We start from the raw sequence: 56,490 nt of genomic DNA on the forward strand, positions 1-56,490 counted from the left end.
TGCGCGACCCATGGCGGTCATCACGATCGGAATGGGCATGCCGATGTCGGGCACGTGCGGGCCGACATCGCCGGAGCGCGCGGTCTCGACATAGATCATCGAGGTGGCGTCGAGCAGGCCGATCGAGACCGTGCCGCGAACGCTGTGCGCCAGCTCCTGCATCATGGGCCGCGCCACTTGGCGGAATTGCATTCCGGCAAGCAGAGGGTACGCCATCCGCAGCGCCCGCGCACCGACGCGGTACTTCGCCCGCTCGGCGTCGTAGCGGAGGTAGCCAAGCTCGGCCAGCGTGTGGGTCAGCCGCGCCACCGTCGGCCGCGGGATGCCCGTCAGCGTCGAGAGCTCCATGTTGCCGAGCAGCGTGCTCCCCGCCTCGAAGGCCTCGAGCACGACGAGCCCTTTTGCCAGCGTGGTGGCGAAAGCGGCGTCATCGGTGCTCTCCGCCAGCACTGCGGCGGCGGAGGAGAGCGGACGTCGCGGCTTGGATGAGTCAGTCGGGACCATTCCTAATTATCGGACTGGCAGGTCATTCTTGTCCAATAAATTCGCAGAAGACGCATAGATTGTCCGAAAAGTGGACAGAGGCTTGCATTTCACCATTCCGCTGGAGGACGCGCTTGACCGACCGACCACACAAATTGTTGTCGTGATTGCATGTCGTCTTGTGACAGGATTATTACGACGGCATGTCAGGTCGATGATTTTGCGGAGCGGTTCATGTTGCAGTGGCAGGCGCGGTCAAATCCCCTCGCGTGGTGGTGGGGATCCCTCACGCTTGTGAGCAGCGCCAATATTCTCGTCTGGTTCATGCTCTATCGCGAGTTCTACCCGACACCTTCGGCCAGCCTCAGTGGCGGCTCGGATATCGGGCTGATGTTCCTGCTGTGCGCCGGCTATGTGTTCGGCTGCGCCTTCCGTTCGGTGCTGCCGCGCGCCGACGTGCAGCGCATCTGCCTGTTCGACACCTGGCTCTCCAGCGTCTTCGTCGGACGCTCGGTTGCGACCGTGGCCGAGGTGTGCTTCGCCGCGCAATGGGCGATCATCCTGCATCAGCTCGGCACCATGACCGGCGCGGAGACGGCGGTGAACATCGCGCTCGTGATCGTGCCCATCATCATCATCGCCGAGTGCTTCTCCTGGTACGCTGTGGTCACCACCAATTATCTCTACAACGCGATCGAGAATTCGCTGTGGGCGGTGACCTTCTTCCTCGCCGGCATCGCTCTGTGCCGCCTGATGCCGGAATTCCAGGGCGTGGTGCGCTGGGCGCTGATCGCTGGCATCGTCGGGATTGCCTGCTTTCTCGCCTTCCTCGTCACCGTCGACGTGCCGATGTATCTCAGCCGCTGGCGGGCAGGGCATCAAGAGGGCAACAAATTCCTCGGGCTCGTCGAAGGCCTGCACGACGTCGCGACACGTTGGGTGGTGACCCACGACATCGCGCATTGGAAGGGCGAGCTGACCTGGATGTTCCTCTATTTCAGCGCCGCCGTCTGGTCGAGCCTCGCGCTCTGCGCACTCTATGCCATGGAAGGCTATCTGGCGCGTTATCTCGCCTGACGGTCAGATTCGTGTTTGACGCGTTTTCTTGACGCGAACCGGCATCCACTGCGCTTGAAAACGCTTTACTTGCCGACCAGGCTGCATTTGCTACGATCGAGCGGACGAAAGGCTTGGTCCGGCGGGATCGTCGCGACCAGCTTGACGAAGTCCCACGGGCCCCTGGATTCCTCCGGAGTCTTGACCTGCACCAGATAGAGATCGTGCACCATGCGTTGGTCCTCGCGAATGCGGCCGTTAGTGGTGTAGGCGTCAGATACCGGCATCGCCCTCATTTTGGCCATCACGACAGGGCCCTCGTCGGAATCGATGTCCTTCACGGCTTGCAGATAGTGGCGCACGGCGGAATAGACGCCGGCCTGGATCTGCGACGGCATCGCCTTGCGGCGAGCATAGAACGCATCGGAGAATTTCCGGGCTGCCGGCGAGACATCCTCGAAGAACGAGGTGACGATGAGATCACCGCGCGTGGCCTTCAGGCCCACGGCCTCGATGTCAACGTTCTGGAACGACATCGGCACAATCTTCATGCCTTGATCGGCGAGCCCGAACTCCTCGGCCTGCTTGATCGCGGTTGCGTTATCGCCGGCAACGTTGATGGCCAGGATCTTGGCGCCCGACGACTGTGCCTGGAGCAGGAATGAGCTGTAATCGGGCGTGCCGAGCTGCGCTTTGACGCTGCCGGCGACCTTGCCGCCGAGCGCGGCGATGCGGTCGCGCGCGGTCGCCTCGATCGAATGGCCGAAGGCGTAGTCGCCGGTGATGAAGAACCAGGGCTCCTTGCTGGTCTGCATGATGCCGGAGACCACGGCGGTCGCCGTGGAATAGGCGTCCTGGGTCCATTGCACGCTGGTTGGGGCGCACGCTTCGTCAGTCAGCTGGTTCGCGCCGGCGCCGGAGACGAGGAATATCTTGCCGTTGCCGCGCACCAGCTCTTGCACCGCAAGTGCCGCGCCGGAGCTGCCGCCATCGGCGATTGCCTGAACCCCGTCGCTGAACCACTTGCGCGCGAGGGATGCGGCGAGATCCGGCTTGTTCTGGTGATCGGCCTGCAAAATCTCGATTGGCTTGCCCTTGATCTTGCCGCCGAACTCCTCCGCGGCCATCCGCGCCGCTTCGACCGAGCCCGGGCCCATGGCGGTCGCGAACACGCCGTTCATGTCGGTGAGGACGCCGATGCGGATGGCGTCGCCCTTGATCTCGGCCCGCGCAGCGGAGCCCGCGAGAGCGAGTGTAATCAGCAGGATTGCGGGGGAGGTGGTGCGGGTCGTGCCCATGGCGTTTCCTTAAGTCTATCGTTGATTGATCGGTGTTGACGGTCGAGCTGGTTCGGCGATCACCGTGTTGCGCAAGGTGCCGATGCCGGAAATCTCGACTTCGACCGTGTCGCCGGGGCGCATCCACAGCGGCGGTGTGCGCTTGGCGCCGACACCGCCCGGCGTGCCCGTAACAATGACGTCGCCGGGCAAGAGTGGGCAGATGGTGGAGATGTAGGCGATCAGCTCGGGGATGGCGGTGATCAGGAGATCCGTCGTGGTGTCCTGCACGACGTTGCCGTTCAGCCGGGTCTGCAGGGTGAGCTTTGAAGGATCGGGAATCTCGTCCGTCGTCACCAGCCACGGACCGAAACTGCCGCTGTCGGCAAAGGTCTTGCCGGCGAGGAATTGACTGGTGTGGCGCTGCCAGTCGCGGATGCTGCCTTCGTTGTAGCAGGAATAGCCGGCGACGTAGTCGAACGCGCGGTCGGCCGGAATGTGACGGCCCGCCTTGCCGATCACGAGCGCGAGTTCGCCTTCATAGTCGAAGTCGTCGCTCACTTTCGGCTTCACAATGGGCTGGAAATGGCCGACCTGGCTACAGGCGAAGCGGGCAAACAGGGCCGGCTTTTCGGTGATGGTACGGCCGGTCTCGGCCACGTGATCGCGATAGTTGAGGCCAACGCAGATGATCTTGCCGGGATCGGGGATCACCGGCGCGAAGCTGATCTTGTCGAGCGAATGATCGGGCGCCACGGAGACGGCCAGCCTTGCCGCCTCGGCGAGGCGTCCGGCTTCGAGCAGCTGCCGCAGCGTGCTGCAGGCCGGCATGCGGGCGCCGAGATCGACGACGCCATTGTCCTTGAGGGCTCCGAAGGAGGCGCGTCCGTCGGCGATGAATGAGAGCAGCTTCATGAGATGTCCTTGTGGGTTCGATCAGGCCGCGGACGGCGTCTGGGCTGAAGGAATTTGGGTTTCAGGAATGACCGCGGCGGCGAGCCGCTCGAGCTCGGTCTCGTTGCGGGCGGTGCCGCGGATGTAGCGGTCGGGACGAACCAGTGCGGCGATGATGCCGCGTTCGCGCAGCCAGGGTCCGATGCCTTCGGCATCGTCACTGGTGAGGATCTCGATCCCGGCCTGCGACAGCGCCAGGTGCGACGGCAGTGCGGCCGCGGTCTCGACAAGCAACACATGATGGTAGCCGGTCCGGTCGTCGCTGCGGCGCTCGTCGCCGAGCATGAATTGCGGTGCGAGATGTCCGGCGAGCGGCAGGTCGCCGAAAGCGAGTCCGGGGCCGAGCAGCGGCTTCTTCACTTCCAGCCTGACCGGCGCGTTCTCGCGCGCTTGTCCGGCTGCAAGGCCGGCCTCGATCGCCTTGGTGTTGATGACACCGCCGAGGCGAATGGCGAGCTCGATGAACTCGCGCACGTGCGGCAGCCGTTCGCTCTGATAGGTGTCGAGGAGATCGGAGCTCGCTTCGCCGCGGATGACGCCGGCGAGCTTCCAGGCGAGGTTGGCGGCATCGCGGATGCCGGCGCACATGCCCTGGCCGAGGAAGGGCGGGGTCTGGTGCGCGGAATCGCCGGCAAGCAGCAGCCGGTCGTTGCGCCATTGCTGAGCGATGACGGAATGAAACGTGTAGACCGCGGCGCGCTCGAGTTCGGCATCGTCGGGGGTGACCCAGCGCGACAGCAGCTCCCAGACCTTTGCCGGCTGCGCCACCTCCTGGGAATCCTCATGCGGGAGCACGGTGATCTCCCAGCGCCGTCGCGTGCCGGTGCCGCGCACGTAGGTTGCCGGCCGCCGGGGATCGCAATGCTGGAGGCTGTAGTCGCCGAGGTCATCGCGCGTCCGCTTGAGCAGGACGTCGATCACGAGCCAGCGCTCGTGGAAGCCGAGATCGTCCATCCCCGAGCCGATGAAGCGGCGAACGAGAGAACGGGCGCCGTCGCAGCCGATCACGTAACCGGCGCGGATATCGCTGAGCCTCCCGTTGGAGAGGTCCTCGTAGCGAACGCGCACGCCGGCCGCGTCCTGGTCCAGCGCGAACACGTCGCAGCGGCTGCGCAAGGTGACGTGCGGCCAGCGGGCGAGGCCGGCGATCAGCACGTCCTCCAGATCGGGCTGGTGGAAGCGGTAGCTGAGATGCCAGCCCATCGGCGTCAGCGTCTGCGGACGGGACCAATCCAGCAGCATGCGGCCGGCTGCATCGAGAAAGAGCATGCCGGGACTGAGAATGACATGCGGCAGGATCGCATCGGCAAGCCCGATGGTCTGGAACACGCGCATGCATTCATCATCGAAATGCACCGCGCGCGGCAAATGATAGGTGCGCGCCTCGCGCTCCAGCACCAGCGTCCGCACGCCGCACAGGCCGAGCAGGTTGGCGAGCGTGGCGCCCACCGGGCCGCGGCCGACGATGACGACGTCAAACTCTTCAGGGGCGGATTTATCTTGCATGGGGTATCTCTTCCCCAAGCAGGGCCGGACCTTCAACGCCGGCGCGCCAACTGTCCGCCCAGCGGACGGCCTCTATCCCGCGACAGGGATGGCGGACGCCGTTTCCAGCAGCTGGCTCGCGAACTGCGCGACCGCTTCCTCGATCCCCAGCGCCGAGCGGATCCAGATGATTGAGATGCAGCCGAATACGCTGCCGTCCCGCACGATGGCAACGGCAATCGAAGCCGTCTTGGGATTGTATTCGCCCTCGCTGCGGATTGCGTAACCTCGCGCGGCAGTCTCGGCGATCATGCGGTCGAGCCGGCCCTGGTCGAGGAAGGGGCGGTCGTCGGCCTCATCGATGCGGCGGAGGTGATTGATGATGAGATCGCGTTCGCGCGCAGGGCACGCGGCGAGATAGGCGCGGCCCGCAGACGTGCGCAGCATCGGCAGGCGCTTGCCGATCATGCCGCGATCGATCGAGAGCGGGCTGCGCGAATGCGTGGTCTCCTGCACGACCATCGCCGCGTTCTCATAGGTGGAGAGATCGACCGGCCAGACCAGTTTCTTGCTAAGATCGGCGAGATAAGGTGCCGCCGCCTGGCAGATCACCACTCCGGGATCATAGCCGTCGCCGAGGCTCAGCGCGCGCCGGGTGACTCGAAATCGGTCATCGCTGGCGCTGCGGGCGATATACCCGAGTTCCTCCAGGGTTTCGAGCAGGCGGTAGACGGTGGGTCGGGGCAGGTCGAGCGCGCGGGCAACGTCGCCGGCGCGGATGCCGCCGGAGCGGTTGACCTCGTGCAGCACGTCGAGCCCGCGCTTGAAGGCGCGGACGCCCTCGGATTGCCGCGGCTGGCCGTTCCGCGTCCGCACCTTGGACACCTTGTATTTCCTCCCTTGTGGCGCACGGCTGCGCGATTATCGTCTTCGAGCGCGAAGCGATTGCGGGGACGTTACCGTAGGATCGTGCGCGGCCGGTATCAAGCTCGCCGCAGTGCAGCGGGTGCGATGCCCTTGGGAGAACGTCGATGGAAATCACCGCGCTCGGCTATATCGGGATCAACTCGTCGCAGCTCGACCAATGGAGCCGGATGGCGACCGGGCTGCTCGGCATGCAGCAGGTCGATCGCGGCGGCAGGATGCGCGCCTTCCGCATGGACGACCGCAAGCAGCGGCTGATCGTCGACGGCAGCAGCGATGCGGGGCTGGCCGTGATGGGCTGGGAGGTGCCGTCGACCGCTGAACTGGATCGGTTGGCGGGCCGGCTGGAAAGCCACGGCGTCAAGGTCGCGCGCGGCTCGCGCGCGCTCGCCGACGAGCGGCATGTCGCCGAGCTGATCGCGTTTGCCGATCCCGCCGACAACCGGCTGGAAGCCTTTTGCCGGCCGGAGCTTGCGAGCGAGCCGTTTAGGCCGGGCCGGCCGATCTCGGGTTTCCGCACCGGAGCGCTTGGCATGGGGCATGTCGTGCTCAACGTCGAGGACGTCGAGCCGCTGTTGCCGTTCTATCGCGACGTGCTCGGCTTTCACGTGTCCGATTTTGGGCTGAAGCCTTACGGGCTTTATTTCTTCCACGTTAATGGCCGCCACCACTCCTTTGCGATGGTCGGCTCGGGACGGAAGGCGATGCATCACTTCATGGTCGAGCTCGGCAGCCTCGATGATGTCGGGCAGGGCTACGACCTCGCGCAAATGGACGAGGGGCGCATCGCCTACACGCTGGGTCGGCACACCAATGACCACATGACCTCGTTCTACGTAAATACGCCGTCCGGCTTCTTCATCGAATACGGCTGGGGCGGACGCGTCATCAATCCCGAGACCTGGCAGCCGCACGAGACCTTTGATGGGCCCTCCCTGTGGGGCCACGAGCGGCTCCATGTGCCCGAAGAGCAGCGCAAGCGATTGCGCGACATGCGACTCGATGCGGCCGCGCGCGGCGTGCGCGTCGCCGACCCGCGCGTGCCACCTCTGAATTGCGCATGGCTGGATTCGGTGATCGCACGCGAATGATCTGCGGCAGCACGGCTCAGGCCTCGCCGAGATCGACCTGCGTCAGCAATCCCTGGCGCAGCGCGAGCCGGACCAGCTCGATGTCGGAGCCGACGCCGAGCTTGTCCTTGATCAGGGAATGCAGGTTCGCCACCGTCTTCGGGCTGACATGCAGCGTCTCGGCGATCTCCTCCGTCGTGTTCTCGGCGAGCAGCAGCCGCAGCACTTCGAATTCGCGCGGCGTCAGCACGTCGGCGGCCGAGCTCTCGCCGCTGATGCGGCTGAGCGCGAGCTCGTGGTCGATGTCGGGACTGATGGCGATCTTGCCGGCGAGCACGTCCTTCACCGCGCGCACGAGCGTCTCGGGCGGACTGGTCTTGGTGACGTAGCCCCTTGCACCGGCGCGGATCGCCTGCACGGCAAAGCCGGCATTCTCATGCATGGTGAAGATGAGGATGCGCGCCGCCTTGTCCCACTGCCTGATCCGCCTGACGGCCTCGATGCCGCCGATGCCGGGCATGCTGAGGTCCATGATGACGAGGTCGGGCGCCTCGGATTTGTACAGACGATAGGCCTCCGCACCGTCGGCCGCCTCGGCGACGACGCGCAATCCCGGCTGCTTCTGCAGCACGGAGCGATAGCCCTCGCGGACGACGGAATGGTCGTCGACCAGCAGGATGGTCGCTTCAGTCGCGCTCATGCCGCGTGCTCCAGCGCCTGCCGATCGGCGGCCGCGAGCGGAATGAACACGCGCAGCGCCGAGCCGTCAGGGCCGGTCTCGAAGCTCAGCCGGCCGCAAAGCGCGGCGACGCGCTCGCGCATGCCGAGCAGGCCCATGCCGGATTTGACGGCAGCCTCGTTCGGCCGGCCGTCGTCCTCGACCGCGAGCGCGATCTGGCTTTCGGACATCGTCAGATGCAGACTGACCTTCGTGGCACCGGCGTGCTTGGCCGCATTGGTGAGCGCCTCCTGCACGATGCGATAGAGATTGGCGCTGACGGAGGCGGGCACGTTCTCGAAGGCGCCGTCGAACCGGATATCGAAGCGGGTCTGGCCGCGGCTGCGGCCGTTCCACCCCGACACAAGGCCTTCGAGGCTGGCAACGAGCCCGAGCTCGTCGACATCGGGGGGCCTCAATCGGAATAGTGCGCCGCGCAGCGTCTCCATCATGCCGGTCGCGGTGCGGGCAATGCTGTCGCATTCGCCCAGCAGGCCGGGACAGTCCTGTGCCGCAGTCTGGCGGGCGGACGCGGCCAGCGCCCGGATCGCAGCGAGCGATTGCCCGAACTCGTCGTGCAGCTCACGCGCGAGATGGCGGCGCTCCTCGTCCTGGAGCGCGATCAATTTACGCGTCAACTCGTTGCGTTCTGCAAGCGCGGTGTCGAGGCTTTCTGCGAGGTGGTTGAAGACGTCGCGGATGGCGGAGAGCTCGGCGAGATCGAAGGGCGGCAGCCGCGTCGTGAGGTCACCGGCGGCGATCCGCTCGAGGCCGTTGCCGATCATGCGGGTGGGGCGGAGGGCGCGGGCCAGTGCGGCATAGATCAGCCCGCAGAGCAGCGGCAGTGCGATCGCAAGCGCGATCATCAGACGGCCGGCCTCGTGCCAGGCCTCGGCCGTCTGCACGGCCGGATCGACCGAGACCACGGTCTCGCCGAGCTTGGTGCCGCGCACGATCACCGGCCGCGCCGCCTCGCGGCCGGGGTCGAACAGGCTGCGATAGAAGGCGGCGAAGGCGTGCGGCGGCGGGCTCGCCGGGGCAGGCGCGCCACTGCAGAAGCGCTGCAGCATGTCGCCGCTCGGGCTACGGAAGCCAAGACACAGGCCCGGCGTCATCACATGGGCCGAAACCGGGTCGAGGTTCGGAAAGTCCGAGCGGGGGCTCGCCACCCACTGGATCTTGCCCTGTTGCAGCTCGAGTGTCTTCGCCACGATGGCGGCGATCCCGTCGATGCGCGCATGCGCAGCGCTATCGGCTGAAACAAGGAAATAGGCGGAGATCGCGGCGAAGCAGGCGGCCGATATCGCGGCCACGCGCAGCGTCAGACGGACCTTGAGATCGAACCTCGGGCGATTCCACATCGGCTTGCACCTTGGTGCGAACGGGTTTGTCGCGCCCTCATTAAACGGCAGAACGCCAGCGGCGGGAAGCGTTCCAGCCTTACCGCGGTGCAATGTCGTGAAATTTTCCCGGCCTTCGTCGGGACGGTCACGGCTGCACGGTGTCGGGCGACCCGTCCAGATTTGCGGGGTGCTCCATCCCATGAGGTCCGTCCATGCACCGCTTCCGGCCGATCCTCTCCGCCTTTCTGCTGCTCGTCCTCTCTTATGCGCGGGCCGATGCCGAGGGCGCCATTGGCGTAGCCGTGGACGATTTCAGCTATACCGATACGTCGGCCGAGCCGACCAACCAGACTGCCGCCCACGAGCGGCGGCTAGTGGCGTTCATGGCCGCGCTCAGACGAGATATCAGCGAGGGTGGGCGTTATCGGCTGGTGCCGTCCGCCCAGAACGGAGCGGCGTTCAAGGTGATCGGCGGTATCCAGAAGACGAGCACGCTGGTGCAGTGGGCGAAGGTCGCCGTGATCGACGTTGGCGCCAAGAAGCTCGTGATGGACAAGCTCTACAGCTTCCGCGGCGACAATGATGAATCATGGAGGCGCGCCGAGGTCTTCGTGTCCCGCGAGGTCATCGCGGCGCTGGGCATGCCTGCGCCGGCCGCGCTTGCAGTGTTCGATTTCGAGCTCGAGGACATGACCGCCGCCTCAGCGGGCGCGTCAGCCGGTTCAGACGCCTCGCACCTGGCCGAGGTCACCGGCGGTGTGCGCGAGGCGCTCGGCCAATCCGGCCGCTACCGGATCGTCGATATCGGCGGAGAGGCGGGGAAGGCGGGCGCTTTGCGCGATTGCGGCGGGTGCGAGGCCTCCATTGCGCAGAAGCTCGGTGCGGATCAGTCACTGATCGGCGTGGTGCGCCGCGTCAGCCGCACCGAATACACGCTCGGCTTCCAGCTTCGCGATGCCAGGACCGGCGCGGTGCTGGCGCGCGGCGACAGCGGCCTGCGCATGGGCGCGGACTATTCCTGGAAGCGCGGGGCGGTGCGGCTGGTGAGCGAACGGCTGATCGATAGCCAGTAGCGCCTATCGTGTGCGGTGCTTGCATTACCTCTCCCTACGGGAGAGGTAAACCGCCGTCGTCGCACTTCAGAACGTCAGCTGCACCTTCATCGATTGCGAGCGGTCGCTGGCGAGCTCGAACGCGGCGACCGCGTTCTCGAACGGCATGGTCGCCGTGATCAGCGGCTTGACGTCGATCAGCCCTTCGCCCATCAGGCGCACCGCCAGCTCGAACTCGGGATCGAAACGGAAGGTGCCGCGGAGCTGCAGTTCCTTGGCGACGATGGAGTTGATCGGCAGCGTCATCTCGCCGCCGAGACCGAGCTGCACCAGCGTCGATCCGGGCCTGAGCACGTCGAGCGCGGTGCGGAGCGCTGCCTGGTTGCCGGAGGCCTCGAACAGCGTGTCGAACACGCCCTTGCCGGCGCGCCAGGGATCGAGTGCGGCGGCGTTGGTCGCGACGTTGATGGCGTGGGTCGCACCGAGTCTTCTCGCGACGGCAAGCGGCGCGTCGGCGACGTCAGTCACCACGATCTCGGATGCGCCGCCGAAACGCGATACCAAAATCATCAGCGCGCCGATCGGACCGCAGCCAGTGATCAGCACGCGCCTGCCCAGCAGGGGACCGGCCTGCCTGCCGGCGTGCAGGCACACCGCAAGCGGTTCGGCGACCGCGGCTTCCGCCAGCGAGAGCTTGTCCGCGATCGGCACGGCCTGCGCCGCATCGACCGTGATGAATTCGCGAAAGCCGCCCTGCACATGGGGAAAGCGCATCGCGCTGCCGAGGAAGCGCATGTCGAGGCACTGGTTGCGCATGCCTTCCTGGCAATGCAGGCACGCCCCGCAAGGCCTGCTCGGATTGACCGCGACGCGGGTGCCAGCCTTCACAGCGCTGACGCCGTCACCAACCGCGGCGACAACGCCCGCGATCTCATGCCCCAGCGCCATCGGCTCTCGGATGCGCACGACGCCGAAACCGCCATGATGGTAGTAGTGCAGGTCAGAGCCGCAGATGCCGCCATTGGCGATCTTGACGCGGACCTCGCCGGGGCCGGGCGTCGGATCGGGGTAGTTGTCGATCCGCAGGTCCTTCGGGGCATGGATGACGACGGCGCGCATGGCTTGCTCCTTGTTCGCGGTCACATCGCGGCGATCATGCCGCCATCGACATAAATGATCTGGCCGTTGACGTAGGTGGAAGCGTCGGACGCCAGGAAGATCGCGGCGCCCACCAGTTCGTCCGGCTTGCCCCAGCGCTTGGAGGGAATGCGGCCCATCAGCCAATTGTTGAAATCGGTATTGTTGACCAGCGCCTCGTTCATGTCGGTCAGCATGTAGCCGGGGCCGATCGCATTGGCCTGGATGCCGTGCTGGGCCCATTCCACCGCCATCGAGCGGGTCAGGTTCTTGATGCCGCCCTTGGCCGCGGTGTAGGGCGCGATGGTGGGGCGCGCGAGCTCGCTGCCGAGCGAGCCGATATTGATGATCTTGCCGCGCTTGCGCGGGATCATGCGCTTGGCCGCCTCGCGGCCGATCACGAAGGCGCTGGTGAGATTGGTCTCGATCACCTTGCGCCATTCGTCGGTGCTGAACTCGACGAGCGGCTTGCGGTGCTGGATGCCGGCATTGTTGACGACGATGTCGACCATGATGCCCTTCTTGTCGAAGTCGTTGAAGGCCGCGACGATCGCCGGCTCGTCGGTGACGTTGAAGGCGGCGCCCTCGGCCTGATGTCCGGCGGCACGGAACTCGGCGACGGCCTGCTCGACACGCTTGGCATCGACGCCGTTGACGATGATCCTGGCGCCGGCCCTGGCCATGCCCTCGGCAATGGCACGGCCGAGGCCGCGGGAGGAGCCGGTCACGAGCGCGGTGCGGCCGGAAAGGTCGAAGAGGGAAGTGCTCATCTCGAGGAATCCTTAGACGTTGGAGCGGCGCACGATGAGATCGGAGCGCTCGAATACGGCGGGCAGGAGGTCGGCGCCGAGACCCGGTCCTTCCATCGGATAGACGTAACCGTCCTTGATCACAGGCATCGTGGTGACGAGCTCATTGTACCAGCCCTTGTAGAAGGCGCGCACCGATTCCTGGATCAAGGTGTTGGGCTGGCTGAAAGACATGTGGATGGCGGCGATGAAGCCGATCGGGCCAATACAGTCATGAGGAGCAAAAGGCCGGTGATAGGTCTCGGCCATCGCCGCGATCTTGCGGCCCTCGGTGAGGCCGCCGGTCCAGCACAGATCAGCCATCACCACATGCATGGCGTCGCGGTCGAGCATGTCCTTGTAGGGGAAGCGCGAGCCCAGCGTCTCGCTGGCGCAGACCCAGACGTCGGTCGAGCGGGCATATTCGGCCAGCGCCTGCGGCGAGTTCATCCGGATCGGGTCTTCGTACCAGGTCGGCTTGTACGGCTCGAGCGCGCGCGCGATCTGCTTGGCGGTCGGCAGATTCCACAGCGAGTGGAGCTCGACCATGATCTCCATCTTGTCGCCGACCGCTTTGCGGATCTTCTCGAACGGCTCGATCGCCTGCTTCATCTGCGCTGCGGTGATGTAGAGGCCCTTGTTTTCCTGTGCCGCCGGATCGAACGGCCAGATCTTCATCGCGGAGATGCCGCTTTCCAGGAGGCTTTCGGCCAGCGCATCGGCACGATTCATGAAGCCGTCGAGATCCTCATAAGGTCCCTTGGAAGCACCGAGATTCCAGTTCGCAACCGGGCTGATATTGGTGGAGCGGACATATTGCGTGCCGGCGCAGGTGTTGTAGATGCGCTGCTTGTCGCGGCAGAGGCCGCCGAGCATCTGGTGAACCGGCTGATTGCAGACCTTGCCGAACAAATCCCACAGCGCGATGTCGATGGCGGAGGCCGCGCGATACTCGACGCCGGTGGAGGACTGCGCCATCGGCAGGTTCAGCATGTCGCGATGGATCGCTTCGATGTGCAGCGGATTGCGGCCGAGCAGGCGGCCGGCAAAGGTGTCGTGGATCTGCGCCTCGACCGCGCCGGCGCCGTAGAATGTTTCGCCGAGCCCGATCACACCCGTGTCGGTGTGGATGCGGACCCAGATGACGTTGGAGAATTCCTCGGTGCGCAGGGTCTCGATCGACGTGATCTTCACGGCAACAGTCCTCCCGTCGGGGGCATAGCCCGCCCGTTTATTGTCATTTCCGCGCGGCCAATCGCGGCGCGCCCGGCCGCAGTCTTTACGCCCGCTTGTAATATATCACAACATGTTTTAGGACGTCACCAACAAGGCGCCACCTGCCAAGGCGCACCTGCACGAGAACGCGGGTTTACGGGAGGACGACATGGCACGGCGCAAGCGCGCGCTCGAGGTGGTGAGAAACGAGGATGACGGCGGAGGCAGGCCCTCCCGGAGCAACCGTCTCAACTTTTTCGAGTTGGCCTATCAGAGGATCGAAGAGCTCCTGGTGCATTGCGAGCTCAAGCCCGGCCAGTTCCTGACGATGCTGGAATTGCAGCAGATCACGGGCTTCGGCCGCACGCCGGTGCATCACGCCGTCAATCGTCTCTCGGCCGACACTCTCATCATCATCCGGCCTCGTCATGGCCTGCACATCGCCCCGATCGACCTGGCGCGCGAGCGCATGCTGCTGGCGTTACGCCGCGACATGGAGCGCTTCGTGATCCGCCTTGCGGCCGATCGCGCCAGCCTGTCGCATCGCAATCAGGCGCTGCACATCGAGCGCCTGTTGCGCGAGCGCCGCGCCAGCCTGACCCTCGACGAATTCAACAGCCTCGACCGTCGGATCGATGCGTTGGTGCTGGAGGCCGCGGGCGAGCCGTTCCTGGTGCATACGCTGCGGCCGCTGCACACGCTGTATCGCCGCATCGGCTACATCCACCATCGCTTCATGCCGGGGCAGGCCGATCTATCGGGCACGATCGATCATCATCTCGCCATTCTCGCAGCCGTCGCCAACCGCCGCGTCGAGGACGCGGTGAAGGCGAGCGATGCCCTGATCGACTACATGGGCGAGATGTTCACGGGCATGGAAGCGGGGATCGATCCGCGCCTGCTCGATTGCAGCATCGAGCCGCTGCTCGGCGCGTAGAGAGTTCTGAAGAAAGGAAGAAGAATGGCAACGATGGCGATGGCAAAACCGACCGCGAGCGAAGCCGCGGTCCGCTACCTCATCACGAACTACAGTCCCAAGGGCAACAAGGTCGGCTGGCTGATGATGGCCTCGATCCTGGTCGAGGCCTGGGACCTCTATTCGATCGCCTTCGTGCTGATCTTCATCAAGGAGCAGTACAATCCCGATCCGCTGATGCTCGGCCTTGCCGCGGCCGGCACGCAAGGCGGCGCCCTGATCGGTGCGCTGCTCGGCGGTTGGCTGTCCGACAAGATCGGCCGCCGCGTGATGTTCCTGGTGACGATGGTGATGTTCATCGTGCTGGCGCTGGCGCAGGCCTTCGTGCCGAACGTTGCTTGGCTGGTGGTCATCCGCTTCCTGCTCGGCATTCCCTTGGGCTCGGACATCTCGACCGGATACACCTACATCATGGAATCCATGGCCAAGGGCGAGCGCGAGGTCATGGGCAACCGCTGGCAGTTCATGTTTGCGGTCGGCGAGGTCCTGACCATCGGCGTCATCGTGATCTTCCTCCTGGTCGACATGAACCACGAGATGCTGTGGCGCGTCACGCTCGGCCTCGGCGCGGTGCCGGCGCTGATCATCCTCATCATGCGCCATGACGTGCCGGAGACGGCGGTCTGGCTGGTGCAGAAGGGCCGCTATCGCGAGGCCAAGCAGGTCGCGCGCGAGATGTTCAACGACAATCTCGACATGCTGCCGGACCAAGATGTTGTGGTGCCGAAGGTCTCGACTGGCGCCTTCCTCGCCGACCTCAAGAAGGATCCGATCCGCTGGCGCGCGACGGTCTACGGCTGGATCGCCTGCTTCATGCAAGCAAGCGAGTTTTCGACCTTCGCGTTCTACCTGCCGGTGCTGTTCGCGATGGTCGGCGTTTCGTCAATTCTCGGCAACAATCTGGTGACGATGGCGCTATTTGCCTTCGCGGCGCTGTCGGGCTGGGTCGGACCCTTGCTGACGCCGAAGATCGGCCATCGCGGCATCTCGATCGCCGGTTTCTCGATCGTGCTGGTATCGCTGCTCGTCGCGGCCTTCGCGCTCTACACCGACAACAAGATGCTGCTGCCGTTCGCGGCCGCCGCGATGCTGTGGGGCCATTACTGGGACGCCTCGAACTGCATGACGATCCCGACCATGGTCGCCAAGCCGAAATATCGCGGCACCGCCAGCGGCTTCGCCTACATGTTCGTGAAGCTGCCGTCATTCCTGGCGATCTTCCTGTTCCCGTCGCTGTTCGCGGCGATCGGGCAGGCCAACGCCACGCTGTTCGTCGCAGTCTTCCCGCTGATCGGATTGCTCGCCGCGATCTTCATTCTGCCGGAAGTCTACGGCTACGAGAACGACTAGGAGAGAATGCTACCCGATCGCGGCCGCCAAGGCCGCGATCAGAGCAGGCGGCGTCACCAGCAGACCGAGCTTGAGGAAAGGCCAGGCGCCGACCTCGATCTTCTCGCGCCGGAGCGCGACCAGCCAAAGGATGGTGGCGAGCGAGCCGGTCACCGACAGATTGGGGCCGAGATCGACGCCGATCAGGATGGCGCTGACGACGGATGCGGGCAGGTGATCGCTGGCGGCCACCGAGCCGGCGACGAGGCCGACCGGCAGATTGTTGGCGACGTTGTCGGCCAGCGCGGTGGCAATGCCGACGCTCCAGGCAGCCTCCGTCGCGGACTGCGCCACAGCTTGGTGCAGCAGCGCGCTCAGCTGGGCGATCACGCCGGTTTTCACCAGCGCTTCCACCATGACGAAGAGCCCGCCGACCAGCGGCAGCACGCTCCAGGAGACACCGTGCAGCAAGGGCAAAGGCGATTGCCGGCTGATCAGCAGCACGATCGCTGCCGTCGCCACGCCGCAGATGAAGGTCGGCAGCCCCAATTGCAGGTCGAGGGCCGAGGCCCAGATCAGCACGATACCGATGGCGCCGATGCCGTAGGCCGTCAACAGGCCGCCGCGGCTGAGTTTGGGATGAGGCACCCGCGTCTCGATGGTCTCGTCCCTCAGCTCGCGACGCAGGGCAAGGCGTAGTGCGACGTAGGTGAGAACAATCGAGGCGAGCGACGGCAGAGCGAACTGCCGCAGCCAGGTCCCCAGATGCGGCATGTTCTTGCCGAACACGACGAGGTTGGCCGGATTGGAGATCGGCAGCACGAAGCTTGCGGCATTGGCAATGAAGGCACAGACGAAGAGGTAGGGGAGTGGCTTGGCGCCGGCCGCGCGCGTCGCGGCATAGACGGCGGGCGTCAACACGATCGCGGTTGCGTCGTTCGAGAGCAGCACCGTCACGAATGTCCCGACCAGATAGATCAACAAGAACAGCCGCTGCGGCGAGCCGCGCGCATGCCCGACCGCGAACGCGGCAAGATAATCGAACAGGCCTTCGAGCCGCGCCAGCTCGGCGATCAGCATCATGCCGATCAGAAAGAGATAAACGTCGAGGCCCTTCTCGATGCCGACGAGCGCGTCATGCCAGGGCAGGAAGCCAAGCACCACCAGCACGGCGGCGCCGATGACGGCCCAGATCGCCTCGGGCATGCGAAACGGGCGGATGATGACGCCTGCGGTCGCGGCTACGATGATGCTCCAGGCCCAGATGGCGTCAGATGGCACGTTCAGTCCTCAATGCGGAACGGGATCATTCGGCAGCGATAGCCGATGCTGGAGCCGCTGTCTTCTCCCTGCGGCCGCAAGGTGCCATGCCGCGTCTCGGGCAAGGCGAGGACACAGATGAGGGCGCCGATCGCCGAGACCGTGCCGAGCGCAATGAAGGCCGCATCGTAGCCCGCACCGACCACGACGAAGCCGGCGAGCGTTGTCGAGAGCGCAGCTCCAATGCTCTGGGCGGTGATGACCGCGCCCTGCGCCACGTTGAAGCGGCCGGTGTTGCGCATGAGGTCGGCCACGATGACGGGGAAGATCGCGCCGAAGATACCGGCGCCGATGCCGTCGAGAAGCTGCACGCCGACGAGCCAGAACGGATTGTCAGAGAGCGTGTAAAGCGCCCCCCGAACAGGCAGGATCAGCAATGCGGCGAGGAAGAAGCGCTTGTGCCCCCAATTGTCGGCCCTGGCGCCGACCAACATCGCGAACGGCACCATCACAATTTGCGCCGCGACGATGCAGGCCGACATCAGGCTGGTGCCGATGTTCTTGTCCTGAAGAGCGAGCTTTTGCCCAACCAGCGGCAACATGGCGGCGTTGGAGAGGTGAAACAGAACCACACAGATCGCGAAGACGAGAAGGGGGCGACAGGTCAGGAGCACGCCGAGACCTGATGGCTGTTCGCGCTCGCTGCCCGCAACCGCATCGTGCAGCCCGCGGGCCAGGTCGTGGTCGATGGCGCCTTCAGGGATCGCAAGGATGCTGACGAGGCTCGCGGTCGCCATGGCGCCGAGCAGGTAGAAGACGACGTTCGGGCCGAAATGGTAGGCCCCGATACCCGCGATCGCCGCCGCCACGGCATTGCCCGCATGATTGAACGTCTCGTTGCGTCCGATCCGCGCGGTGAAGGCGTGGTGGCCGACTGTACCGAGCGACACGGCGGCGAGGGCCGGCGGGAAAATCACGCTGGCCGCATGCGCTATACTTTGCGAGAGGGCGACCGGCACAAAGCATGGAAAGAGTGGCAGCATCAGTGAGGCGACCGTCACCAGAATGGATGCGACGGCCATCACCGGACGCTTGGCCTTGGTTGAATCGATCAGCGCCCCCGCCGGCGTCTGCGCGAGGATGCCGGCGAGCGCGGCGACCGACATCACCATACCGATGCGGGCCTCGTCCCACCGCTGCTCCGTGAGGAGATAGACGGCAAGATAGGGACCGAGACCATCGCGGACGTCGGCGAGGAAGAAGTTGGCCGCATCCAGCGCGCGGCTGGCGCGTCTGCGATCTGCATGTGTGGACACGACAGCCTCCAGTCAAATGCGGCACGTTTCGTCCTCGCCGCGAGCGCCCTGCTCAGACCGCACGGGCCTCGGCGTCGGGTTTGGGCTTGTCTTTGGGTTTCGGCTTCTTGACAGGCTTCAGCGCATGCAGGCCTGGTCCGATCTCCAGCACCTCGATCACCCGGCCATGTCGGGTCTCTGCTCCATCACCGCGCGCGGCGACTTTTGCACCCGGCGCGAGCAGCGGTGCGGCGCTCTCGGCTTCCTTGGGCCCGATGCGGAGAACGACGCCGTCGGAAAGCAGTGCGCCGCGAAGCTCGCCCTTCGGGCCGAACAGAGACATCCGTACGCTGCCTTCGGCGGTCATCGGCTGATGCTTGAGCTTTGGACGTTTGCGGTCGGGCTCCGGGCCCTCGTCGATGATCTGTCGTCCACCCGACGACGTGATGGCGACGGCTGCGAGCAGATCGGCCCTGCGCGGCCGCACGCCGCGAACGCGAACGGCGTCGCCGGATGAAAGATGGCGTGTCAGCTCGCTCTCCAGGTGCGGTGGCGCGTGGACCAGGATTGCGGTCCGCCCGTCCGGCTTCATGATGAAGCCATCGACCTCCCCGTGGGGATTAAGGATGAAGCGCTCGAAGATGCCCTCGACCTCGGGCAGGCAGGCGGGATCGATCCAATGCATGGTGCTTTCCTTTCTCGGTTGGTTGAATGGACACGCTAGCTGCGCGGAGGTGGAGGAGGTGGAGGACCAAAGCCGGGCGGAGGCGGTGCGCGCCGGTCGGGTCCATCCGCAGGACCGCGAGGCGGCCGGGCGCCGGCAAGCTCGCTCATCTGCTCCGGCGAGCTTCCGATCGCCCGCACGTCGACCACTCTGCCGAGTGGCGTATCGAGAATAGCGCCGCGCACCGAGACGGGCTGACCCTGCCGCAGCCAGTCCTGCAAACGCTCTGCCTCTGGCGGGGGGAGGCGCAGCACGGTGCCGTCCTCGAGCAGCGCGCCGTTGACTTCGCCGCGCTTGCCGTGCAGCGGCGCGGCGATCCTGCCACTGATCGGCTGGTCCTGACTGCGATCGCGTCGGTCAGGCGGGCCGCTGTCGACGACGCTGCGGCCGGTGGTGACATTGGTGATCGATGCGGCATCGACCAAGGCCACCGCACGAGCCCGCAAGCCGCGAATCGAGACCTGGTCGCCCGGGCGGATCGAGAACACCGTTTGTGCCGTCAGGTGCGGCGGCAGCTTCACCTCGGTGCCATCGGTCAGGATGACGCCATCGACGTCGCCGCGCGGCGTCAGCGTGTATTGCTTGACGGTGCCGCGTGACTCCGGAAGCTGCGAGGAATCCCAGACGGGGCCCGTGCTCTGCGCGTAGGCGGCCGCACTGAGGCCGATCGCCGTGCTGGCGAGCAGTGCACGGAGCCGCCATCGCATGCGTGCTGTCTTCATGGAACAACTCCTTTCGATTTCGCGACGATGTCGCTTGGCCAAGCTTTGGCAAGCGGTGTGCCAGTCGCGAGGTCGTTGATCTCAAAGGAGTTGTCGCGATGACGCCGGGATTATTCGTCGTCTTTGCTGACACGGCCCGTCAGGTTTTCTGACGCCTCGACAGCAATCCCGTAGCGCTGCATCTTGGTGTAGAGGAGCTGGCGGTTGATGCCGAGCCGCCGCGCGGCTTCCGTCCGGTTGCCGCCGCACGCATCCAGCGCGCGCAGAATCATCATCTTCTCGAGCTGCGCGACTGCGGCCGGAAGGTCCGCATCAGGAGGAGAATCTGCCGGCAGCACGCCGGCACGGCTGGTGTCGATGTCGTCGCTCCCGATCACGTCGGAGCGGGTCAGGATGTAGGCCCGCTCGATCACATTGCGAAGCTCGCGGACGTTGCCGGGCCAGCCATGCCGCTGCAACTTCGCGACCGCCGCGGCGGTGAGCTGCTTGTGCCGTCCGCTTGGGACGGCAACGCGAGCAAGGAAGTGCTCGGCCAGAGGAAGGATATCCGCAGCGCGCTCCCGCAGCGGCGGAATCGCAATCGGCACCACGTTGAGCCGGTAGTAGAGGTCCTCGCGAAACTCCTTCGCCGCGACGAGCTTGGCCAGATCGCGATGCGTCGCGGTGACGATGCGCGCGGTGGTGCGCACCGGCTTGCCGCCCACGGGAGTAACGAGTTGCTCCTGGAGGGCGCGCAGGATCTTCGCCTGCATGGCGAGCGGCATGTCGCCGATCTCATCGAGGAACAGGGTGCCGTTGGCGGCATCGCGGAACGCGCCGGTCCTGTCCGCAGTCGCGCCCGTGAAGGAGCCCTTCACATGACCGAACAGTTCGCTCTCGAGCAGGTCCTCGGGAATGGCGGCGCAATTGACCGCGATGAACGGACCATCCTTGCGTTTGCCGTAGGTATGGAGTGCGCGCGCCACCAGCTCCTTGCCGCTGCCCGTCTCGCCGTGAATCAGGACGGTCGCATCGCTGTCGGCCGCAAGCCCGATTGCTTTCTGAACCTGGCGGATCGCCTCGCTTGATCCGATCAGACCGTCACCCGCATCCGGCGCGGGCTCTACGATCGAATGCGAGCGTTTGGGGAGGCGGTTCAGCAAGTCGCTCAGATCGTCTCGTCCGATTGGCTTGCTGAGATGGTCGAAGGCGCCGAGCCTCATGGCCTCGATCGTGTTCGCGGCGCTGGCAAAGGCGGTCAACACCACGACCGGTGGCGCATTATGGGCCGACCGGATCCGGCGCAGCACCTCGATCCCGTCCATGCCGCCTGGCATGCGCAGATCGAGCAGCACGGCGTCGATATCGTCGCCGAGCGCGGCCAGGCCCTCCCGGCCGGACGCCGCCAGGCGAGCGGTATGGCCGAGATCGGTCAACGCTTCGGCCAGACCGTCGCGCAGCGCGGCATCGTCATCGACAATCAGCACGGTCGCCATGGCACCTCGATCTCGAACGTCGCGCCGCGCGGGGTCGCTACGTGCCGTGCTTCGCCGTCATGATTTCGCGCGATCTCGCGCACGATGGCGAGGCCGAGGCCGGTCCCGTCGGCGCGGCCGGTGACAAATGGCTCGAAGAGGCGTTCGCGCAGCTCGTTGGAAATGCCGGTGCCGGTGTCGGCAACCCGCAGGATCAGGCGGCCATCCCGACGACGGGCTTCGACCGCCACGGAGCCGCCGGGTGGACAATTCTGGATGGCGTTTAGAATGAGATTGTCCAACGCGCGCTGCATCTGGAAGGGGTCGAACCTCGGCAACTCCGAGCATGCGCCCTCGGTTCCCGCAGTCAGGATCAGGTCCTTGGCGGCCGCGAGCTCGCGATGGGCGTCCACGGCGTTGTCGATGAAAGATGCGAGATCCACCTCCGCAAGTTTCGGTTCGTGCGCCTGGGTCATATCCAGCAGATCCCGCAACAGGATGTCGAGCCGGTCAACCTGTTGCAGGATGGTCCCGAGAGCCGCGTTGCTGCGTGAGCCGTCGGCAACGGCGAGCGCGTTCTCCGCCTTCAGGCGCATTGCGGCGATCGGATTGCGAATCTCATGTGCAAGGCCGGCCGACAGGCGGCCGAGCGCGGCAAGCCGCTCCGCGCTTGCGGCGCGCCGGCGCTCGAGCGAGAGACGCTCACCAGTCGCGTTCAGTGCATCCACAAGCCGATCGAGCTCGGGCGTGCCTGTGCGCGCAAGCTTCGGCAGATCGACGACACCATCCCGCCGGTCGTCAAGGGCGCGCTCGATCAGCGCGATGTTGCGCGACCAAGTGTAGAGCAGCCGGGCGAGCCAGACGGCCGATCCGAAGATCGTCAGTGCCAGAACGACGAGTCCGGCCAGCAATTGATTATAAGCAGGTCCCTGGGCGGTAAAGACGCGCGTCATGGTCCAGCCGGTGACCCCTTGCAGCGGCCCGCGCAACGGGCACGCATGCACGATGAGGACCTGCGATCGGCCGGCTTGCCGGATCGATGCAGGGTGTCCGGAACGCAATGCCTCGGCGTTGACCTGACCAATGGTGTTTTGCTCGGCCGACGGCAGGTCGGTTTTCGGGCCGGTTCCCTCATAGGTCGGAAATGCATAGCCCAGCGAGCCGACGTTCGCTTGCCAGATGCCGCCTTCTATGCCGGCCGCGCCGGCGAGAGCGGTCCGGGTCACGGCGGTCAGTTCGCTCTTGAGTCGATCGTCGATCGGCCCGCCGCTCCAACCCGCGACGAAGAATTGATAGCGGTCGGCGAGATCGCGGCAGGCCCGGGCAACCAGCTCCTCGGACCGTGCGAGGCGTGCATTGGCGGTCTGCTGGAACGATTCGAACAGCAGATAGCCGGTCGCAATGCCGGAGACGACCAGCATGATCCACAGAGCCAGCAGTCGGATTCGAAGAGAGCCCATCGCTGCATCCTGGGACCTATCCGCCCGATCAGTACCTCAAAATTTGACTGCCAACAGCACCGCGCCGGCGCCGATCATGGCGATGCCGGCCCAGCCCTGCGCCGTCGGCCGCTCACCGAGAAAGGCGAAGGCGAACAGGGCGACCAGCACGACGCTGAGCTTGTCGATCGGCGCCACCAGCGTTGCAGGCCCAAGCTTGAGCGCGCGGAAGTAACACAGCCATGAGGCGCCGGTTGCCAGTCCTGACAATACCAGGAATACCCAGGTCTTCGGCGAGACTGCCGAGGGCACGACGAATTGTCCGGTGAAGAACAGCAGCACCGAGAAGGCGAGCAGCACCACGATGGTGCGGATGAAGGTGGCGAGATCCGGGTTGATGTTCTCGACGCCGACCTTGGCGAAGATCGCAGTCAGCGCCGCAAAGCAGGCGGACAGCAGCGCCCAGGTCTGCCAGGCGGAGAGGAGGGCAGGTTTCATGTTATCGATATCCATTGCTTCAGGACGGCGCGCCCGCGCCGTCATTGCGAGCGTAGCGAAGCAATCCAGGGTCTCGCCGCGGAGGCAGTCTGGATTGCTTCGCTGCGCTCGCAATGACGGAGTTTGTGGCCGGAGTCGTGCGCTATCACATTCACCGCGCCACCGACAACTTCTCCGTGATCGCCTTGCGCAGGATGCGTGATAGCGATTCCACGGAATACGGCTTCTGGATCAGCTCGAAGCCGCGATGGGCGCTTTCGGCGAGCACGTTGCTGTAGCCGCTGGTGAGCACCACGGGCAGGCCCGGATAGCGCTCGCGGATGATTGCGGCGAGCTCGACGCCGTTCATGCCGGGCATGATGACGTCGGAGAACACGAGGTCGACGGCGAATTCGTCCTCATTGAGGATCGCGAGCGCCGCATTGGCGTTGGCGACGCGGCGGACGACATAGCCGAGATCTTCCAGAAGCTCTGTCGAGAACTGGCCGACATCGTCATTGTCCTCGACCACGAGCACGCGGTAGCCGCGCCCGGTGGTCGCAGCCTCGCTGGTCAGTGCCGCCGCTTCCTTGTCGGTGGCGGGGCTTTGTGCCTGCGGCAGATAGATGGTGAAGGTCGCGCCTCGACCTGGCATGCTCGTCACCGCGATGTCGCCTTCGGACTGCTTTGCGAAGCCGAAGGCCTGGCTGAGACCGAGGCCGGTGCCCTTGCCGACCTCCTTGGTGGTGAAGAACGGTTCGAAGATCAGGTCGAGATGTTCCGGCGCGATGCCGCTGCCGGTGTCGGTGACCGAAATGGCGACGTAGTCGCCGCCGCGCGCCGCTTGTGCACGCAGGCTCGGAATCCCCCGGACCTTGCGCACGGCGATGCTGAGGCGGCCTTCGCCATTCATGGCGTCGCGGGCGTTAATGGCGAGATTGATCAGCGCGGCCTCGAACTGGGCGATGTCGGCGACCGTGAAACAGTCGGCATCCTGAAACTCCACCGCAATCTCGATGCTTCCGCCGACCAGCGGCCGGACCAGCTGCGCCACACCCTCGACCTGGCTGCCGACGTTGAAGATCTGCGGCTTCAGCGGCTGCCGCCGCGCGAAGGCCAGGAGCTGCGCGGTCAGCTTGGAGGCGCGCTCGACCGTCTCGGAGATGGCATCGACATAGCGGCGGCGGCGCTCTTCCGGCAGCTCGCGGCGGCGCAGGAAATCCGTCGCCGAGCGGATGATGGTGAGCAGGTTGTTGAAGTCGTGCGCGACGCCGCCGGTGAGCTGGCCGATCGCCTCCATCTTCTGCGACTGACGCAACGCTTCCTCGCCGAGGCGACGCTCGGTGATGTCGACGGCCTCCGGCACCGCACCGGTGATGTTGCCGTGGCGGTCGAGCACGGGGCGCATGCCGAAATCGAAATCGCGCTCGCCGATCGGCAGCCGCAGGCGCATCTCCAGGCGGACCGCTTCGCCCTTGAGTACGGTGTGGAAAGCCTCGCGCACCAGCGTGCTCATGCCCTTCGTCGCGCTGAACCAGGGCGTATCCCAAAATGGTTTTCCAATCACGTCCGCGGAATTCGCCTTGATGCCGTCGAGTGCCGTCTTGTTGGCGTAAAGCAGTTCGCCCCTGAGATTGACCAGGCCCTGATACTGATTGCTGGTCTCCAGGATCGCGCGCAGCCGCGCCTGGTTGGCTTCGAGCTCGGCGGTGCGCTGGGCGATGCGCTGTTCCAGCGTCTCGTTGAGCTGCCTGAGCTCGATCTCGGCCTGCTTGGCGACGGTGATGTCGTGAGCGACGCCAATGAAGCCGATATGCTTGCCGGTGGGGTCCCAGCGCGGCTGCGATTCCGATCGAAGCCAGCGCCATTCGCCGCTGGCGTTCTTGTAGCGCGCTTCCAGCACGAACGGCTTCAGCGAGGCCTCACCCTGGACGGATTGCTGCAGCACGTGCGGCAGGTCGTCGGGATGCAGCACCTTGCGCCAGTCGAAATCGATGGCTTGATCGTAGGGCAGGCCGAGGAAATCGACATAGGCCTGGTTGGCGAAGGACCGCTTGCGGTCGAGCTTGGTCACCCAGATCGGCACCGGCGCGCTGTCGGCGATCAGCCGGAATCGCTCCTCGCTTTCGCGCAGCGTCTCGCGCGCCAGCGCTTGGTCGGTGATGTCGATGTGGGCGCCGACGAGGCGGATGGCGCGGCCGTCCTTGTCGCGCTCGATCTTGGCGACGACGCGGATCCAGCGGGTCTCGCCGTCGCTGGGGCGGATGATGCGGTATTCGGCGGTGTAATCCTCGCTGGTCCCGGAAAGCGCCTCGAAGAAGTGCTTCACCGCCGCGTCGCGGTCATCAGGATGGATGCGGTTGACCCAGTCCTCGTGCGTCTCGTCCGCGGCCTCTGGGGGCAGGCCATGGATCATCAGATATTCGGGCGAACGGCGGTTCTTGAATCCTTCGCGGAAGTCGACCTCGACGCCGCCCACCTTGCCGATGCGCTGGATGAGCGCGAGCTCGGCCTCGCGCTCCTGCAGCGCGCGATAGGCGTTGTCGCGCTCGCGCGCGACGTCTTCGAGGTGCTGGCGCAGCCTTTCGGCAGCAATGGTTTCGGGCAAGGGATCGTTCAAGGCGTCGGCCGTTGTCATGCGGGTGCGCACGTGCCGGACCGATATTCACACAGACGGAGCGTGATGGCCATCGCTCAGACGGAAATATGCAGGGACGGGCGCGGGTTACGACGGGTATGAACGAACGCCTCCGCCGGCTATTTTGTTCCTGAGATTGGAACGGCGCGCCCCCTGCGCGCGTATCTGCGAGGCGCGCCAACTCTCGTCCACGAGGCTCCCTTTCCGAAAGGCCAAAATCTTGAAGCTCTTTGTCTGCCAGGCTTGCGGCAATGTCCTCTATTTCGAGAACCGCGCTTGCGAACGCTGTGGCCATCGGGTCGCCTTCCTGCCGGAGAAGGAGACGATGTCGGCGATCGAACTCGACGGAGACGCCTGGAGGACACTGGCCGACAAAGGCGAAGGCCGGATGCTGTGCCGGAATGCCGAGTACGACGCCTGCAACTGGCTGACAGACCCAGGCGATACCATCGGCTATTGCCGCGCCTGCCGCCACAATGGGACCGTGCCGAACCTCTCGGATCCGGCGCAACTCGCCGGATGGCGCGAGCTGGAGGTGGCCAAGCACCGTCTATTCTATTCCCTGATCCGCTGGAAGCTGCCGCTCCAGACCCGGCAGGACAATCCCGAGCATGCGCTGATCTTCAACTTCCTCGCCGACGATCCACACAGCGGCGAAAAGGTCATGACCGGCCATGACAACGGCCTGATCACGATCGCGCTGACCGAGGCTGACGACATCGAGCGCGAGCGACGCCGGCTCGAGATGGGCGAGCCCTACCGGACACTGCTCGGGCATTTCCGCCACGAGGTCGGCCACTATTTCTGGGACGTGCTGGTGCGCGATGGCGGCAAGCTCGACCAGTGCCGCGCCGTGTTCGGCGACGATGCGGCCGATTACGGCCAGGCCCTGCAGCGTCACTATGCCGAAGGCCCGCCCCCGGACTGGCAGCAGAGCTACGTCTCGGCCTACGCCACGACGCATCCCTGGGAGGATTTCGCCGAGACCTGGGCGCACTACCTCCACATCGTCGACACCCTGGAAATGGCCGCCGAGTTCGGCATGGAGGTGCGCCCCAAGGTCGACCGCGACGGGGAGTTGACGGCGCGCATCCGCTTCAACCCTTACGAGGCGAGGGACGTCGAGGCGCTGGTCGGCGCATGGCTGCCCTTCACCTTCGCCATGAACAGCGTCAACCGCGCCATGGGCCTGCGCGACCTCTATCCCTTCATCCTGTCGCCCGCGGTGGTCGCCAAGCTCGGCTTCGTTCATGGCCTGGTCCGGGATGCGGCCAAGGCGGGCAAGCCTCGGGAAGCTGCACGGCGTCCCTAGGGCTCGCCGCGCCCATTTCGGTCTTGCGCTGGCACGCCAGAAGCCCCGGATTTAGACCGTTGCCTCCGGCCGATTTTGATGTACCACGGGAGCCACACGGCCCGTCCCATAGGTCCCAACGGCCAGGGAAGGGTCCCGCCCAAGGTCGAGACTCAAGGAAAGCATGTTCAAGCGCATTCTGATCGCCAATCGCGGCGAAATCGCCTGCCGGGTCATCAAGACTGCCCGCAAGATGGGAATTCAGACGGTTGCGGTCTATTCCGAGGCCGACCGCGATGCCCTCCATGTCGAGATGGCCGACGAGGCCGTGCTGATCGGCCCTGCCGCCGCCGCCGAGAGCTATCTGGTGATCGAGAAGATCGTGGACGCCTGCCGCAAGACGGGGGCCGAGGCCGTGCATCCCGGCTACGGTTTCCTGTCCGAGCGCGAGGCGTTTCCGCGCGCGCTGGAAGCGGCCGGCGTCGTCTTCATCGGCCCGAACCCGGGCGCCATCGCCGCGATGGGCGACAAGATCGAATCCAAGAAGGCCGCCGCCAAGGCCAAGGTCTCGACCGTGCCCGGCTATCTCGGCGTCATCGAGGATGACAAGCACGCGGTTCGCATCGCCGACGAGATCGGCTATCCCGTGATGATCAAGGCGTCCGCCGGCGGCGGCGGCAAGGGCATGCGCATTGCGCATTCGAAGGCGGAGGTCGCCGAGGGTTTCAACCTCGCCAAGGCCGAGGCCAAGGCGTCGTTCGGCGACGACCGCGTCTTCGTCGAAAAATTCATCGTCGATCCCCGCCACATCGAGATCCAGGTGCTGGGCGACAAGCACGGCAACGTGATCCATCTCGGCGAGCGCGAATGCTCGATCCAGCGCCGCAACCAGAAGGTCATCGAGGAGGCGCCATCGCCGCTGCTCGACGAGGAGACCCGCCGCAAGATGGGTGAGCAAGCGGTCGCACTGGCGAAGGCCGTGAACTACGACTCCGCCGGCACCGTCGAGTTCGTCGCCGGGCAAGACAAGAGCTTCTATTTCCTGGAGATGAACACGCGACTCCAGGTCGAGCATCCCGTCACCGAGCTCGTCACCGGCATCGATCTCGTCGAGCAGATGATCCGCGTCGCCGCCGGCGAGAAGCTCGCCATCGCGCAGAAGGACGTCACGCTCACCGGCTGGGCGGTGGAATCGCGCCTCTATGCCGAGGATCCGTTCCGCAGCTTCCTGCCTTCGATCGGGCGGCTCGTGAAATATCGCCCGCCGGCGGAAGCCAGCAAGGACGGCATCACCATCCGCAACGATACCGGCGTGCAGGAGGGCGGCGAGATCTCGATCCATTACGATCCGATGATCGCAAAGCTCGTCACGCATGCGCCGTCGCGCGCGGCCGCGATCGAGGCGCAGTCGACCGCTCTGGATTCGTTCTATGTCGACGGCATCAGGCACAACATCCCGTTCCTGTCGGCGCTGATGCATCATCCGCGCTGGCGCGAGGGACGGCTCTCGACCGGCTTCATCGCCGAGGAGTTCCCCAAGGGGTTTGCGGTGCGCGTGCCCGAAGGCGAGGTCGCGCGGCGGATCGCCGCGGTCGGCGCCGCCATCGATCACGTGCTGGGGGAGCGCAAGCGGCAGATCTCGGGCCAAATGGGTGGGCGCGTCGTGCAGCGCGAGCGGCGTCGCGCGGTCTGGCTCGATCGCCAGGAGATCCTGCTCGAGGTGGCGCGCGAGGGCGAGGCGATCGCGATCCGCTTCATCGATCCCGACGGCAAGGCCGGCAACGCGCATCTGTTGCACTCGCCATGGAAGCCGGGCGATCCGGTCTGGCAGGGCACCATCGACGGTCAGTTCGTCGCCGTGCAGGCGCGGCCGATCGCCAACGGCATCCGCCTCGCACATCAGGGTGTCGAGGTGCCGGTCTATGTCTGGACCGAGGCTGAGGCGGCCTCCGCGCGGCTGATGCCGGTGACGACGGCCTCCGACACCGGCAAGAAGCTGCTCTGCCCGATGCCCGGCCTCGTGGTCTCGATCGCGGTCAGCGAAGGGCAGGAGGTCAAGGCCGGCGAGACGCTGGCGGTGGTCGAGGCCATGAAGATGCAGAACGTGCTGCGCGCCGAGCAGGACGGCACCGTGAAGAAGATCCACGCCGGCGCCGGCGCGACGCTCGCGGTGGACGCGCTGATCTTGGAGTTTGCGTAATCGCTTCAGGCACAACAGGAGACCCTCACCCTGAGGAGCCGCGCCTGCGCGGCGTCTCGAGGGCGAGGCCAACAGCCGGGCCTTCATCCTTCGAGACGCGCGCAAGAGCGCGCTCCTCAGGATGAGGAATTGAAAGCGAGGCAACCATGGCCTTTCGTTCCCGCCGCGAGAAACTGCGATCGATCCTGTCGGGCGGGACGTGCGTCCATCCCGGCTCCGTCTACGACGCCATCTCGATCCGTATCGCGGAGGATCTCGGCTTTCCGCTCGGCATGTTCGGGGGATCGGTGGCCTCGCTCGCCGTGCTCGGCGACCCCGATGTCACGCTGATCACGCTCACCGAGCTTGCCGAGCAGATGCGGCGGATGTCGCGCGCCTCGGCGCTCCCCGTTCTGGTCGATGCCGATCACGGCTACGGCAATGCGCTCAACGTGCGCCGCACGGTGCAGGAGCTGGAGACGGCCGGTGCCGCCGGCCTCACCATCGAGGACACGCTGCTCCCGGCTGCGTTCGGGGAGACGAAGACGCAGCTGATCCCGCTCGAGGAAGGCGTCGGCAAGATGAAGGCGGCGCTCGACGGCCGCAGCGATCCCACGCTCGTCATCATGGGCCGCACGGGCGCTGCCGCGATCACCTCGATCGAGGACGCGGTTCGCCGCGCCGAGGCCTATGAGGCCACCGGTGTCGATGCGCTGTTCTTCACCGGCATCAAATCGCGTACCGAGCTCGAGACCATCGCATCCGCCACGCGCCTGCCGATCGTGCTCGGCGGCGCGCCGGAGGAACTGAACGGGCTCGATTACCTTGCGAGCCAGCGCGTGCGCATCGCGCTCCAGGGCCATGCGCCGATCGCCGCCGCGACGCAGGCGGTCTACGAGACGCAGAAGGCGTTGCGCGAGGGCATGGCGCCGAAAAGCCTCAAGGGCCTGGCATCGTCGGAGCTGATGGCCCGCGTCATGCGCGAGAGCGCCGTCAAGGCGCGCAGCGCCGATGTCCTGGAACAGAACTTGGGACCGAACAAGTGAGCCGCGCTATCCTCCAGGTCGTGATCCGCGGGCGCGTGCAGGGCGTCGGCTACCGGGCTTGGGTCGAGTATCAGGCGACAACGAGCGGCCTCGAAGGCTGGGTGCGTAACCGCCGCGACGGCAGCGTGGAAGCGCTGTTCGCCGGCGCGCCGAAGCACGTTGCCGATATGGTCGCGCTGTGCCGCCACGGCCCGCCGTCCTCGCGCGTCGACAGCGTCACCAGCGAAACGGCAGGCGCGGATGAGCTGAATTTGCGCCGGGCAGGGGAAGCATTCTCGGTGCTGCCGACGGTGTGAGAGCTCACAAGAGATCGTCCTGCCCGGGCTTGTCCCTCGAGCTCTCGAGGTGAACGTTCACCTTGGCAGCTTGGCGATTGCCTCGCTCAGCTCGTGGATCTCGTAGGGCTTGCGCAGGATCGGGAAATCGCCGCGGACGCCGGCGGCGACGTCGCTGTAACCGGTGGCAAGCAGGATCGGCAGGCCGGGGCGGATCTGGCGGAGGCGACGGGCGAGGCTGAGCCCATCCATCTTGCCGGGCATGACGATGTCCGAGAACACGAAGTCGACGCCGTTGTTCTCGATCTCGAGCAGCGCCGCTTCGGCATCGGCGACCCGGCGCACGTGGTAGCCGAGCTGCTCCAGAAGGCCGGTGCTGACGGATGCGACGTCGGGATTGTCCTCGACCAGCAGCACCGTGCCGCTGCCGCGGAATGTCGTTGCCGATGTCTTGCGCGACGGCGCATCCGTGCCGCGCGGCAGCACGATGGTGAATGTGGTGCCCTTGCCGAGCTCGCTTGCGACCTTCACCGTGCCGCCGGCCTGGTGGGCGAAGCCGTGCACCTGCGAAAGGCCGAGGCCGGTGCCTTTTCCGATCGGCTTGGTCGTGAAGAACGGCTCGAAGATCTTGCCGAGAACGTCGGAAGGAATTCCAATGCCGGTATCGGTGACGTCGATAGCGACGAAGTCGCCGGCGAGGTGCGGCTCGTTCAGCACGACATTGCGCGCCCCGATCGTCACCGTGCCACCGTCCGGCATCGCGTCGCGGGCGTTGATGACAAGGTTGAGCAGCGCGGTCTCGAGCTCGGAGACGTCGGCCTTGATCGGCCACGTGTCGGAGTGAATGTCGAAGGCGAGACGCACGGAACTGCCCACGCCGGCGTCGAGCACCTCGCGGATGGCCGCGACGCGTTCGGCAAAATCGATCGCCTGCGGGTTGACGCTCTGCCGCCGCGCGAAGGTGAGGAGCTGGTTCGTCAGCGCGGCGCCGCGTCTGGTCGCGGTCTCGATTGCGGAGACGGCGCGCTTGAGCTTGGCGTCGTCGCCGGCGCTCTTCTTCAGGATGTGAAGGCTGCCGCTGATGATCATCAGAAGATTGTTGAAGTCGTGGGCAACCCCGCCGGTGAGTTGTCCGAGCGCATCGAATTTCTGCGACTCGGCCAGCTGCTTGTGCATCGCTTCGAGCTTGAGTTCGGAATTGCGACGCTCAGTGATGTCGCGCGTGATCTTGGCGAAGCCGATCAGCGCGCCGTCCTCGTAGATCGGGTCGATCACCACACTGGCCCAGAAGAACGTGCCGTCCTTTCGGACGCGCCAGCCTTCCTCCTCGTATCGGCCCTTTTCCCGCGCGATACGGAGCGCCCGCGCCGGCTTGCCATTGACACGGTCGGCCTCGGTGTAGAAGCGCGAGAAATGCTGGCCGAGGATCTCCTCGGGCGAGTAGCCCTTGATGCGTTCGCCGCCGATGTTCCAGCTGGTGATGATCCCCTTGGGGTCGAGCATGTAGAGGGCGTAGTCGGCAACCCCCTCAACCAACAGCCGGAAACTGCGCTCGCTCTCGAACAAGTCTCTCTGTTGACTGAACTTTTCGGTCATCCCGGACCCCGCCTCGACAGGGACAAACGCCGCAGCCGGAGGGTTTGTTCCAGTTCTATGGGACATTTTTAGGCAAGTGTCAGGATGGGTATGCAGGGGCGCACCGTCAACGCCACGGCGCCGATCCCCAGTTATTAATGCAAGAATTGACCGAAGAGCCCGCCCGCCGCCTGCACCGGCTGGGCCGTGGCGGCTTTGCCGATGAGCTGCTGCTGGGCGGCCAGCGCGTGCCGCCCAACAAGGCGCTCTGAGCCGCGGCTTCGTGTTTCGTCACGAGACGACGGGAGCGCGTTCGAGGCGATCTTGTGGGGGTTAGGCGGACTCAAGCGCCGGCGCTTCGGAACGTTGCCGCCACCGCGCGTAGCGCCGCCAGCTTGGCGGGATCGCTGATCTTCGAATGCAGCATTACCTTCGAGCTGCCGAGTTTCGGCAGCTTGTGCGCGGGCCCGATGTCGATCAGGCCGGGGGGCGCAATGCGCCGCGCCAGCGGTGCGATCGCAAGACCGGCAAGGGCTGCCGCGACCACCGCAGTGACGCCGCCACCGACGAAGCGCTCGCGCCAGGCGATACCGGCCTTGTCGAGCGCGCGCACGGCGATGGCGCGAACGCCGCAGGGGGGAGCGAGGGTCGCGAGCGGCAGGGGCTCGCCTTTCGGCAGAGTGAAGCGTCGTGAGGCAAACCAGCAAAACTCGTCCTCAGCCAGCTTCTCGCCGCCGCGGCGGCTGCCTTCCTGACGCACGATCACCGCATCCAGCTCGCCGGCGTCGTAGGCATCCTGCATCTCGCGCGAGAAGCCGATGGTGACGGCGAGAGTGAGATTGGGCGACATCGCGTGCAGCCGTTCGAGTAGCGGTACCAGTTCGGCTCCCGCCGCGTGATCGGAGATGCCGAGCGAGAGCGATCGCGGGGGCGGCGCTTCGCCCGAGAGCGCGCGGTCATGCGCCGTCATCAGCGCGCGGGCGCGATCGAGGAAGGCCGCGCCCTCGGCGGTGAGCCTGACCGCGCGCGGAGAACGTTCGACGAGGCGTTTGCCCAGCAACGTCTCCAGCCGCTGCAGCTTGAGGCTGACAGCCGCCTGCGTCGTGCCGAGCACTTCGGCGGCACGGGTAAAGCTCTGGAGATCGGCGACCAGCAGGAACGCCTGGACGGTGGCGATATCGAGCATGGCATTCATTATAGATAGTTATCACTGATATCAGAATAGATAAGATACCAAAATGATGAGCCCGGGTCTAGCTTCTCACCAACGCCGCGCAATTGGTGCGGCATCTCGAGGAGAACCACCATGCCGCTGATCACCGTCTCCTACACTTCGTCTCGTCAGTCGCCCTCCCTGAAGGCCGACATCGCGAATGCTGTGTCCGAGCTCACCGCAAAGATCCTGCACAAGGATCCCAAGGTCACCGCCATCATCGTGAAGTCCGTGGATGCGGGCGACTGGTTCGCCGGCGGCCAGTCGCTCGCCGAGCAGAAGCTTGCGAGCTACTGGATCGACATCCACGTCACCGAAGGCACCAACACCAAGGACGAGAAGGCGGCCTATCTCGCCGCCATGTTCGAGCGCATGGCCGAGATTCTGGGACCGCTGCATCCCGAGACTTACCTGCATGTCGACGAGGTCAAGGGCGACGCCTACGGTTTCGGCGGCCTCACCCAGGAGCGGCGCTACATCGCCGGCAAGCTCGAGGTTGCGCTGCAGGCGGCGTGATCCGAAAGCCGCGGGTGAGCAATCTCACCCGCGGCCGGTTGCGATCGTCAGCTCGCTGCGCGGAACCGAACCTCGGAATTATTGAGGAAGCACGTCTTGTCGAACAGCTTCAGGTCCAGCGGGTTCGGCAACCTGACATCGCTGAGATCAGGACAGGGCTTGGTCGAGGGATCGTAGGATCGATCGATCTGCGAGATGAAAACCACGATCAGTCCCTTGTCACGTGCGAACGATTTCAGCGCACGTACCTGAACGGAGAGGTCAGGATTTTCGCGCCTCTGGTCGAGCAGTTGCAGATAGTCGATCACGACGAATGTGCCGCGTGGGACCGGAGCCATCCGCTTGACGACGTATTCGGCGCTGATCTCGTCGGAGCAATCCACCTCGAATAAATTGTCGAATTGCGCGGGATCGACGCCGATCGCCCGCAAGCGGTCCAGAACGTCTCCTTCTGTGTATTCGAGCGAGAAGAACGCCGCGTGGCTGCCTGATCTCATGGCCTCCACCGCAAGTTCGAGACTCATCAGGGTTTTGCCATGACCGGGGCGCGCAGCGACCAGCACAAGGTCACCCGGCCGGAATTGAGAAAACAGCTTGCCGGCCGGCGTCTCCGCCGCGGCTTTCGCCGCGAGCAGGCTCCAGGCGGAAAACCCTTCCGTGGTGGCGATGCGGTCAAGTGCGTCGTGGAGTGGAATGCCTTCCTCGCGGGACAGGCGCTTCGCCTTGCGCTTGAGATGATAGATGGGCGCAGACAGTCTCATCGTGAGAACCTCCCATTCCGAGCATGATCGCAATCCCTCCTTATGCCCAGCGCTCGAACAGTCGGTCCGATGATCAATTCGCCCGGCATGAAGTCTGCTTTCCCGGCGGAGGGGGGAGGCGTGGGCGGCGCCGGAATTGAGCGTAGCCGATTCCACGTCTGCGGAGAACGGCCTGCTGCGTGTCCGCTAGACGGCGGCCTCGGGCACCAGAGCCGTGGTCGGTCCGAACAGCTCTTCGAACGCCTGCCTCAACGCGATGTCGACATCGGCCATGGTCACGAGCTGGCCGAGATCGACCAGCGAGGTGACGCCGTAGCGGGGATCGGCGACGCCGCAGGGCACGATGCCCGAGAAATGCGACAGCTCGGGCTCGACATTGATGGCGATGCCGTGGAACGAGACCCAGCGCTTGAGGCGGACGCCGATCGCTGCAATCTTGTCCTCGTGATCCGTCCCCTTGTCGGGCCGCCTGACCCAGACACCAACCCGGTCCTCGCGCCGCTCGCCGCGGACGTTGAAGGCGGCGAGTGTGCGCAGGATCAGCTCCTCCAGACCTGCGACATAGGCCCGGACGTCGGGCCGGCGCCGCTTGAGGTCCAGCATGACATAGGCCACCCGCTGACCCGGCCCGTGATAGGTGAGCTGCCCGCCGCGGCCGGTTGCGAAGGTCGGGAAACGGGCATCGAGCAGGTCGGACTCCTTGCCCGAGGTGCCCGAGGTGTAGAGCGGGGGGTGTTCGAGCAGCCAGACCAATTCCGGGGACTCGCCCGCCGCGATCGCGGCGACCCGGGCCTCCATCGCGGCCACCGCGTCCGGATAGGGCACCGGAGCTTCCGAGATGAGCCATTGGACGGGCTCACCGCCTGAGGCGGAAAGCGACGTCAGATCGAGCTCTTGCCGTTGGTTTTGGCGGGGGCTTTCAGGGGAATTAACCATTGGCTAACCATAACGTGGTGATCATCTCGGGAGCAAATGCCAGTCTCATGTAGCAGCGGTCCTGACAGTGCCCACTCTCGATAAAGTCACCGTGGATCTCATGGTCGTCCTCGGGACGACCACCATGCCGATCCATCAAGTATTACGTCTTTCCCGCGGCGCCATCATCGAGCTGGATGCAACAGAGGCCGACGAGGTCAAGGTGCTCGCCAATAATCTGCCGGTCGCCTCCGGCGTCGTGCTGGTCGACCGCAACCGCATCGCGGTCGAGGTCAAGCAGATGCTGCCGCGCTCGCCGGGGACCAGGTAGGGCCCCGGGGGCACGCGGGAGCGGCCGATCTCCTGGGGAGGGCGGCGTTTTTCCTGCCAAGCTTGTGGAATTCAGGGCTTTTGTAGGCTTGTATCCCCATGATGGATTTGTTAGATCGGCGCCGCTGATCCGGCCGGCCTCAAAACCTCAAGCCGGCATCCCTTAGCGCTCGTGGCGGAACTGGTAGACGCGCTGCCTTGAGGTGGCAGTGGGTAACACCGTGGGGGTTCGAGTCCCTCCGAGCGCACCAAGGGCATAAGCCTCTGTTTTACAAAAGATTTCGCGGCTTCTCTTCCCAGTCTATTGCTCCAGACCGCGAATAGAATCGCATTTGGGCGCATCCCCGCTTCTTGATCCTGCATATCTCGATCGCGCGTTAGTCCCTTTGCCTGGTCGTGTCTTCGGTGGACCAACTGCGCGCCGGGAAAATCACGATTTGCGCGTGAGGCAGTGGCCTCGCCAACCCTAGACATCGGCCGGCTCTCATCGCGGACAACTCACCGGACCCGAACTCGCAACGTGCGGCTGTGATTTTGCGAACGGATGCGCGCAGAGCAACGCCATCACGGTCTCCGCGGTGGGGGGCGCCGCGCCAACGGGTCGGCGGGATTCGCATCCTGACCTGGGCGCGGCGAACGGCACATGCGGCCTCGCAAGATCGCGGGGACTGTGCACGGCTGCTGCTCGATCGCGGCCCGGACGTTTGCACCCGCCACTATAGCGACAACGTCTATCCTCTGCGTTCGCCCAATGTGGTGACGCGCTCGGAAGGCGCGCCTCCGAAAAGCGCTAAAGCGCGCCGTTGCTGGACGATGAGCTGAGCGGTGCAGCCGGCGTGTGCGGCATCCTCTTCGCAGACGGTCGCATCAAAGCGCGCGCGATGATCAGTCTCGACCGATTGCAAGGCTGCTTCGCGGAGGAGATTGCCGCCAATGCGTCTTTCAAGCCGGGATAAGTTGGCATCGTGATTTCTGTGCGGGCCGTAATCATCCGGTTTTGACACGGATTAACCTCATGTGGTGAAAGCTCGATACACTTCTCTCGGTTGCGACGACGAGTTTGCGACGCGACGAAATCCGATGCCGGCAAATGACAGCGGATTGACTGGCGCCTCAGACGCAGACTTCGCGGAAATGCTGGGCGAGCGGCGGCGATTGGTTTGCTTCGCCGGGGCAGGCGCAGCGACCAAAGCCTATTGGAGGTTCAGTCGTGGTCCGCTTGCATGTCGAACGCTTCATTCGTAGCCGAACCGTCAGGCGATCCCTGGCGCTCGGCATCATCGCTCTGAGCGGATGGGCCCTGCTGCCGTATGTGACCTACCGAATCGCTCCCTCCGCCTTCGTCAACGCCGAGCTCATGCGAGTGACTGCACCGATCGCGGGTCAGCTCGCGCCTGATCTTCCACGCAAAGGTGAATATTTCCAGCGCGCCCGGGTGGTGTCGCTGGTCGAGGCGCGTTCGCCGGATCGTCGGCACCTCATGGACCTCGATCAGCAGCTTGCCGTGTCCACCAAACGCGCCGAGCTCGCACGTCGGCAACTTGAGGAAATCGCCGAGCTCGATCGCAAGCTCGGCGAGCGCAGTGAGGACTATCGTTTGGGGGCGATGGCGCGCCTCAGTCACGAGATCGGAGAAACGGAGGCTGAAAGAGGTGGCTGTCTCGCCGAGGCGCGGCAGCGGAACGATGTCGCGGGCCGGATGGAGAGGCTCGTTAAGCTCGGCATCAGCTCACAGATCCGTTCGGCCGAGGCCCAAGCGTCTCAGGAAGCAACTGCAACGCGGTGTCAGATGGCCGATGAGCGCCTGCAGCGCTTCAAGACCGAGTTGGCGGCGGCCGAGAAGGGCATTTATCTTCGCAGCGATGCCAATGACGTGCCTTATTCTCAGCAGCAGCGCGAGCGGCTTGTTCTCCGCCGCCAGGAGCTCGAGACGGACCTGCTGCAAAACAGCTCGCGTTCCGCGCAGCTGGCCGCTGAAATCGCAGAGGAGCGCGCTCGACTTGATCGCCTTCAACACTACGATCTATCGTTGCCCGCAGCCCATGTGGTCTGGTCGGTCGCGGCCAGTCCAGGCTCGATGGTCACGGAAGGGCAATCGGTCTTTGATTTTGCAGATTGCGAGCGCCGCTTCATCGTCGTTGAACTGCCCGAGCGCGATTTCGAGAAGATCAAGGCCGGAGATGCGGCGGCTGTCCGCCTGATCGGGAGTCGGGATTGGAAGACCGGCCAGGTCCGGCAAGTTCGCGGCTCGGCGGCATACGCCGATGATCGACTGCTCGCGGCTCGGGTGCAGCGGCCGGATCCCGGCAATATTACCGTCGAGATCTCGTTGCCGCCCAACGAGACGGCGGCCGACCACAACGGCTCCTGCGATATCGGACGATTGGCCGAAGTTCGCTTCGAGCGCAGAGCCGATGGCCTGCTTCACTTGGTCAGCTCGAAGCTGAAATGGCTGACTGCTCGGCTGGACCTCGACCAATCATCCCTGTGAGCGAGAACTGCCGTGCAGGCCATGATTCTGCCTCTCTCTCAGCTGTTCGCGCCAATGCTGGGCGTCTTTGCGGCGATGTACCTGTTGGCGCCGACCTTTGCGGTCGCGCGCCCATGGGCGCGTATAGCGGTCTTCATCGCGGTATGGCTCGTCGTTGCCCGCTATCTCGAATGGCGTGTCTTCACAACGGTGCTGCCGGCAAGCGGGAGCTGGTATCAGGTCGGCTGGATCTGGTTCTGTCTCTTCGTTGAGCTCCTGACCTTCACGGATCAGTTTATTCTCTACCTGACCTTCCTACGCAGGACCGATCGACGCAGCGAGGCAGATCAGCACGAACGCCGGCTTCGCGGCCTGCTGCAGGATGAACTGCCCTCGGTCGACGTCTTCATTCCCACCTATGACGAGCCGCTCGATGTGTTGGAAAAGACCATCACGGGCGCACTATGTCTGGACTATCCCAACTTCCAGGTCTGGGTCCTGGATGACGGTCGCAGGCCCTGGCTCAAGGAACTCTGCGAACGCAAGGGGGCCGGTTATCTCACTCGTTCCGACAATTTGAATGCGAAGGCCGGTAATATCAATCATGCGCTGACGATGACGCATGGCGATTTCTTTGCGATCTTTGACGCGGACTTCGTGCCGCAGCGCAATTTCCTGATGCGCACAATGGGCTTCTTCGCCGATCCAAAGATCGCAATCGTTCAGAGCCCGCACGCCTTCTACAACGAGGACCCGATGCAGGCGAATCTCGGTCTGCACCGGCGACTGCCGGACGAACAACGATTCTTCTTCGATTGCATCATGCCTGCGCGCGACGGCTGGGATGGTGCCTTCTGTTGTGGGTCCAACTCCGTCACCCGTCGTGCAGCCCTCCGTACGGTCGGCGATTGCTTGCCGACCCAGTCCATCACCGAAGACATCCTGCTGACGCTGGTCCTGCTGCGCAAAGGGTACGTCACCCGTTATCTTTGCGAACCGCTGGCAATTGGCCTTGCGCCGGAAAGCCTTGGCGCGTTTTTCGTGCAACGGCAACGCTGGGCGCGCGGCGCGATCCAGACCCTGTATCTCGCCGCCGGGCCGCTCGGCCCCGGACTGAGCCTGATGCATCGGCTCCTCTTCTTTCCGACTCATTGGCTCTCACTGGGCTTGCGGGCGCTCATGGTCGTGGTGGTTCCGATCGTCTTCATGTGGACTGGCCTTGCGCCTGTCGTCGAGGTCACCCCTGAATCGGTCTTCTATTACTTGTTTCCCGCGATCCTGGCGCTCAACGGCGGTATTTCCTGGTTCGCGCCCCACGCGCACTTTCCGCTCGCTGCTCAGGTGTCGGCGACTATCCAGAGCTTCAAGATTCTGCCGACTGTACTCGGGACACTCGTCAAGCCGAAAGGGCATGCATTCAGGGTGACGCCGAAGGGAGCCGCCGCGCGCCGCACGACTTATGCTGCAGATATCTTCTGGCTATCGGCGGCCCTGATGGCGTTGACGGTTGTCGGCCTCGTTCTGAACACCATCCCGGAATGGCGGATCATCGATCATCCTGCCGCTTTACCGATGGTCGCCTTCTGGTCCGTCGTGAACATCGTCGTGCTCTTCTTCGTCTGCATGACCTCGCTACAGGCGCGGATGGGGCGTTCCGAGGAGCGCTTCGAAGTCGACGAACCGGTCGTGATCCATACCGACGCTGGCGAGCTGCTTTCCGGGCGCATCAGCAACATCTCCCTTTCCGGCGCGGGCGTCTTGCTCGATTCCGGTCTCGAGTGCCCGCGCAACGGAGAACCGCTGCGCGTACACATCATGCAGGTGGGCTGGATCGAGGCGACGAGCGTGCAGCAACGAGATCACTTCGTCGGACTGCAGTTCAGGTTGCCACAGTCGCTTGAACGAGACCTGTTGATTCGCAAGCTCTTCACCGTTGGCCGCCTGAAAGAGACCAGCGCTGTTGCTTGGTCGGTGAACACGACGATGCTCAAGAGCATCTGGTCAATGGCCGCGCCGTTGCCCCGGATTGAGACAAGTGGCGCAGCGTCTTCGTCGGCTGAGCGTCTGCCGGCCGAGAACCTCGTCATCCGGCCTCAACCGCGGATCGGCGATCTGGCACATCTCGCTGGAGTTCGAAACCTGCATCCGACAGGTTTCACCAGAACCTGGCCTTAGCCGGTCGGCGGCGATGCGGTCAGCCGCCTTCTACGTTCTGCCACAAACCTCAACCGAAAATGGGCAAACCCGTCATAGCCCGACTCGTCTTGGGTTTCAGGAGTGGAGGGAATATCTCTTGGCCGATCACCGCCGCGATGTTCGCCAAGGGCGTCTGACGTTCTGGGCATCCGTATTTGTGGCGGTCGCCTGCGCGGCGATTGTCGCACTCAGTGGCTGGCGGGAGTGGTCCTCGCGACAAGCGACGCTAAAGAACTCCGAAACGGACATGGCCAATCTGGCCCGATCGCTGACGCAACACGCGGACGACACCTTCGAGCTCACGGACACCGTTCTCAATGTTCTGGTTGGCCAGCTCGAACTCGAGGGAACCGGTCCTGCGGCAATTGCCAAGATTCAGGCCTTTCTTTCCCGGCGCAAGGCAGCGAATCGAATTCGGGCGGTGTTCATCTATGACGAGACCGGACGCTGGCTCGCAACCAGCGAGCCTCTGGACTTCGCCGGTCTCAACAACAGCGATAGGGAGTATTTCCAGCATCATCGCGCCGTGGATGACCGGAGAACCTTCATTGGACATCCGGTGAAGAGCCGATCGGGCGGGCAATGGATCATCACCGCGTCAAGGCGCTTCAATCACCCCGACGGCAGTTTTGCGGGGGTCGCCCTTACGACGATCGACGTTGACTTTTTTCTGCAGTTTTATGCCGGATTCGACGTCGGCCCGAATGGTTCGATCGCGCTGGCTGCTGCTGATGGCATTGTGCTCGCACGCAGCCCCGACAACGGATACACGGGCCGCGATCTGTCTGGTGCACCGCTGTTCAGGAACCTCCACGAGCGGCCGGCTGCGGGCGCCTACTACTTCACCTCGCCTCTCGACGGGGTTCGGCGCCTGAGCTTTTATCAACGGAGCACCCGCTACCCTGTTCTCGTGGTTGCCACGGAATCCGAAGAGGACGTCTTGGCTCCCTGGCGCAGATCCGCTCTGGGGCGCATGGCTGCAGTCCTGGGACTGACAGGAGGGCTGGCGGTTGCAGGGCTCCTGCTGGTGCATCAATTGCACCAGCGGCAAAAGATGGCCGCAGCCCTGGTCGCCAAGGAGGCAGATTTTCGCCTCCTTGCAGAGGAGTCGGGTGATATGGTGATGCGCATCGCGATCGACAGGCGGATCCTCTATGCGTCGCCATCCAGCGCTCGGGTTCTTGGCTGGGCTCCGAATGAGTTGGTGAACACGTCAATTCTCGCCGGGATCAATCCCGCGGACTTGGCACGTGTTGAGCAAACGATCTCCGCGCTGATGAAGGGCGAAGCCGAAGAGGCGAGAATTGCATATCGCACCCGTCATCGCGAGAGAAGTGAGGTCTGGATCGAAACTGCGCTGCGCGTCACCAGGAATCAGCAGAGTGCAGACATCGACGGCGTAGTGGCGATCTCGCGCGACATGACCGAGCATAAGGACCTGGAGGATAAGCTGTCGGCTCTCGCGACTTCGGATGGCCTGACGGCGTTGGCAAATCGCAGGCACTTCGACGAGCGGCTGACGGCGGAATGGGATCGGGCCAGGCGCGACGGAACGCCTTTATCGCTATTGCTGATCGACGTCGATCATTTCAAGAGCTTCAACGATCAGTACGGCCATCAAGCCGGCGACGCGTGTCTTCGCTCGATCGCCAGGGTCCTGGGCGAGTACGCCAGACGCCCGGCAGATCTGGCGGCGCGTTATGGTGGCGAGGAATTCGCCTTGCTGTTACCGAACACCGATGCAGGCGGTTGCCAGCAGGTCGGCGAGCAAATTCGGCAAGCGATCCACGAACTCGGCATCCTCCACGCGCTCAACCCGCCGTCCAAGCAAGTCACTGTGAGCATTGGCGGCGCAACACATGTGGCGCTGACCGACAGGGCGGATTGCGCGTCATTAATAGCGGCTGCGGATAAGGCGCTTTACGCCGCCAAGGACAGCGGGCGCAACGGCCTTGTGATGTCAGGGCAAATCATCGCGTGGCCCGGCTCGATACGGGCTTGAATGGCAACTCAGCCCAAGTCTCCTGGTTGCCCAAGTCTCCTGGTCGCCCAAGTCTCCTGGTCCAGGCCTTTTCCAGCGGACGTTGGCTACTACTCCGGATTTATAGGTGGACGCTGCCGCGGCTCGCGTGGGAGCTGGTCCAAGGTCACGCTCAATATACTTTGCTTTCCGGCGCGAACCATCGCGAGCTGAGCTGAGGAGCCGGGTGCCATAGCGTGGATCTTCTTTGTCAATTCGGAGGCGCTCCTGACCGCATCTCCTTCTACCTTCGTGATGACGTCGCCGCTTCGCAAGCCGGCCTTCGCCGCGGAACCATTGGTTTGAACGTTTGTCACGATCGCACCGTGAAGATCGTCGGCACCGAGGCTGTCGGAGATCTCGGGGGTCACTGATTGGACTTCGACCCCTATCGACCCGCGTGTTACGGTACCCTTCTCCTTCAGTTGGGGTATCACGCTCCTGACCGTTTCGGCTGGGATGGCAAATGCAACGCCCGCCCAGCCACCCGATAGAGAAAGGATCATACTGTTCACGCCAATGACATCGCCGTTGGTGTCGAGAGTTGGCCCGCCCGAATCGCCGCTGTTGATCGGTGCGTCAATCTGAAGGAAGCCGTCGGTCGGACCATTCTCGATTTCGCGTTCGCGGGCCGAGACGATGCCCGCCGTGACTGTTCCACCAAGCCCGAATGGATTGCCCGCGGTGAGCACCCAGTCACCGACGCGTGGTGATTGTTCCGCCACCTTCACGTAGCCAAAGTCGGTGCGGCCGTCGACCTTGATGAGGGCCAGATCACTGAGCGGGTCCCTCCCGATCACCTTTGCCGAGTAGGTTTTCTTGTCGGTCGTGCGGATCTCGGCAGTACCGTTGTCCTTGACGACATGGCTGTTGGTCACGGCGTAGCCGTCCGGAGAGATGAAGAAGCCCGATCCGATTGCAATCGTTTCGCGTACGTTCGGGTCTTTTTCGGAGGGTTTCGAGGCCTGCGCGTCGGGGGTATCTTCATCTGGCATATCGCTGAACGGCAGATCTGGCACAATTTGCTCAGGTTCGGCAGATTTCGAGATGACACCAATGACCGCCGGCTGAACTCTCTCAGCGATCTCAGCGAAAGTATTGGGCGCTCCATCCGACTTCGGCTCGGCAGGCGCGGTACTAACCGTCAGGGCCGCTAGTGCGACCATGCTGATCGCAGATGTTCGAAGGTGGGCGTGAATCAGTTTTCGTAACGCCAAGTCCATTTTCATAGCTCTTCCGTTGTCTGGCTCTCTGCTTCGATCGCCGGCTGTCGTGTCTTGCAAAGCTGTGCTCTCAAGGAGATGGTGCGCCTTGGCTCGCCGAAATCGCCTACTGAGTACATTGCGGCTGCGGCAGCTTGTTAGTTGCTCCGCATGTGGCGACCTTCCTTCTTGGTCGCCTCTGAAATGCCTCGCAGGGCATCCTGGCCTCGCAACGACCGAGATCGGTAAGCGCCACCTTCCGCCCAACGACAAGCTGAGCCAAAGGTTTCTTCTATCGTCCGCGAACAGTCCGTTCCTGGTTGGACCGGGCGGAGCCCACGCGCCGCCAGGAAAGTTCACGCCGAACTCCGCCATCTGCATTTGCCGACCGTGAAGGCCCAGCAGAGCCGCCCCCTCCGCCAAAGGACCCCTATCCGGCGGAGAAGGCGAGGGGCGGAGAGATCATTCTTCGCACGCCAGCGAGAAGAGCAATCTTCCTGGCGGGGCTCATCGGCGCCGTGATTCTGGCGATACTCTCTCTCGTACTGGCCCGGTAGGTGGCAAGCGCTTGATCGAGCCCGCATTCGGCGACGCTCGCGTCGGAGATGCGGCAACTAAGCGCTTCCTGTGGCCTTCGAGCGGCGCAGGAGCTCAGTGACTTCCTGATCCGAGGTTTGGCCGAAATCCCTGTAATGCATGCCCACCGCAAAGAACGGATCGGGGCTGACGAGACAGATGATCTCGTCCACCTCCGCACTGAGATCGGCAAGCGAGTCGCGGGGAGCCAGCGGCACTGCAAGTACGAGATGGCCGGGCTTCGACCTTGCCAGCGCCCTGAGCGCGGCTTTCACCGTTCCGCCCGTCGCGATCCCGTCGTCGACGACGATCGTGGTGCGCCCGGCAATCTCCGGCGGCGGTTCGCCGTCGCGGTAAAGCTGCCGGCGGCGTTCGATTTCGGCGAGCTGGCGGGCGGTCTCGGCCTCTAAGTAGGCCGTGCTCGGCTGGATCTCGCGCAGGATCTCCTCATTGAGCACGACCTGCGGATGAGCGCCATCGACGACCGCGCCGAGCCCGAGTTCCTCGTGTCCCGGCGCCCCGATCTTGCGCACCAGCACGACGTCCAGTTGGGCGTGCAGCGCTCGCGCAATCTCGAACGCGACGGGCACGCCACCGCGCGGCAGGGCAAGCACGATCGCGCCGCTGTCTCTGAACTTCGTCAGCGCCGAGGCCAGCCGGCGGCCGGCGTCTCGCCGGTCGGCAAAAACCAAATGATCATCCGTTACGGCGTCCGAGCGCCGCGAAGGCAGAAACCGGCGGAACCAGCGGATGGCGTGTTGCGTCACCTGTTCGAGCGCACCAGGCTCTTCGAACAGGTGCGTCGCCTCCGGCACGATCACGAGGTCCTTTGCGCAGGACAGCTCCGCAAAGGCTGAACGGTTGAGCGGGATCACCGGCAGATCGGCGCCGCCGACGATCAACAGGGTCGGCGCGGTGACGGCGTGCAGCGCCTCGCCAGCCAGGTCCGGGCGGCCGCCGCGCGAAACCACCGCCGCGACGTCCGGTCGGCCGGCAGCCGCGACCAGCGCAGCCGCAGCACCCGTGCTCGCGCCGAAATAGCCGATCGGAAGCGCTGCGAGCTCCGGCCTGTCGCGGGTCCAGTCCGCGGCCTCCGTGAGTCGCGATGCCAATAGCGGGATGTCGAACACGTGGCCTCGATCGCGCTCCTCCTCCGGGCTGAGCAGATCGAGCAGCAGCGTGGCGAAGCCCGCTTCACGCAGCGCCGCAGCGACCTGGTTGTTGCGCGGACTGAGGCGGCCACTGCCGCTGCCGTGGGCAAAAATCACGATGGCGATCGCGCCTTGCGGCAGGCCCAAAATGCCGGCGAGACGGTGCGGACCGACAACCACTTCGCCGAGCTCGTCGCGCGCGCTTGCCATGATCAAAACCCGAAGGGATACGTTTCTGCGGCGCCCGATGCGGCCCGTGTCGCAAGCGCCGTCACTGCATTGGTTTCCTCGAACCAGACGAAGGCATCGAACTGATCGGGTAGCACCGCCTCGAAATAGTGGCTGAGGCGCTCCGTCTCGGGCCGGTAGACGACGCCAATGGCGCGCTCGAGCCTGGGGCCGGTCAGTCGGTCGCGCAGCTCGCCCCGGCCGGGGGGCCGAAAGTCGGTCAGCGAACGCGCCAGACCCGTGCGGTGGAACAGGTACTCATAGCTGTCTTCGCGCGCGGGCCGAACCGACTTGATCTCCATCTCGCCGCCCCAATCGGTCGCCGCAGCCACCGTACCGCGATCGGTGCCGAAGCCGATCAGCGCGGCCTCGTCGCCATAGCTGTTGCGCGCGAGCTCGCCGATGTTGAATTCGCCGGCCCAGCCCATCGAAGTTGCCGCGGCGTTGCCGATGTGCGAGTTGTGAGCCCAGACTACGGCCTTGGCCTGCGGCCCCCGTTGCTGCATCAGATATTGCAGCGTGTCGAACATATGACGGTCGCGCAGGTTCCATGACTCGGTAGAACCGCGATACATGATGCGATAGTACTGCTCGGCCGCGCGCACGATCCGCGCATTCTGTGCGGCGTTGAAGAACGCCTCGCCATCGCGTTCGGCATAGGAGAGGCGCTGCGCCAATAGCTCGCGCAATTGCGCGACCACCTCGTCCTCACATGTGTCTCGTCCGAACATGACGGCATGACCGTACCCGGCGGGGTCGGCCTGCCAAGGCGTGAGGCAGGAATAGCGTTCGCGCGCCGCGCGGGCGCGCTCCGGGTCGACGCGCTCGAGATAGGCGATGACGGCGGCAATGGAGCTCCTCAGGCTGTAGACGTCGAGTCCCCGGAACTGGACCTTCCGCTCCGCGCGGCAGGCATCGTTGTGGATGCGCAGGTAGTCCACGAACTGCTTCACCTCGATGTTTCGCCACATCCAGGTCGGAAAGCGTTCGAACGGCCGCTCCAGCGGCTGTTCGGACGGCAGTTGCCGCACGAGATGATCGATCGTCGTGGCATCCGGCCAATCGGCCTCGACCGCGACGATGTTGAAACCGTGATGCTCGATCAACTGCCGGGTGATGCTGGCACGTGCGCGATAGAACTCGGATGTGCCGTGCGTAGATTCGCCGAGCATTACGATTTTGGCCTCGCCGAACCGGTCGAAGAACGAGGAGAAGTCGTCCCGTTCGGCGGCCGGCAGATGCTCGCCCGCTTCGCGCAGGAGATCGATCAACTCGCGATTGGTCCTTTCGCGAATCTGCACGGCAGCCGGTGAAAGGGTCATACCAGGTTCCCCTGGATGGTTGTGCGCGCTTCTCCGGGATGCGCACGCGCACACGAGCTTCAGGGATTATCCCAGGCGCGCGCTGCGCAGGAAGCGCCGATCAGCGCTACTCCCGAACCAACTCGAGCGCCGGTCCGACGTTCCTCGCCCGGTGAATGTCGCGTAGCGACCCCGATCCCTGATGGAGCCATGCCGGAGCTCCAAGCGGCGGGCTGGGATGAAAGGGGTGATCACCAGGCTGCCGTCATCGCGCTCAATGTGGTCGATCGTGGCCGGTTTCGAGAAGTGGCGGAGACTCCGCGATCGCGATCCGGTCCGTCATGAGGCCGTTAGACCAAGGAGGAGATCGAGGAGATGCCGAGCCCGGACCTGAACGGCGTCGCAATCCGGCTCGACGCGGCGCGGTCAGGGCCGCTCCGCGGCGGTGAGCGAAGACACCCGCCTTGGATGGCTGAAGATCTCGAACTCGTTTCCCCGCGCGATACCGACAAGCGTGATGCCACTGGCCTCGGCCGTTCGGACTGCAAGCGCGGTTGGCGCTGACATGCCGACGACGATTCCGGCGCCGATAGCTGCCGTTTTTTGCACCATCTCGACGGATATCCGGCTGGTGAGGATCACGGCGCCCGTGCATCCGGATCTCCCTTCCATGGCCAGAGCGCCCGCAAGTTTGTCGAGCGCGTTGTGGCGGCCCACATCCTCGCGGACCAGCATGGCTCCTCTGTCGGGCTCGAAAAAACCCGCGGCATGGGTGGCATGAGTCCTGTGATTGAGGACTTGCGTGTCGCTGAGCGCCGCGATCGCAGTGCCGATCTGTTCGGAGGTGAGGCACACCCAGTGCTCGACGGGCTGAACGATCCGGCCCGCTTCCCGCAGGCTGTCGATGCCGCACAGCCCGCACCCGGTTGGGCCGACGAGCCGCCGCCGTCGTTCCTTCAGCCGGCGCCCCGCGTCCGGTCGCAGCCACAGACGCAGCTCGATTCCGTCGGGACCGGAAACGACACTGAGTTCCGCGATCTCGCCGATGTCGCGAATGATCCCTTCGGTCAGACTGAACCCCTGGGCCAGGTCGGTCAGGTCGGTGGGAGTGGCCATCAGGACCGCGACGGTCGTGCCGTCGTAGACGAGTGCCACCGGACATTCCTCTGCCACGATACGCGCATCATGCATGCCACTCGACGTGAGCCGCTGCATTGTGACCGAGGCCGTGGGTGTCGATGCGCGATCGCGTGCGCCAGATTGAGAGCCGTGCATGGATACTCGTCCTGCGTCGGGTCATGACGCGCGAGCCCGCGCAAGGTTCCGGGCGCTTAGGAACCTGCAATGGTGTCTCGGGTTTGAGTGCGGGGCCTGCAATCGAAGGAAGCATCATGCGACAGAAGGCGAAGGTCGAGAAGTATGATGCTCCGGCCGGCGGATGGGGCTCGCTCAACGCCCTTGCCCATGTTCTCACGCAGGAAGAGGTTGCGATCCTCGGCAGCGAGATACTGCTCAAGCAGAACAAGCCCGATGGATACATGTGCGTCAGCTGCTCCTGGGCCAAACCGGCCAAGCCGCGTCCGTTCGAGTTCTGCGAGAACGGCGCCAAGGCGACTGCCTGGGAGATCACACGGAAGACAGTGACTCCGGAGTTCTTTGCGCAGCATACGCTGACCGAGCTGCGAACCTGGTCCGATCACCAGCTGGAGGAGCAGGGGCGCCTGACGATGCCGATGCGTTACGACCGGGCCAGCGACAAATACCTGCCGGTCGATTGGGACGAGGCTTTCCGGCACATCGGCACTGAGCTGAACCGGCTCGATCCGCGCTCGGTCGTGATGTACACGTCCGGCCGCGCCTCGCTCGAAGCGAGCTACATGTATCAATTGTTCGGTCGCATGTACGGCACCAACAATTTCCCCGACAGTTCGAACATGTGCCACGAGAGCACGTCGGTGGCACTGCCGGAGGTGATCGGAGTTCCGGTCGGCACCGTTCTGCTGCAGGACTTCGAGGCTACCGATTGCATCTTTTTCTTCGGACACAATACCACCACCAACGCGCCGCGCATGCTGCATCCGCTGCAGGAGGCGGCGCAACGGGGTGTCCCGATCGTGACCTTCAATCCGCTCCGAGAGCGCGGCCTGGAGCGCTTCGTCAATCCGCAAAATCCCGTTCAGATGATCGCGGGTGGCACGCGCATCAGCTCGCAATATTATCAGGTACGGGTCGGCGGTGACGCCGCCGCCATCACCGGGATCTGCAAATGGGTGATCGAGGCGGACGACCTCGCCCGGGCCAATGGGAGTCCGCGCATCGTCGATGCTGCGTTCATTGACCAGCACACGTCCGGCTTCGAGGAATTCGCTGCGTTCTGCCGCACCCAGGGCTGGGAAGAGATCGAGCGGGCCTCGGGACTCTCCCGGATGGCCTTGCGCGAGGCCGCGAACACTTACATGGCTGCCAACGCCGTGATCGCCAATTACGGCATGGGCATCACCCAGCACAAGCACGGGGTCGAGACGACCAAGATGATCGTCAACCTGTTGCTGCTCCGCGGCAATATCGGCAAACCTGGTGCTGGGATCTCGCCGATCCGAGGCCACTCCAATGTCCAGGGCCAGCGCACCGTCGGTATCTCCGAGAAGACCAAACTTGTGCCGCTCGACAAGCTAGCAGAGCTCTACGGGTTCGAGCCGCCGCGATGGGACGGCCTGTCCACCGTCGACTCTTGCGAGGGCATTCTGAAGGGCAGAGTGCGCGGCTTTGTCAGCCTTGGCGGCAATTTCCTGCGTGCCGTGCCCGAGCGATCGTTGATGGAGCCCGCGTGGTCCGACCTGCGCCTGTCGGTGCAGATCGCGACCAAGCTCAACCGCACCCATATTGTGCCCGGCGAGATCACTTATCTCCTGCCGTGTCTCGGCCGGATCGAGATCGACCGGCAGGCAAGTGGTCCGCAGGCCGTGTCGATGGAGGATTCCACCGCCTGTATTCACGGCTCGCGTGGCCAGCGCCGGCCGGTGGCCGAACAGCTCCTGTCGGAGCCGGCTGTCATCGCATCGCTCGCAAAGGCGACATTGAAGGCCAATCCCAAGATCGATTGGGATGCCTGGACCGCCGATTACTCGCGCGTTCGCGATGCCATCGAGCACACGTATCCTGATCAGTTCAAGGACTTCAACACGCGCATGTTCGAGCCTGGCGGCTTTCCGCGGCCGCTGGCGGCTCGCGAGCGGAAGTGGAAGACCCCGAGCGGCAAGGCGAACTTCACCGTTCCGAAGTCGGCCTTCGCGCCGCCGCGCGAAAGCGACGGCATCTATGAGTTGATGACGATGCGCGCCGACGGACAGTTCAACACGACGATCTATACGGAAGACGATCGCTTTCGCGGCATCAAGGGCAGCCGCTATGTCGTGTTCATGAATCCCGCCGACATGGAAAGCGACGGGCTGAAATCCGGAGATACCGTCACGCTGGTGACGGAGGCGGACGACGGGGTCGCGCGCAGCTTGAGCGAGCTCCAGGTCGTCCCCTACGGCATTCCGCGCAGGAGCATTGCGGCTTATTACCCCGAGTGCAACGTGCTCGTTCCGCTCTGGCACTACGCGGAAGGCAGCAAGGTCCCCGCCGCCAAGTCCATCCCGGTACGCCTGTTCAAGGATGTTCCGCCCGAGATCATCGATGCCGGAGAGGCCTCGATTTCGGCGTTGTGAATGGTGGATGAAGCCGCATGTTCAGGGGGCGAGCACGATGAGGGACGGTACGTCGGATGTTGCCGACATCAGCGATGCCGTTCACTTGTGCATCGACATGCAGAACATTTTCGCTCCCGGCGGCCTTTGGGCGACGCCCTGGATGGAGCGCGTCCTGCCGACGATCGTCTCGGTCGTTTCGCGCCGTCCGGCGAGAACGATCTTCACCCGCTTCATCACGCCGCAGGATCCAGAGGATCGCCCGGGGCAGTGGCGGAGCTATTTTCACCGCTGGCACCAAGCGACCCGCAGGCATCTGCCGCCATCCGCTCTCGAGCTCGTGCCGGCCTTGAACCGGTTCGTGCCGCCGGCCGCCGTTATCGATAAGCCGGCCTATTCAGCGTTCAGCAACCCCGGTCTGGCGAGCCTGCTGGTCGAAAAGAACGTCGGTACCGTCGTGATTTCAGGCGCAGAGACGGACGTCTGCGTGCTCTCGACGGTCCTGAGCGCCGTCGATCTCGGCTTCAGGGTCGTCATCGTGGAGGATGCGCTGTGCAGCTCATCCGATGTCGGGCACGATGCGCTCATGACGATGTATCGGACCCGCTTCCACGGCCAGGTCGATCTGGTGACGGCGGAAGAGCTGGCCGAGTTCTGGCGGGAGTAGGTGCGCGAGCTGCAGTCTCCAAGGTGAGTAGTGCGCCTCGGCGCCTCTCGAGGTGCAGGGCTATCGCGTTTGAGAGTGCTTCTGCGGCCATCTTCGAGACGCCCGCTTTATGCGGGCTCCCGACGCGGACTAGCCTCATCCTGAGGAGGCGCGTAAGCGCCGTCTCGAAGGACGAGGCTTGCGCGCAGGCCGCCGCAACGAGTCATGTGCGATAGCCCTGCCTGAGGTCGGTCAAGCGACCGCGACGTCGGCCGTCGCCGACCTCACGTATGGCGGCCGCGCATCGTTCGCGCCGGATCGAATGCTCAGATAGGCCGGGTCGAAGCCGGCGAGCCGGACCAGGCCCGGCCAATCCGTGATCGTCAAGGTCTTGCCCTGCCATTGCAGCAGATTGCAGCGGCGCAGCTCCTGGATGGTGCGGTTGGCATGCACCGCGGAGATGCTACAGGCGGCGGCGAGGTCGGACTGGGTAAAGGGCGAGGACAACCTGAAATCCCTGGCGAGCCCGACGATTTGCAGCCGGACGGTGATCTCGCAGAGCAGATGTGCCACGCGCGTCAATGCGTCCCGGCTGCCGAGATTCACCGTCCAATTGCGCTGGATGGCGTGGTCGGCAAGCAGCATCAGCAGCATCGCATGTGACATCGCCGGTGAACGCGCCGTGACTTCGCGGAAGAAGCGGTGCGGCACAAGCGCGACGATCGCGGGGCCGAGCGCGACCAGATTGCCGTCGATGCGCGGACGATAGAGGGTGTGCAGGTTGGCGATGTCGCCGGGAACGCAGAGCGCGGTGATCTGACCGTCTGCGCTTTCGTGATTCTGCCAGGACAGATAGCCCTGGAGCAGCAGGCAACATTGCCCAGCCTCGTCGCCGTGCCGCAGGACCGTCTGATGCGCGCCGAAATGCGCAATGCTGCTCGGCATGTCCGCAAGCAGATCGAGATCGTCGGGAGGCAATTCGGCGAGGCTCGTCAGGCGATCGGCGAGTTTCGAGAAAGCAAATCCTGCCTGCATGTGATGTCCGATGGCCGACCGCCCCAGTCCCCGACTTTGACTGAGAAGGACGGTAGGAGGCATTAACCTTTGATACGTTTACTCCGGCGCGCCGGGCGATACAGCGAAGCGCCCGGATATCGACGTGCCGTATCGTTCATTGTTCCTATTGATCTGAGTGCCGCGGCGTCTGTCGAGCAGGAACAGGCGCGGTTCGTCTCCGTTACTGGACGGTGGTCAGGTGGAGGAAACTGAAAGCGAATGCGCGGGCGCTTCTGGCTGGTGTCGGCAATCCTCATCGCGTGCGCAGCCGCTGTGGGGGTATGGTTCATCACCGCGCCGGAGCGCTTCGGCTCGGACGGGGTGGGCGCCGTATCCGACTCGGGTGGCGACGTCGAGCATGGCAAGCTCGTCTTTGCGGCCGGCGATTGCGCCTCCTGCCATGCATCGCCGGGCCAGTCCGATCGTTTGCACCTTGGTGGTGGACTTGCTCTGGCGTCCCCTTATGGAACTTTTCGTGCGCCCAACATTTCGATGGACCGGATCGACGGTATCGGAGACTGGACCGCCAACGACCTTGCCAATGCGCTACTGCGCGGCGTGTCTCCGGACGGAAGCCACTATTATCCGGTCTTTCCCTATGCAAGCTTCACGCATATGCGTCCTGATGACGTGCGGGACTTGATGGCCTATTTGCGCACGCTGCCTGCGGTGAAGGGGCGTCCCCCGGACCATGAGCTCAATCCGCTATTCGGCATTCGCCGTTTCGTCGGATTCTGGAAGATGCTGTACTTCAAGCCCGGCCCGATTGCGCCGGATCCGGCGCAGGACGAAAGATGGAATCGTGGCCGCTATCTGAGCGAGGCGCTTGCCCATTGCGCCGAGTGCCACTCCTCCCGCGACATGTTCGGCGGCATCGAGGCAAGCACTCGCTATGCTGGCGGACCGGACCCCGTCGGTACCGGTTTCTATCCCAACATCACGGCCGCGCGCCTCCGCGACTGGTCGGAAGCGCAATTGGCGGCGATGCTGAAGACGGGGATCACGCCGAATCATGGCCGGGTCGGTTCGTCCATGGCCGGAGTCGTGACCAACATGGCGATGCTGCCCGAAAGCGATCGTGAGGCGATTGCCACCTTCGTGAAATCATTGCCGGCACGGCCGACGCCCAATCCCTGAACATCTCATTGCGCATAGAGGTAGGCCGCGACGTCACGCGCTTCGGCCTCACTGATGCCGGTCGCGGGCATTGCCGTGCGGGGCGAGAAGGCTTGTGGTGTCACGATCCACTGGACCAGATTGTCCGGCGTGTTGGTCGCAACACCGGCGATGTAGACGCGCGTCCTGAGATCGGCGAGCGAAGCACCGACTTTGCCGTCGCCGCCGGGAATGCCTGGAATGGTATGGCACCCCACGCAGCCGTAGCGGCGGATCATCGCCGGTGCGCGGGTCGGATCACCCCCCGTCATGGCGCGGGCGATGCTTTCATTTCGCTGACGGTCGCTGCGCGCGAAGCCGACCGCGACCGCCGCGGCGAGGAGAAGGCTCGCCACTCCGATTGCCAGCGCCGCCCAACTAGAGAGCGTGAAGCGCATCGGCTCGCTCCCTACCGGACCGGCAAATCCAGAGCGCGATCAGCGCGAGCGCCGAGCCGGCATAGATCGTTCCCGCCGGCACCCACATGATGATGCCAGCCAGTTGCTGGTCCTCGAGCGGCGTCAAGCCCCAGGCCGCTGCGGCATCGGCTTGCTGCCGGTACAGGAGGTGCGGGGCAAGTGCCATCAGCGCACCGAGAACGCTCGTGTGCAGCATGGTGACGAAGACGTGCCAGGCAGCGCTGCCGATTTGGCTGCGCCGGAACACCGACCACCAGAACAGGATCGCGGTCAGAAAGAAGCTCAGATGCTGCACTCGGTGCAGGAGAATGTTCTCGACCGCGGCATCGAACAGCGCCGGTGCGTGCCAGGTCCAGATCGCGATCCCATGCAACAGCGTGGCGTTGCGGCCAGCGCTCAGCAGGCTCCACAGCCGCGTGATGTAGGGATGCCGCATCGCCCAGCCGATCGCGAGCCGCGTGCGCTGCGGCAGGGACCAAAGCAACGGTCCGACTGGCCTTGCGAGCACTAGCAGCGGTGCCGCCACGGCCATCAGGATTTCGTGCTCGATCATGTGGAACGAGAGGAGGCGTTCTCCGAGCCAATGCAGCGGCGATACCAGCGCGGCAGCCAGCGTCAGCCAGCCGGCGCCGCAGATGATATCCTGCGCGATGCGTTGGCGGCCTTTCCGTGCCAGCACAAGCCTGCCGATGCCGTACATCAGGCCGAAAAGCGTGAGCGGTACGATGATCCAAGGATCGAACGTCCAGCCTGGTGCTGCAGCCTGCAGCGCCGACCCATGCGCGTAGATCGAATGCGGCATCGACCAAGCGATCGCGGCGAAGGCTATTTTTCGCATCCCGTCAACACCATTGCAGCGAGGCCCTGCATCAGCAGGGCGAAAGTGAAGAGGCCCGCGGAGAGTGTACTCACTGTGCTGCCGAAATCGGCATTGCCATGATGTCCGTCGGTTTTGCCGATCACCCGCCGTGGAGACAGCCATGATGAGAGGGCCGATGCCGTCGTGAGCGCCGCACCGATGAACGAGGTGATGGCTGAGGCGTGAGACTGCGAGCGGCAATCGACATAGGGCAGGATCTGCCCGAGCTGCATGTTCGCCGCCCAGACCAGCGGCGCGAACCAGAGTCCCGCCCAGATCGAGAGATGGGTGAGGAGCTTTGACGCGTTCATAGCCGTGCCAACCAATAGATGCAGCCATAAATCGGAAGCCAGGTCGCGACGACAAAGTTCCAATACATGGCGTTGTCCTGGACGTCGCCGAACCTTCTCGGGCTCCGGCCGTGCCGCGTGAATACCAGCGCCGCCAGCACCAGCGTGTCGACGAGATCGGTGATGATGTGGGTGGTGTGGAGGCCGAGCAGGGTCCACACCACTGAGCCGTAGGCGTTGCTGTCCCAGCTCACCTTGAGGGCGGGGAATTCGAAGATGCGCACGATCAGCGGGAGGGTGCCGATCATCGACATCATCACCATTCCGATCCGCACCTTGCGCAGGTCCTGCTGCTCGGCCCAGCGCGAGAGCAGGATGTTGGGGATGAGACTGGTTAGCAGGATCAACGTCACGAGCGTGCCGGGAAGCAGATCGGGCGGCGGCGTGTTGATCGGCCAGGCCGTCGCCAGGCTCATCAGGTAGAGATAGACGGCGATCACGAGCGCGAAGCCGGTGCCTTCGATCAGCATGAAGGCGAGCGTGCCCCACCAGGTGACGCTCGCGGTACCCATTCCGTGCAGCGGCAATTTGCCGAGATCGAGCACGATCTTCTCTCTCATGACTCGTCCTCCGGCGTACCCTTGGGCCAGAACCAGCCGATCAGCGCGACCGCGGCCGGGATGGAGCCCCAGACGACGGCCCAGGGCGAGAAGATCGACCAGATCAACATGATCGTGGTCGCAATCGCGGCCCACAGCGGCCAGATGGAATTCTGCGGCGAGGCTTCGCGCGCCTGCGGTTCGGCGGTTGCCAGCGTGGTCACGATCAGTTCGCGACGATCGGTGCGCAAGCCATCGGCGACGGGGAGGCCGTCGCGGTCGTCCCACACCGGATGCAGGCTGCCGACGACCGGTATCATGGCGAAATTGTAGCTCGGCGGAGGCGATGTCGTCGCCCATTCCAGCGTCGGCGCATCCCAGGGATTGTCCAGCGCAATCTCTCCGAAGCGTGCGCTCCGCATGACATTGATGAAGAACAGCAGGAAACCGGCCGTGAGGATCACTGCACTGACGCTGACGAACAGGTTGAGCCCGTGCCAGGGCAAGTCGGGCTGATAGGTGTAGATGCGGCGCGGCATGCCCTCGAGCCCGAGGATGTGCATGGGAAAGAACGTCGCGTTGAAGCCAACGAAGATCAGCCAGAACGACCACTGGCCGAGCGCTTCGCTCATCATGCGTCCGGTCAGCTTGGGAAACCAGTAGTGGACGGCGCCAAGCAAGGGAAACACGGCGCCGCCAATCAGCACGTAGTG

At 64.6% G+C, this 56,490-nt stretch carries 50 protein-coding genes, 1 tRNA gene and 1 pseudogene (2 of these 52 cut by a window edge); 19 read left to right on the top strand and 33 right to left on the bottom strand.

The window, feature by feature from the left end; all coding sequences use genetic code 11:
• Positions 1-504, bottom strand: the 5' portion of a protein-coding gene (locus P6U27_RS14910) for an IclR family transcriptional regulator (RefSeq protein WP_122402765.1). The gene continues 372 nt to the left of window position 1, outside the view; 504 of the gene's 876 nt are visible here — the first part of the coding sequence; the start codon lies at positions 502-504; the stop codon falls past the left edge of the window.
• Positions 505-717: 213 nt separating this feature from the next.
• Here P6U27_RS14910 and P6U27_RS14915 point away from each other — a divergent pair, with 213 nt between their 5' ends.
• The gene (locus P6U27_RS14915; protein WP_122402766.1) at positions 718-1,560 is read left to right on the top strand and encodes a hypothetical protein; all 843 of its coding nucleotides are present in this window, start codon (positions 718-720) and stop codon (positions 1,558-1,560) included.
• A 65-nt stretch (positions 1,561-1,625) separates the two neighbouring features.
• On the opposite strand, the gene P6U27_RS14920 is transcribed toward P6U27_RS14915, so the two are convergent.
• The 4 genes from P6U27_RS14920 to P6U27_RS14935 all read right to left on the bottom strand — a co-directional run bounded on the left by P6U27_RS14920 (position 1,626) and on the right by P6U27_RS14935 (position 6,140).
• A complete protein-coding gene (locus P6U27_RS14920) occupies positions 1,626-2,837 on the bottom strand; it encodes an ABC transporter substrate-binding protein (RefSeq protein ID WP_122402767.1) in 1,212 nt (403 codons plus the stop codon).
• A gap of 15 nt (positions 2,838-2,852) precedes the next feature.
• Entirely contained in the window at positions 2,853-3,731 is an 879-nt protein-coding gene (locus P6U27_RS14925; protein ID WP_122402768.1) for a fumarylacetoacetate hydrolase family protein, read from the bottom strand.
• A gap of 21 nt (positions 3,732-3,752) precedes the next feature.
• The gene (locus P6U27_RS14930; protein ID WP_122402769.1) at positions 3,753-5,276 is read right to left on the bottom strand and encodes a bifunctional 3-(3-hydroxy-phenyl)propionate/3-hydroxycinnamic acid hydroxylase; all 1,524 of its coding nucleotides are present in this window, start codon (positions 5,274-5,276) and stop codon (positions 3,753-3,755) included.
• 72 nt (positions 5,277-5,348) lie between these two features.
• Positions 5,349-6,140: a DNA-binding transcriptional regulator gene (locus P6U27_RS14935; protein WP_122402770.1), complete on the bottom strand. Its 792-nt coding sequence runs from the start codon at positions 6,138-6,140 to the stop codon at positions 5,349-5,351.
• A 146-nt stretch (positions 6,141-6,286) separates the two neighbouring features.
• Between P6U27_RS14935 and P6U27_RS14940 the strand changes: the two genes are divergently transcribed.
• Positions 6,287-7,270: a VOC family protein gene (locus P6U27_RS14940; protein ID WP_209296173.1), complete on the top strand. Its 984-nt coding sequence runs from the start codon at positions 6,287-6,289 to the stop codon at positions 7,268-7,270.
• A gap of 16 nt (positions 7,271-7,286) precedes the next feature.
• Here the strand turns inward: P6U27_RS14940 and P6U27_RS14945 are convergent, their stop codons facing one another.
• Entirely contained in the window at positions 7,287-7,949 is a 663-nt protein-coding gene (locus P6U27_RS14945) for a response regulator transcription factor (RefSeq protein ID WP_122402771.1), read from the bottom strand.
• A complete protein-coding gene (locus P6U27_RS14950) occupies positions 7,946-9,328 on the bottom strand; it encodes a histidine kinase (protein ID WP_407194265.1) in 1,383 nt (460 codons plus the stop codon). The genes P6U27_RS14945 and P6U27_RS14950 overlap by 4 nt, the downstream gene beginning before the upstream one ends.
• A 194-nt stretch (positions 9,329-9,522) precedes the next feature.
• On the opposite strand from P6U27_RS14950, the gene P6U27_RS14955 reads away from it, so the two are divergent.
• Positions 9,523-10,383, top strand: a complete 861-nt coding sequence (locus P6U27_RS14955; protein ID WP_122402773.1) for a DUF3280 domain-containing protein — start codon at positions 9,523-9,525, stop codon at positions 10,381-10,383.
• Between the two features lie 66 nt (positions 10,384-10,449).
• On the opposite strand, the gene P6U27_RS14960 is transcribed toward P6U27_RS14955, so the two are convergent.
• Genes P6U27_RS14960 through P6U27_RS14970 form a run of 3 tightly spaced genes read right to left on the bottom strand, consistent with a single transcriptional unit; the run spans position 10,450 to position 13,481 of the window.
• Entirely contained in the window at positions 10,450-11,481 is a 1,032-nt protein-coding gene (locus P6U27_RS14960; RefSeq protein WP_122406613.1) for an L-idonate 5-dehydrogenase, read from the bottom strand.
• Positions 11,482-11,501: 20 nt separating this feature from the next.
• On the bottom strand, positions 11,502-12,269 hold the full coding sequence (locus tag P6U27_RS14965; protein WP_122402774.1) for a glucose 1-dehydrogenase: 768 nt from the start codon (positions 12,267-12,269) through the stop codon (positions 11,502-11,504).
• Positions 12,270-12,281: 12 nt separating this feature from the next.
• Positions 12,282-13,481 (bottom strand): mandelate racemase/muconate lactonizing enzyme family protein, encoded by a 1,200-nt coding sequence (locus tag P6U27_RS14970; protein ID WP_122402775.1) that lies wholly within the window; start codon positions 13,479-13,481, stop codon positions 12,282-12,284.
• A 190-nt stretch (positions 13,482-13,671) separates the two neighbouring features.
• Between P6U27_RS14970 and P6U27_RS14975 the strand changes: the two genes are divergently transcribed.
• Entirely contained in the window at positions 13,672-14,439 is a 768-nt protein-coding gene (locus P6U27_RS14975; RefSeq protein ID WP_122402776.1) for a GntR family transcriptional regulator, read from the top strand.
• 24 nt (positions 14,440-14,463) lie between these two features.
• On the top strand, positions 14,464-15,828 hold the full coding sequence (locus P6U27_RS14980; protein ID WP_122402777.1) for an MFS transporter: 1,365 nt from the start codon (positions 14,464-14,466) through the stop codon (positions 15,826-15,828).
• A 9-nt stretch (positions 15,829-15,837) separates the two neighbouring features.
• Here P6U27_RS14980 and P6U27_RS14985 read toward each other — a convergent pair whose 3' ends face one another.
• From P6U27_RS14985 to P6U27_RS15020, 8 genes are all read right to left on the bottom strand, one after another.
• Positions 15,838-17,088: an arsenic transporter gene (locus P6U27_RS14985; protein ID WP_122402778.1), complete on the bottom strand. Its 1,251-nt coding sequence runs from the start codon at positions 17,086-17,088 to the stop codon at positions 15,838-15,840.
• Positions 17,089-17,090: 2 nt separating this feature from the next.
• Positions 17,091-18,383: an MFS transporter gene (locus P6U27_RS14990; protein WP_122402779.1), complete on the bottom strand. Its 1,293-nt coding sequence runs from the start codon at positions 18,381-18,383 to the stop codon at positions 17,091-17,093.
• A 52-nt stretch (positions 18,384-18,435) separates the two neighbouring features.
• A complete protein-coding gene (locus tag P6U27_RS14995) occupies positions 18,436-19,047 on the bottom strand; it encodes a hypothetical protein (RefSeq protein WP_122402780.1) in 612 nt (203 codons plus the stop codon).
• 35 nt (positions 19,048-19,082) lie between these two features.
• A complete protein-coding gene (locus P6U27_RS15000) occupies positions 19,083-19,808 on the bottom strand; it encodes a hypothetical protein (RefSeq protein ID WP_244607973.1) in 726 nt (241 codons plus the stop codon).
• Positions 19,809-19,918: 110 nt separating this feature from the next.
• Positions 19,919-21,283, bottom strand: coding sequence for a sigma-54 dependent transcriptional regulator (locus tag P6U27_RS15005; protein WP_122402781.1), 1,365 nt, complete (start codon positions 21,281-21,283; stop codon positions 19,919-19,921).
• Positions 21,268-22,722: a PAS domain-containing sensor histidine kinase gene (locus P6U27_RS15010; RefSeq protein WP_122402782.1), complete on the bottom strand. Its 1,455-nt coding sequence runs from the start codon at positions 22,720-22,722 to the stop codon at positions 21,268-21,270. Before P6U27_RS15010 ends, P6U27_RS15005 begins: the two co-directional genes overlap by 16 nt.
• A 36-nt stretch (positions 22,723-22,758) precedes the next feature.
• Positions 22,759-23,199, bottom strand: a complete 441-nt coding sequence (locus P6U27_RS15015; RefSeq protein WP_122406615.1) for an EamA family transporter — start codon at positions 23,197-23,199, stop codon at positions 22,759-22,761.
• A gap of 151 nt (positions 23,200-23,350) precedes the next feature.
• Complete coding sequence (locus tag P6U27_RS15020) at positions 23,351-25,828, bottom strand: PAS domain S-box protein (protein WP_407194266.1); 2,478 nt, start codon at positions 25,826-25,828, stop codon at positions 23,351-23,353.
• A gap of 208 nt (positions 25,829-26,036) precedes the next feature.
• Between P6U27_RS15020 and P6U27_RS15025 the strand changes: the two genes are divergently transcribed.
• From P6U27_RS15025 to P6U27_RS15040, 4 genes are all read left to right on the top strand, one after another.
• Positions 26,037-27,128: a putative zinc-binding metallopeptidase gene (locus P6U27_RS15025; RefSeq protein ID WP_407194267.1), complete on the top strand. Its 1,092-nt coding sequence runs from the start codon at positions 26,037-26,039 to the stop codon at positions 27,126-27,128.
• A gap of 163 nt (positions 27,129-27,291) precedes the next feature.
• A complete protein-coding gene (locus tag P6U27_RS15030; protein WP_122402785.1) occupies positions 27,292-29,307 on the top strand; it encodes an acetyl/propionyl/methylcrotonyl-CoA carboxylase subunit alpha in 2,016 nt (671 codons plus the stop codon).
• 146 nt (positions 29,308-29,453) lie between these two features.
• Positions 29,454-30,332, top strand: coding sequence for an oxaloacetate decarboxylase (locus tag P6U27_RS15035; RefSeq protein ID WP_122402786.1), 879 nt, complete (start codon positions 29,454-29,456; stop codon positions 30,330-30,332).
• Complete coding sequence (locus P6U27_RS15040; protein ID WP_122402787.1) at positions 30,329-30,628, top strand: acylphosphatase; 300 nt, start codon at positions 30,329-30,331, stop codon at positions 30,626-30,628. The genes P6U27_RS15035 and P6U27_RS15040 overlap by 4 nt, the downstream gene beginning before the upstream one ends.
• Before the next feature lie 57 nt (positions 30,629-30,685).
• Here P6U27_RS15040 and P6U27_RS15045 read toward each other — a convergent pair whose 3' ends face one another.
• On the bottom strand, positions 30,686-32,203 hold the full coding sequence (locus tag P6U27_RS15045) for a PAS domain-containing sensor histidine kinase (RefSeq protein WP_122402788.1): 1,518 nt from the start codon (positions 32,201-32,203) through the stop codon (positions 30,686-30,688).
• A 105-nt stretch (positions 32,204-32,308) separates the two neighbouring features.
• On the opposite strand from P6U27_RS15045, the pseudogene P6U27_RS15050 reads away from it, so the two are divergent.
• Positions 32,309-32,593: pseudogene (locus tag P6U27_RS15050) on the top strand (DUF1731 domain-containing protein); the annotation flags it as partial.
• Here the strand turns inward: P6U27_RS15050 and P6U27_RS15055 are convergent.
• Complete coding sequence (locus tag P6U27_RS15055) at positions 32,526-33,377, bottom strand: LysR substrate-binding domain-containing protein (RefSeq protein ID WP_122402789.1); 852 nt, start codon at positions 33,375-33,377, stop codon at positions 32,526-32,528. The pseudogene P6U27_RS15050 and the gene P6U27_RS15055 overlap by 68 nt on opposite strands.
• Positions 33,378-33,488: 111 nt before the next feature.
• Here P6U27_RS15055 and P6U27_RS15060 point away from each other — a divergent pair, with 111 nt between their 5' ends.
• Positions 33,489-33,911, top strand: a complete 423-nt coding sequence (locus P6U27_RS15060) for a 4-oxalocrotonate tautomerase family protein (protein ID WP_122402790.1) — start codon at positions 33,489-33,491, stop codon at positions 33,909-33,911.
• A 47-nt stretch (positions 33,912-33,958) separates the two neighbouring features.
• Here P6U27_RS15060 and P6U27_RS15065 read toward each other — a convergent pair whose 3' ends face one another.
• Complete coding sequence (locus P6U27_RS15065) at positions 33,959-34,672, bottom strand: DNA helicase (RefSeq protein WP_122402791.1); 714 nt, start codon at positions 34,670-34,672, stop codon at positions 33,959-33,961.
• Between the two features lie 186 nt (positions 34,673-34,858).
• On the bottom strand, positions 34,859-35,608 hold the full coding sequence (gene lipB / locus P6U27_RS15070) for a lipoyl(octanoyl) transferase LipB (RefSeq protein WP_122402792.1): 750 nt from the start codon (positions 35,606-35,608) through the stop codon (positions 34,859-34,861).
• A 67-nt stretch (positions 35,609-35,675) separates the two neighbouring features.
• Between lipB and P6U27_RS15075 the strand changes: the two genes are divergently transcribed.
• Positions 35,676-35,918, top strand: coding sequence for a FliM/FliN family flagellar motor switch protein (locus P6U27_RS15075; RefSeq protein WP_018647371.1), 243 nt, complete (start codon positions 35,676-35,678; stop codon positions 35,916-35,918).
• Positions 35,919-36,083: 165 nt separating this feature from the next.
• Positions 36,084-36,168 (top strand) — tRNA-Leu (locus P6U27_RS15080).
• 480 nt (positions 36,169-36,648) lie between these two features.
• Here the strand turns inward: P6U27_RS15080 and P6U27_RS15085 are convergent.
• Entirely contained in the window at positions 36,649-36,921 is a 273-nt protein-coding gene (locus tag P6U27_RS15085; protein WP_129143225.1) for a hypothetical protein, read from the bottom strand.
• Positions 36,922-37,127: 206 nt separating this feature from the next.
• Between P6U27_RS15085 and P6U27_RS15090 the strand changes: the two genes are divergently transcribed.
• From P6U27_RS15090 to P6U27_RS15100, 3 genes are all read left to right on the top strand, one after another.
• Positions 37,128-38,408 carry an HlyD family efflux transporter periplasmic adaptor subunit gene (locus tag P6U27_RS15090; RefSeq protein WP_244607974.1) on the top strand — a complete coding sequence of 427 codons (1,281 nt, stop codon included), beginning with the start codon at positions 37,128-37,130 and terminating at the stop codon, positions 38,406-38,408.
• Positions 38,409-38,429: 21 nt separating this feature from the next.
• Positions 38,430-40,562: a glycosyltransferase gene (locus P6U27_RS15095; protein ID WP_244608019.1), complete on the top strand. Its 2,133-nt coding sequence runs from the start codon at positions 38,430-38,432 to the stop codon at positions 40,560-40,562.
• A gap of 118 nt (positions 40,563-40,680) precedes the next feature.
• A complete protein-coding gene (locus tag P6U27_RS15100) occupies positions 40,681-42,585 on the top strand; it encodes a diguanylate cyclase domain-containing protein (protein WP_244607975.1) in 1,905 nt (634 codons plus the stop codon).
• Between the two features lie 89 nt (positions 42,586-42,674).
• Here the strand turns inward: P6U27_RS15100 and P6U27_RS15105 are convergent, their stop codons facing one another.
• The 4 genes from P6U27_RS15105 to fdhD form a co-directional block, all read right to left on the bottom strand.
• Positions 42,675-43,832, bottom strand: coding sequence for a S1C family serine protease (locus P6U27_RS15105; RefSeq protein WP_160118820.1), 1,158 nt, complete (start codon positions 43,830-43,832; stop codon positions 42,675-42,677).
• Positions 43,833-44,419: 587 nt separating this feature from the next.
• Positions 44,420-45,742 (bottom strand): phosphoribosyltransferase family protein, encoded by a 1,323-nt coding sequence (locus P6U27_RS15110; RefSeq protein ID WP_122402795.1) that lies wholly within the window; start codon positions 45,740-45,742, stop codon positions 44,420-44,422.
• 2 nt (positions 45,743-45,744) lie between these two features.
• Complete coding sequence (locus P6U27_RS15115) at positions 45,745-47,082, bottom strand: erythromycin esterase family protein (protein ID WP_129143228.1); 1,338 nt, start codon at positions 47,080-47,082, stop codon at positions 45,745-45,747.
• A 405-nt stretch (positions 47,083-47,487) separates the two neighbouring features.
• On the bottom strand, positions 47,488-48,276 hold the full coding sequence (gene fdhD, locus P6U27_RS15120; RefSeq protein WP_407194268.1) for a formate dehydrogenase accessory sulfurtransferase FdhD: 789 nt from the start codon (positions 48,274-48,276) through the stop codon (positions 47,488-47,490).
• Positions 48,277-48,452: 176 nt separating this feature from the next.
• On the opposite strand from fdhD, the gene P6U27_RS15125 reads away from it, so the two are divergent.
• Both P6U27_RS15125 and P6U27_RS15130 read left to right on the top strand, forming a co-directional pair.
• On the top strand, positions 48,453-50,774 hold the full coding sequence (locus tag P6U27_RS15125; RefSeq protein ID WP_129143230.1) for an FdhF/YdeP family oxidoreductase: 2,322 nt from the start codon (positions 48,453-48,455) through the stop codon (positions 50,772-50,774).
• A gap of 37 nt (positions 50,775-50,811) precedes the next feature.
• Positions 50,812-51,420, top strand: coding sequence for a cysteine hydrolase family protein (locus tag P6U27_RS15130; protein WP_122406618.1), 609 nt, complete (start codon positions 50,812-50,814; stop codon positions 51,418-51,420).
• A gap of 231 nt (positions 51,421-51,651) precedes the next feature.
• Here P6U27_RS15130 and P6U27_RS15135 read toward each other — a convergent pair whose 3' ends face one another.
• Positions 51,652-52,434: a Crp/Fnr family transcriptional regulator gene (locus tag P6U27_RS15135; protein ID WP_122402799.1), complete on the bottom strand. Its 783-nt coding sequence runs from the start codon at positions 52,432-52,434 to the stop codon at positions 51,652-51,654.
• 240 nt (positions 52,435-52,674) lie between these two features.
• Here P6U27_RS15135 and P6U27_RS15140 point away from each other — a divergent pair, with 240 nt between their 5' ends.
• A complete protein-coding gene (locus tag P6U27_RS15140) occupies positions 52,675-53,592 on the top strand; it encodes a cytochrome c (protein WP_122402800.1) in 918 nt (305 codons plus the stop codon).
• A 5-nt stretch (positions 53,593-53,597) separates the two neighbouring features.
• Here P6U27_RS15140 and P6U27_RS15145 read toward each other — a convergent pair whose 3' ends face one another.
• The 5 genes in view from P6U27_RS15145 to ctaD are tightly spaced (each overlapping or abutting the next) and all read right to left on the bottom strand, a layout consistent with a single transcriptional unit that may run on beyond the window.
• Positions 53,598-54,008: a cytochrome c family protein gene (locus P6U27_RS15145; RefSeq protein ID WP_122402801.1), complete on the bottom strand. Its 411-nt coding sequence runs from the start codon at positions 54,006-54,008 to the stop codon at positions 53,598-53,600.
• Positions 53,989-54,867 carry a cytochrome c oxidase assembly protein gene (locus P6U27_RS15150; protein WP_122402802.1) on the bottom strand — a complete coding sequence of 293 codons (879 nt, stop codon included), beginning with the start codon at positions 54,865-54,867 and terminating at the stop codon, positions 53,989-53,991. Before P6U27_RS15150 ends, P6U27_RS15145 begins: the two co-directional genes overlap by 20 nt.
• The gene (locus P6U27_RS15155) at positions 54,855-55,199 is read right to left on the bottom strand and encodes a hypothetical protein (protein ID WP_122402803.1); all 345 of its coding nucleotides are present in this window, start codon (positions 55,197-55,199) and stop codon (positions 54,855-54,857) included. Before P6U27_RS15155 ends, P6U27_RS15150 begins: the two co-directional genes overlap by 13 nt.
• The gene (locus tag P6U27_RS15160) at positions 55,196-55,798 is read right to left on the bottom strand and encodes a cytochrome c oxidase subunit 3 (RefSeq protein ID WP_122402804.1); all 603 of its coding nucleotides are present in this window, start codon (positions 55,796-55,798) and stop codon (positions 55,196-55,198) included. The genes P6U27_RS15155 and P6U27_RS15160 overlap by 4 nt, the downstream gene beginning before the upstream one ends.
• Positions 55,795-56,490: the 3' end of a cytochrome c oxidase subunit I gene (gene ctaD, locus P6U27_RS15165; RefSeq protein ID WP_129143231.1), read on the bottom strand. 1,218 nt of this gene lie beyond the right edge of the window; 696 of the gene's 1,914 nt are visible here — the last part of the coding sequence; its start codon lies off the right edge, out of view; its stop codon occupies positions 55,795-55,797. Before ctaD ends, P6U27_RS15160 begins: the two co-directional genes overlap by 4 nt.

The sequence above is a fragment of the Bradyrhizobium sp. STM 3566 genome, assembly GCF_045571445.1.
Taxonomy (GTDB): Bacteria; Pseudomonadota; Alphaproteobacteria; order Rhizobiales; family Xanthobacteraceae; genus Bradyrhizobium; species Bradyrhizobium vignae.

What these genes read in the sequence shown, in the direction of transcription:
- P6U27_RS14915 (WP_122402766.1), top strand. Translation starts at nt 718, where the DNA reads ATGTTGCAGTGGCAGGCGCGGTCAAATCCCCTCGCGTGGTGGTGGGGA.
- P6U27_RS14920 (WP_122402767.1), bottom strand. Translation starts at nt 2,837, where the DNA reads ATGGGCACGACCCGCACCACCTCCCCCGCAATCCTGCTGATTACACTC.
- P6U27_RS14925 (WP_122402768.1), bottom strand. Translation starts at nt 3,731, where the DNA reads ATGAAGCTGCTCTCATTCATCGCCGACGGACGCGCCTCCTTCGGAGCC.
- P6U27_RS14930 (WP_122402769.1), bottom strand. Translation starts at nt 5,276, where the DNA reads ATGCAAGATAAATCCGCCCCTGAAGAGTTTGACGTCGTCATCGTCGGC.
- P6U27_RS14940 (WP_209296173.1), top strand. Translation starts at nt 6,287, where the DNA reads ATGGAAATCACCGCGCTCGGCTATATCGGGATCAACTCGTCGCAGCTC.
- P6U27_RS14945 (WP_122402771.1), bottom strand. Translation starts at nt 7,949, where the DNA reads ATGAGCGCGACTGAAGCGACCATCCTGCTGGTCGACGACCATTCCGTC.
- P6U27_RS14950 (WP_407194265.1), bottom strand. Translation starts at nt 9,328, where the DNA reads ATGTGGAATCGCCCGAGGTTCGATCTCAAGGTCCGTCTGACGCTGCGC.
- P6U27_RS14955 (WP_122402773.1), top strand. Translation starts at nt 9,523, where the DNA reads ATGCACCGCTTCCGGCCGATCCTCTCCGCCTTTCTGCTGCTCGTCCTC.
- P6U27_RS14960 (WP_122406613.1), bottom strand. Translation starts at nt 11,481, where the DNA reads ATGCGCGCCGTCGTCATCCATGCCCCGAAGGACCTGCGGATCGACAAC.
- P6U27_RS14965 (WP_122402774.1), bottom strand. Translation starts at nt 12,269, where the DNA reads ATGAGCACTTCCCTCTTCGACCTTTCCGGCCGCACCGCGCTCGTGACC.
- P6U27_RS14975 (WP_122402776.1), top strand. Translation starts at nt 13,672, where the DNA reads ATGGCACGGCGCAAGCGCGCGCTCGAGGTGGTGAGAAACGAGGATGAC.
- P6U27_RS14980 (WP_122402777.1), top strand. Translation starts at nt 14,464, where the DNA reads ATGGCAACGATGGCGATGGCAAAACCGACCGCGAGCGAAGCCGCGGTC.
- P6U27_RS14995 (WP_122402780.1), bottom strand. Translation starts at nt 19,047, where the DNA reads ATGCATTGGATCGATCCCGCCTGCCTGCCCGAGGTCGAGGGCATCTTC.
- P6U27_RS15000 (WP_244607973.1), bottom strand. Translation starts at nt 19,808, where the DNA reads ATGAAGACAGCACGCATGCGATGGCGGCTCCGTGCACTGCTCGCCAGC.
- P6U27_RS15005 (WP_122402781.1), bottom strand. Translation starts at nt 21,283, where the DNA reads ATGGCGACCGTGCTGATTGTCGATGACGATGCCGCGCTGCGCGACGGT.
- P6U27_RS15010 (WP_122402782.1), bottom strand. Translation starts at nt 22,722, where the DNA reads ATGGGCTCTCTTCGAATCCGACTGCTGGCTCTGTGGATCATGCTGGTC.
- P6U27_RS15015 (WP_122406615.1), bottom strand. Translation starts at nt 23,199, where the DNA reads ATGAAACCTGCCCTCCTCTCCGCCTGGCAGACCTGGGCGCTGCTGTCC.
- P6U27_RS15030 (WP_122402785.1), top strand. Translation starts at nt 27,292, where the DNA reads ATGTTCAAGCGCATTCTGATCGCCAATCGCGGCGAAATCGCCTGCCGG.
- P6U27_RS15035 (WP_122402786.1), top strand. Translation starts at nt 29,454, where the DNA reads ATGGCCTTTCGTTCCCGCCGCGAGAAACTGCGATCGATCCTGTCGGGC.
- P6U27_RS15045 (WP_122402788.1), bottom strand. Translation starts at nt 32,203, where the DNA reads ATGACCGAAAAGTTCAGTCAACAGAGAGACTTGTTCGAGAGCGAGCGC.
- P6U27_RS15055 (WP_122402789.1), bottom strand. Translation starts at nt 33,377, where the DNA reads ATGAATGCCATGCTCGATATCGCCACCGTCCAGGCGTTCCTGCTGGTC.
- P6U27_RS15060 (WP_122402790.1), top strand. Translation starts at nt 33,489, where the DNA reads ATGCCGCTGATCACCGTCTCCTACACTTCGTCTCGTCAGTCGCCCTCC.
- P6U27_RS15065 (WP_122402791.1), bottom strand. Translation starts at nt 34,672, where the DNA reads ATGAGACTGTCTGCGCCCATCTATCATCTCAAGCGCAAGGCGAAGCGC.
- lipB (WP_122402792.1), bottom strand. Translation starts at nt 35,608, where the DNA reads ATGGTTAATTCCCCTGAAAGCCCCCGCCAAAACCAACGGCAAGAGCTC.
- P6U27_RS15095 (WP_244608019.1), top strand. Translation starts at nt 38,430, where the DNA reads ATGATTCTGCCTCTCTCTCAGCTGTTCGCGCCAATGCTGGGCGTCTTT.
- P6U27_RS15105 (WP_160118820.1), bottom strand. Translation starts at nt 43,832, where the DNA reads ATGAAAATGGACTTGGCGTTACGAAAACTGATTCACGCCCACCTTCGA.
- P6U27_RS15110 (WP_122402795.1), bottom strand. Translation starts at nt 45,742, where the DNA reads ATGGCAAGCGCGCGCGACGAGCTCGGCGAAGTGGTTGTCGGTCCGCAC.
- P6U27_RS15115 (WP_129143228.1), bottom strand. Translation starts at nt 47,082, where the DNA reads ATGACCCTTTCACCGGCTGCCGTGCAGATTCGCGAAAGGACCAATCGC.
- fdhD (WP_407194268.1), bottom strand. Translation starts at nt 48,276, where the DNA reads ATGCAGCGGCTCACGTCGAGTGGCATGCATGATGCGCGTATCGTGGCA.
- P6U27_RS15125 (WP_129143230.1), top strand. Translation starts at nt 48,453, where the DNA reads ATGCGACAGAAGGCGAAGGTCGAGAAGTATGATGCTCCGGCCGGCGGA.
- P6U27_RS15130 (WP_122406618.1), top strand. Translation starts at nt 50,812, where the DNA reads ATGAGGGACGGTACGTCGGATGTTGCCGACATCAGCGATGCCGTTCAC.
- P6U27_RS15135 (WP_122402799.1), bottom strand. Translation starts at nt 52,434, where the DNA reads ATGCAGGCAGGATTTGCTTTCTCGAAACTCGCCGATCGCCTGACGAGC.
- P6U27_RS15140 (WP_122402800.1), top strand. Translation starts at nt 52,675, where the DNA reads ATGCGCGGGCGCTTCTGGCTGGTGTCGGCAATCCTCATCGCGTGCGCA.
- P6U27_RS15145 (WP_122402801.1), bottom strand. Translation starts at nt 54,008, where the DNA reads ATGCGCTTCACGCTCTCTAGTTGGGCGGCGCTGGCAATCGGAGTGGCG.
- P6U27_RS15150 (WP_122402802.1), bottom strand. Translation starts at nt 54,867, where the DNA reads ATGCGAAAAATAGCCTTCGCCGCGATCGCTTGGTCGATGCCGCATTCG.
- P6U27_RS15155 (WP_122402803.1), bottom strand. Translation starts at nt 55,199, where the DNA reads ATGAACGCGTCAAAGCTCCTCACCCATCTCTCGATCTGGGCGGGACTC.
- P6U27_RS15160 (WP_122402804.1), bottom strand. Translation starts at nt 55,798, where the DNA reads ATGAGAGAGAAGATCGTGCTCGATCTCGGCAAATTGCCGCTGCACGGA.